Raw genomic sequence first — 57,671 nt, 5'->3', positions numbered from 1 at the left:
GTTGATGTTGTCGCCGACGATCTGCCAGGCCACGCTGCTGGCGTAGTCCACACTGCCACCGGGCTGTGCGGTACGGGTGATGGTGAAGGTGACACTGGTGGTGCCTGAATTGCCTTCGAACACCTCGCTGGTGCTGCTGGTCACGGCAAGCAGTGCCGCCGGCTCGTCGTTCAGCACCCAGCCATCCTGGTTGTAACCGAGCGACGGCGTCTCGATGTCGCCATCGAGGTTCTGCGGGTTGCTCAGCACCATCTTCACTTCTTCGCGCCAGGTCTCGGTCAGCGTGTCGTTGACGGTGTAGAGGGTGACGGTCTTGGTCAGCTCGCCATCGAGGAAGGTGAAGCTGCCGCTCAGCGTGCGCGTGGCCGCGTTCCAGGACAGGCCGGGGTTGTTGGCCAGGATCGCGTCCATGTCGAGGTCGGCCGGGTCGAGCTTGTACCAGTCGTTGCGTACGTTGTTGGATTCGTTACTCGTCTCCGAACCGCCCAGGACGATCTGCCAATCCACAGAATCACTACCGCGCTGGTCGCCGGCGCGGGTGATGGTGAAGACCAGCTCGTCACCCTCGCTGACACGCTCGCTGCTGACATCGAAGCGGGTGTCGTCGTTCTGTAGCACCACATGGTTGTTGACGTAGCCCGGGTTGGCAGTCGAACCGGATTGGATACTGCTGCCGGGGCTGGCCTGAGTGAGATAGAGACGGAAGGCTTCATCGTATTCACCAACATCGTCCACACGTGTACGAATGGTGACATAGCCGACCGATTGCCCATCGACGAACTCCAGACGCCCGGAGAGCGCTTCACCTGGCGCGAAGTCATTGGCATCCATCGACACGTAATTGCCGACACTGGTCTGCACCGCCCAGTCGACCCATGCCGGGCCAGCGGTGGAAATGGTGCGATAGACGGCGAAGGTGTGCTCGATATAGCCATCGGCCGCACTGCCGCCATCGGCAACAGTGTCGCCTTCGAAACGATTGCGCCCGGTGGTAGGCGTGTCCTGGATGTAGAACTCGGCTTCGTCGCGCTGGATCTCACCGAACAAGTAGACACCGGTCTCGCTCTTGTTGGTCGTCTGCTGCGTGGCACTGATGATGCCCTGGTTACCGCTCTGCGGTGCATACAACTCGTCGATGCCCCCGGTATTGCTGAACAGTACCTTGAACCACTCATTGTTCTCGACGACATCGTCACCGCGCACGGTGAAGGTTATGGTCTTACTGGTCTGGCCGACCTCGAAACGCACGTTGCCCGACGGCAGTGTGCCGCCGAAGTCGGTGCCATCCGCGATACCCTCCCAGCTCCAGCCGCCGTTGAGGCTCACCTGCTCGCCGCTGACCGCCCAGTTCAGTGTAGAAACCTTGCTGGTGTCGCCGCTGCGGGTCAGGTTGATGGTGTAGGTGGTGCTTTCCCCCTCGATCTTCTCGGCCTGACGGGCCTGTACCCACTCGATGGTGACCCGGGTATCGTCGTTGGCGATGGTGCTCTGCACGCTGCCATTGCTGCCGATCGAGGTGCCACCGCTGGGGTTGCTCAGCACCAGGTTGAAACGCTCGTTACCCTCGATGCTGCCGACCCCGGTATCGCCATAGGCGTAGACGCGGAAGGTCTGGGTGGTCTCGTTCGCAGCGAATGTCACGGTGCCGGTGGGATTGAGGTTCACCGAGCCATTGGTGAAGTCGGCGGAGGTGGTATCGATATGCTGCACGGCCCAGTTAACCGTGCTGGTCTGGTTCAGGTTGCCAGTACGGGTGACGGTATACTCGAAGAACGCGCCCTGACCATGGCCCGCGTCTCCCTCATTGACCACCAGAGTACCGGTGATGCTCACCTCGGCATCGTCGTTGCGCACCACGCCATCGGCACTGGCCGTGGCGATCTCGTTACCCGGCGAGGCGTTCTCCAGCAGCACCCGCAGCGTTTCGTTGCTTTCGAGCTGGCTGTCGCCGGCCACGCGCAGGGTGATGGTCTTGCTGGTTTCACCCGCGGCGAAGGTCACGGTGCCATAAGGGATGCCATCGACATCACGCAGCACACCGGCGGCCTGGCTGCTGAAGAAGTCAGCGCCGTTCACCGAGTTGGCGACGCTGGGATCGACACGCCAGTCGACCGTACTGACCTGGTTGGTATAGCCAGCGCGGGTCACGGTAAAGGTGAACTCGACGTAGCCGCTGTTGCCTTCGCCCTTGTCGGCGGACAATGGGCTGATGCTCAGCGAGGCGTCGTCGTTGGTCAGGGTGGTGGTGGCGCTAGCGGTGCCGATGCTGGCGTTGGCCGAGGGGTTGGAGAGCGTCACGGTGACGGCCTCGTCATCCTCGACATTGGAGTCGCCGCGCACGCGGATCACCACGGTGGCAGTGCTCTGGCCATCGGCGAAGCTGAGTGTTCCGCTAGAGGCCTGACCAACACCGAGATCGCTGGCGTTCAAGCCACCGGACAATGTCCAGGTCATGTCGCGGGCGCCGTTCAGAGAACCGCTGCGGGTCACGGTAAATACGACATCGCGCTCGCCGCTATTGCCTTCGGCCTGGGTGGCAGCATTGGCGGCGATGCTGAAGCTGGCGTCGTCATTGACGATCTGCGTGCTGGCCGTGCCCTCGCCCGCTTCGATGGTGCCGCCCGTTGGGTTGAACAGCGATACCTGCAGCGACTCATTGCTCTCCACGGTGTTGTCGCCACGCACGCGGATGGTGATGGTCTGGCTGGTCTGGCCGGCTGCGAAGCTGACCGTACCACTGGGCAGCCCGGCGTTGTTGTCAAGGGTATCCTGGCTACCCTGGAAATCGGTTGCATTGATGCCCGTGGCCGGATCCAGGCGCCACTGCACGGAGCCTGTGCCAGTGGTCACGCCGCTACGCGTGACGGTGAAGGTGAATTCGGTGACATCCCCTGTGGCGCCTTCGTTCTGTGCAGCCGGCGCGCTGATGCTGAAGTTGGTGTCATCGTTGGTGACCAGCGTGCTGTCGCTGGGCTTGATCAGGATGCCGGCGCTGGGGTTGCTCAGCGTCAGGGTGAAGGCCTCGTCCGCCTCTACGCGGGTGTCGCCACGCAGAACGAAGCTGACGGTACGCTCGGACTGGCCGGGGGCGAACGTCAGGCTACCGGCCGGTAGACCACCGATGGTGTCGGCTGCGTCGCCGCCGTTGCTGCCAGTGACCTGATAGTCGACCGTGGCGCTGCCGGTGAGGTCGCCACTGCGCACGATGGTGTAGATCACCGTCTTGCTGCCGCTGTTGCCCTCGCTGATGCTGGCCTGCTCGGCGTTCACCGAGAAGCCCTGATCGTCGTTGCGAATCACCCCATCGGCCGTGCCATCGACCACCGCCTGCGGCGTGCCGTCTTCCAGGCGGGCGTTGTTCAGAGTGACGGTGAAGGTTTCATCGGCCTCCACCTGCAGGTCGCCGTTGACCTGGATGGTCAGCGTCTTGCTCGCTTCGCCAGCGGCGAAGCTCAGGGTACCGCTGCTGGCAGCGAAATCCGCGGCATTGGCGATACCGGACAGCGACCAGTCCACCAGGGCAGCCGAGCCCAGGTCGCCGGCACGGGTCACGGTGAAGGTGAACGCGGTGGTGCCGCTATTGCCTTCGGCCTTGTCGGCGGCCAGAGGGGTGATGGAGAAGCCCATGTCATCGTTGTCGATACGAGTCTCGGCGCTGGCCACCGTCAGCTCGGTGTTGCCATCGCGGGCCTGCAACTCGACGCTGAAGCTTTCATCCAGCTCGATATGGCCATCGCCGGCCACACGCACGGTGATCTGCACACTGGTCTGGCCTTCGGCAAAGGCCACGGTGCCGGACGGCAAGCCGGCGTTAGCGCCGAGTGCGTCCTGGCCCACGACGAAATCAGCCAGGCTGGCGGCATCGACGCCCTGCCCGACCGCCACTTTCCAGTCGACGCTGGTGGCGCGCAGGTCGCCACTGCGCGTCACGGTGAAGGTAAAACTGCGCTCCTGGCCGGCATCGCCTTCGGCCGCGCTGGCCTGGTCAGCGTCGATTGACAGCGCCAGGTCATCGTTGCGCACCAGGGTGCTGGCGGTGTCGGTGAGCAGTTGGGTCTGGCCATAGGCCGGGTTCGAGACCGGGTTACCCAAGGTCAGGGTGAGGGTTTCGTCGCTTTCCAGCACGGCATCACCGGCCAGGGTCAGCTCGATCACCTTGCTGGTTTCGCCGGCAGCGAATTCCACAAGACCATTGAGCGCAGTACCGAGGACGAAATCATCGGCCTGCAAGCCGCTGGCAGTCCAGGTCACGCTGACCGGGCCGGACAGGTCACCGCTGCGGGTCACGGTAAAGCGCAGCACCTGGGTTTCGCCCGCCGCGCCTTCATCCACCGCGGCTTGCTCGGCCTGGATACTGATGCCGACGTCATCGGAAACGATGCTGCCCTGGGCCTCGCCGACCAGGATGTCGGCATGACCACTGGCGTTGCCGAGGGTCACGGTGAAGGACTCGTCACCCTCCACATCGCGGTCGCCACGCACAGATATCTGGATGACCTTGCTGGTCTCGCCCGGGCCGAAGGTGACGGTACCGGACGGCAGCACACCGCCGACGAAGTCCGCGGCATCGACCTCGCCAGACAGACTCCAGTCGACGCTGGTGGTGCCCGTGGTGACACCGGAGCGGGTCACTGTGAATTCATGAATGACGCTGCCACTGTCGCCCTCAACCAGGCCACTGCGGGTGGTGGCGATGGCCAGGCCGGTGTCATCGTTGGTGATGGTCGCCGTGGCCGAGGCATTGCCCAGGCTGGCGCCGGTGGACGGGTCGTAGAGTTCGACACGCAGACCTTCGCTGGCTTCCAGACGATAGTCGCCCGCCACCTGCAAGGTGATGGTCTGGCTGGTCTGGCCGCTGGTGAAGTTGAGTGTGCCGGACGGCAGCACGCCGCCGACGAAATCGGCGCCATCGACCGGGTTACCGCCCTCGCCGACCACGCGCCAGGCCACGCTGCCGGTACCGTTCAGGTAGCCGGTGCGGTTGACCAGAAAATTCAGTTGCGCCACCTGGCCGTCGCCGCCTTCGGCGACGCTGGCGGTCTGCGCCTGAATGGCGAACTGCTGGTCGTCATTGAGCAGCATGCCGTTGACGCTGCCATTGCCAACGGTAGCGCCCGGGTTCGGGGTGCCGAGACTGAGCACGAAACTCTCGTCAGCTTCCAGCTGCGAGTCGGTAGCGATGTGCAGAACGATCTCCATGCGATCGACGCCCGCAGTGAACACCAAGGTGCCGCTGGGCAACACACCACCGACGAAATCGCTGCCATCCACGCCATTGATGGCGCCAGGAGCAAGGCTCCAGGTGATGGTGTCGCTGCCGGTCAGGTCGCCGCTGCGTTCGACCACGTAGCGCAGCTCATGACTGCCGCCGCTGCCTTCCAGGCTGTCAGCCTGGGACAGCAGGTTGAACACCACGTCGTCGTTGCGGATCAGGCCATTGGCTGATCCGACGGAAATTTCCGCGCCGGGGCTGGGGTTGCTCAGCACCACCTGGAAGGTTTCGTCCAGCTCGACCAGATTGTCCGGCGACAGCGGCAGCGTCACCACCAGGCTCTGTACGCCGCGACCGAATTCGAGGGTACCGCTGAAAGCCGTACCGGCGAGGAAGTCGGCGGCATTGGCGGAGTTGGCATCGCTGCCGAACACCAGACGCCAGTCGACGCTGACACTCTGGGTCAGGTCGCCCTGACGCTGCACGGTGAAGTTCAGCGAACGCGGCGTGTCGCTATTGCCCTCGGCTGCGACCAGGCCACTGCCATCAAGGCTCAGGCGCGCGTCATCGTTGATCAGACTGCCGTTGGCGCGATCCTGAATGATGGTCATGCCCGGCGTGGTACTGCTGATCACCACCTGCAGCCCTTCAGTGGGCTCATAGTGGCTGTCCGGGGTCGCGCTGAAACGAATCACCGCACTGCTTTGGCCGGGGGCGAACTCGACAGTGCCGGACGGCCAGGTGCCGCCGAAGTCGGCCGCGTCCACCGGGTTGTTGCCGAAGCCCTGCACGTGCCACTGCACGGTGCCGGACAGCGACAGCTCGCCGGTACGAGTCACCACGAACTCCAGCGGCGTGGTGCTGGTGGTGCCTTCGCGCACGTTGGCATTGCGCGCGACGATGGAGACGGCCTGGTCATCCGAATCGATGCTGGCCAGCGCGGCACCGACATCGATCTGGCTGTTGGCATCCTGCGCCTGCAGCGACACGGTGTAGCTCTCGGTGCCCTCGATCTGGGTATCACCGTTGAGGCGCACGTAGATGACCTTGCTGCTTTCACCCGCGGCAAACTGCACGGTGCCGCTCATGGGTTGGTCGACGGCAAAATCGTTGATGTCAGTCGGCAGCTCGCCATAGCCGGCGATCTGGTAGCCGATCTGCCCGGCACTGCTGATGTTACCCGTGCGGGTGACGATGAATGCCTGCACCCCGCCTACGCCATTACCCTCGACGGTGGATGGCGTGACGGCCTCGATGCTGTACACCGATTCGTCGGTGCGGATGGTGCCGTAGGCTTCGCCGTTGATGATCTGCACACCGGCCGGCGGGTTGTGCAGAACGATGCCGAAGGTCTCGTCCATTTCCGCCAGGTTGTCGCCTTTGACCCACACGGTGACCAACTTCTGCGTCTCGTTGGGCGCGAAGGTGACACCACCGCTGGGCATGCCATCGGCCAGGTTGAGCAGGTTCTGCCCGGCGACAAAGTCGTTAGCGTCGGCGGCATGGGTACCCACACGGACGAAGCGCCAATCGATGCTGAGGCTCTGATCCAGCAGCTCGGAACGAGTCACCATGAAGGTGATCGCGGTCTGCTGACCCTGACCACCTTCCATCACGTCCATGGTCACGCCACGCAGGCTGACGCCGGTGTCATCGTTGAGGATCACGGTACTGGCACTACCGCCAGAGACACGCAGGTTGCTCTGCTCGCTCTGCAGGCTGACGGTCAGGGTCTTGTCGTCCTCGACCTCACGGTCGCCGCGCACGGTAAGCACGATGTCGCGACTGGTCTCGCCGGCGGCGAAATGCAGGAAGCCGCCGTCGATGCCTTCGATCAGGTCTTCGGCATCGACGCCGCTGACCGACCAGCGCACCGAACCACTGCTCAGCGAATCGGTACGGGTGACGGTGAAGCTGATGGTCGTGGTGGTGCCGGTGTCGCCTTCGACGACCTGCGACTGGTTGGCGCGAATCGACACCAGGCCGTCATCGTTGAGCACCGTGGTGGTGGCGTCAGCGGTGACGATGGTCAGGTTGCTGCTGGGATTGCTCAGGCTGACCTGCAGCACCTCATTGGGCTCGACCACGCGGTCGCCAAGCAACGGGATGCTGATGGTCTTGCTCACCTCGCCAATGCCGAAGGTCAGGGTGCCGGAAGGCAGTGGGCCGCCGATGTCCGCTTCGTCCAGGCCGCTGGCAGCCCAATCGATGGTTGCCTCGGCGCGACCGTTGCTGCGCGTGACCACGAAGGTCAGTAACTGCTGCTCGCCCTCATCACCCTCCAACACCTGCAGACGCGTGGCCTGGATGCTGACGGTGGCGTCGTTGTCGAGAATCTGTACCGAAGCGCTGGACTGGCCAAGCTGGCTGCCGGCACTCGGGCTGCTCAAGGACACCACGGCCGTGCGGTCGCCCTGCGCCAGATAGTCGCCCGGCACCTCGATACGAATCTGCTGTTCGGTCTGGCCGTCGGCGAAAACCAGCGCGCCACTGGGCAGCGAGCCGCCGAACAGGGCAGGATCGAGACCGCTGAGTGTCCACTGCACCTGAGCAGCACCCGTTGCGGAGGTGCGGCTCACGGTAAATACCAGCACCATGGTGTCGCCGCTATCCCCCTCGACCACATCACCAGCACCTCGGACGGAAAGAACCGAGGTCGGCTGGCTGCTACCAGTCGGCGGCGTAGCCTCGTTGCCTGAGGTGTCCGGCGGCAAGCCGCGGTCAGTGCCAGCAGACAGACTGCTGCCGATGCCGCTGTCGTCACGGAAGTTGGGGAACACACCGAGACCGCCCCCTGCCACCCCGCCAGTGCCCTGCGATGCGCCGCCTGGGCCAATACCCGTGGTAACGCCACCGAGCAGACCAGGGCCGAAGCCGTCGAGGTTGAGCATGGCCAGTTCCGGCGGCACACCCGGGGGCAACACGCCGCTACCGCTGAGGTCACCGGTCAGTTGCGTACGCTCGGGTTGCGTCGCCACATCGCTTCGATCGATGTCCTGACCCAGCAGGCCGGTGATTTCAGGACGATGAGTACTGTCGAACGGGGCTGGAGCCGAAATCGACGGAGCCGGTTCCGCCATGGGCGTGAGCACATCGAGGGGCGCGCTCGTGCTTCCTTCATCGAGCCTCTGAACCTCGATATCAGCATTCGCCAACCAGCTCTGTACCCAGGAAAACGCTTCGACCGCTTCCGGCTGCGACTGCGTAGCGCGGGCCTGCTCGGCAATGGACTGACGCAGGCTTTCGGCCAACTGCACGGGAATACCGGCGCTGCGGAGCATCTGACTCATGACGGTCAGAGCCTGCTCGAGCGAGTCGATCCCGTCGGGTGCACGCCCGTTCAGGAAATCCGTGACCACCTGTACGGCACGCACCAGGGTATCGATCTGTGCACTCGTCAATTCAGCCATTGAGGCTACTCCTGCTATTTACAGCCTGTCTTTTGGAAGCGCGAACGCACCTGGAACAGGTGCGTGCGTGTCGATGCGATTGCGATGACTCAAGACTCAATTGCTACTGGGCTGACCCACTGCCAGAGACGCGACAGGCAGCGCCCGATCCGCCGGAACGATGATCCCCGGCTGACGGAAAATCCCCGGACTCAACTGACCGGTTGCACGCAGTAGACGATAGGCAGCGATGATCTCGTCGATACCGGCAGCGGTAGCGTCGCTCTGGGCATTGATCAGGCCGACTTCACCGTTGAGGATGTCGAGCAGCGAGCGACGCCCCATTTCACGTTCCTTGCGAGCCAGCTCGAGGAAGCTCTCGGCAATGCGCACCTGATTACGCAGGTGATCAGCGCGCTCACGCGAGGTTTCCCAGGAAACCCAGGCATTGCGGGCCTCTTCCATGGCTTGGATACGCACGTAGTCGGCCTTTTCCTGGGCACTGGCAACAGCCTGGTCGGCAGCACGGGTGACATAGTTGGCGCGCATACCGAGGTCGAACTGCCAATCGAAATTGACCATGGCCTTGGTGTCGTTGCGGAATCCCGGCGTGTCGTCGTAGTCCTCGTAGTGCTCCTGGCTCAGCCGGAAGGACAAGCGTGGCATGAGTTCCTTGCTGCGTGCGGCGTCACGCTCGGCAAGGGTGACCTCGGCGCGTTTGATGGCCGCGAGCAGATCAGGGTTCTGCTGACGCACGCTCTCGACGATGGCTGCCTCCGAGGCAGGCAGACGATCGCTCGGAATAGCCAGTGCCTCCAGGGTGTCCGGAGCAATCGCGGATTCGCCGAAGATAACCCGATAACGGTTCAGGGATTCGCGCATGCGGCTATCAGCCATGACTCGGCGCGCCTCGGCGCCAGCCAGTTGCGACTTCGCCTGCAGCACGTCGGTCGCATAGCCTCGGCCGGCCTCCATGCGCGCGTTCTCCAGCGAGGTCTGCTGCTTGATGTTCTGCTCGGACTGGCGAGCGTAGGACTGGGTACGCTCGGCCTGGATGACCTGAAGCTGAGCTTCGATGGCCGCCAGGATGAGGTTCTGCACCTGCAGTTCGCGCTCGGCCTCTTCCTTGACCAGCACCACTTTGGCTGCCTGGACGCGCGACGACGTGGCACCGAAGTCGGTAATCAGCTGATTGAGCCCTACGCTGGCATCGACCGGGTCGTAATGCCCGTCGGTGCCTTGTTCACGGTGGGTGTTTCTGCGCCCTGCTCCCGCATTCACGGTCAGCTTCGGGTAATAGGCGGCCTTTTCGACGTTGACCTGCTCGCGGGCGGTCTCGACATCGGCGTCAACCATCCGCACCAGTTGGTGTTCGCGCAGGATACGGTCGAGATTGGCGGCAAAACCCTGATCGGCCGAAGCATTCGCGGAGCAGAGCAGTACGCAGGCCGCGAGCAGTTCTCGCCGGGCCTGGAAGGCAGGTTTGATTCTTGAAAGCATGGGGCACACCCGTCATGGTCATCGACATGCCGGGAGTCGCACCGGCACACCCATACTAGCGTTGTGCCATTCCATGAAACTGACAAAACCTGACATTTTTCAGGTGTTTTTCACTGACGCCTTTCGAGAGCCGAGCAGGCTTGGCTAGACTTTCACAAAAGCGCCCTCTGCAAAAGGGGCCGGCGAACCTGCACCTGGTATATATTTTCCTTTGCCCGACTGCCCATGATTGACCTAATCCTGCTAGAAGACGAACCCGTTCTTGCCCAGGAACTGGCCGAATTTCTCGAAGACTCCGGTTATCGCGTGACCGCTGTCGAAAGCCTTGCCGCTTTCACCGAAGCCTTCGACGAACACCGCCATCACCTGGCGGTGATAGACCTGGGCCTTCCGGATGGCGATGGCCTGGATCTGATTCGCCAGCTGCGCGGCAGCGGCAGTACGCTCGGTATCGTCGCATTCACCGCACGCGGCACCCCCGACAACCGCGTCACCGGCTTTCGTCAGGGCGTCGACCATTACCTGTCCAAGGGCTGCGACCTGGACGAGCTGGCCGCCGTGCTCGATGCCTTGCGCCGCCGGCTCGGCCTGCAACGCGAATCTTCACCCTGGCAGTTGGACATGGGCCCACGAGAACTCAAGGCTCCCAACCGACAGGGGCTGCGGCTTTCCCACCAGGACTCACTGGTATTGCATTGCCTGATGCGTAACGCCGGCAACACCGTTTCACGCCGGGAAATCATCAATGCGCTCGACGAAGACTATCTGGCCTACGATCAACGTCGCCTGGATACGCAAATCCTTCGTCTGCGGCGCAACGTGGAGCAGGCCACGGGGCTCGAACTGCCTCTGAAGACGCTGCGCAACAGCGGCTACTGCTTCTACGAAGCTACGCAGATCCGCGTCTAGGCTCTGTCCGCTCATGCTGGTACGCCAGCAGGCTGCCGGTAAACAGGTAGCCCTTGTTGCGCAAAGCCCGGATCGGCGCCTCACGCCCGGCGAAGGTCGCGATCTTGCGTCGCAGTCGACTGACGATGGCCTCCAGGCGCCGCTCGTCATAGGTCATGTAATTGACCCCAAGCCCCTCGGCCAGCGACTGCCGGCTGGCCGTCTGATCCGGCGCACGCTGCAGGCACTGCAGCACCAGGTATTCGTTGCGACTCAGCTCCATGAAGCGGCCATCTGGCAAGCCGAGCATCTGCCGCTGCGAGTCGATGACCCAGCAATCACCCGCAGGCGCGACCTGCATGCGCAGGCGCCGGGCCAGGGCGTCGATGACCGAAACGAGCTCGACCTCTACCAGAGGCTTGACCAGACAATAATCGGCGCCATGTGCATACCCTTGCAGACGCAGGTTCATCTGCTCGGGCTCACAGGCCAGAATAAATCCGACGCCAGGCCAAAGACGATGCATACGCGCAGCCAGATCCAGCTCAACGCCCGCTTGTCCGTCCAGTTCGAGCAGCACGATATGGGGCGCGAGCAGCGCGACGTCGATTTCCGACAGCTTCTCGACGGTGCTGAACTGCAGGCATGACACATGCTCGTGCAAACGCGGACAGCTGCTCAGAAGCCTGCCGGCCACCGATTCCACCACCAGCAACCGTAACTGCGACGACTCAAGCACAGCTGCGTTTTCAGAATGTGAAGCTCGTTTCACCTATACGCTCTCATCAGCAACCGAGGATCGTTGCTGCACCCCGGGCAAAGTCCCGCCATGATACCCCTTGCGCAGCCATAACCAACCGAGCAAATCGGAGTGCTCCATCAATAGAGCACTGCTGCCAGTTAGAATTCCAATTTCATCAGGTCTGGCAGAACCCGCCCCATGATCCAACTCCCCCGTTATCTGCTGTTGATGTGCCTGATGTGCTCATGGCCCGCCCTGGCCAGCACGCTGACGCTCCAGACCCAGGCGACCAATACCAACGGCTATCTGGAGCGGCTCACTGACCCGACCGGGACACTGGATGCCGCGAGCGCACTGGCATCCAGCGACTGGATCGCGCTGCCTGGCCCCCTGAACGCCGGTTTCACCTATGACGTCATCTGGTTGAAATTGCAGGTACAGGCTGAGCGAGACGCGCCAGAGGCCTGGATGCTGACACTGAGCAATGCACTGCTCGACGAGGTGACGCTTTATGACCTCAACCAGAATGGCGCGACCCACGAGCTGCAAAGTGGCGAGACTCTGGCTCGAACGTTGTGGCCAGTGAACTACCGCACGGCTTCCTTCCCCATCAGCCTCGAAAATGGCCAGCCTCATACCCTGCTGCTACGCCTGAAGAGCAAGAACGCGATGTCCGTCAGCGCACGCCTGATGCCCGAACCGCAGTTCCACCAACAGGCGCGCAACGAATACCTCGGCCTCGGCCTGTACTTTGGTATCTACCTGGCGCTGATCGTGTTCCACAGCGTGTTCTGGCGCATGACGGATGCCCCGGAAAGCGGCTGGTATCTGATCTATGTCTCGTGCTGCTTTCTGATAGAGAGTTTCAGCACCGGGCTGATTCAGCAGGCTACAGGCCTGCCGGTAGCCTGGAGCGACCGCATGCTGGGCTGCATCATGGCTGCCAGCCTGCCGATTGGTTTCATCTTTGCCCAACGCCAGCTGCAGGTTCGCGAATTTGTCGGCGTGCGGCGCACTCTCACGGGCATCTGCCTGCTCATCAGCGTACTGGCGGCCACCGCCATCCTGTTCGGTCATTATCAGATCGGCGCGCCACTGACCCAGGTGCTCTCGTTACTGAACATCGTACTGCTCATCAGCACAGCGCTGTGGCTGCTGCTCAAAGGGCAAAAATCCGCACGCGTATTCCTGCTGGTATTCGGCATCTACTACGCGGGCGTCATCATCAGTTTCATGCGTAACCTGGGCGTGATTCCCACCACCTTCGTGACCGACAATGCCGTGGCCATCGGCACCTTGCTGCACATGGCGCTGATGAGCATGCGCATCATCCATCACTACCGCACGCTCGAAGAGGAAAAACGTCGCGCCCAACTCGACTTCAAACTGCTGCTGCAGGAACACAACAGCAACCTCGAACAGCAGATCGTCGAACGCACCCAGGAACTACGCGAAGAAATCAGCCGGCGCACGCTGCTGGAGGGCGAGCTCCGCGAAACCCTGCATCAGGAACAACGAACGCGAGAAGAACAACGCGACTTCGTGGCCATGGTCTCGCACGAGTTCCGCACCCCGCTGGCCATCATCTCGACGTCGGCTCAGCAGATTTCCCGCAATCTGTCCGCGGCGCCTGAGCGTAACGAGAAACGCTGTCAGAACATCCGAGAGGCCTCGGCGCGCCTGCTAACCCTCGTCGACCACTACCTGAGCCATGATCGTATGGAAGGCACCACTGCCATTCAGTGCGATACGGATCACGCCCTGCAATCACTGATGGAAAGAAGTACCGCGGATATTCCTGACGGTCGGGTCGTCATTCGCAACCACAGCGCTCAGACCGCGATCCGCTGCGATGACAGCCTGATCAAGATCGCCCTGCGTAACCTTCTCGCCAATGCCGATCGCCACGCGCCAGCCGGCAGCGCCATCGAACTGCGCCTGAGTGACCGACCAGGTTTTCTCGACATTCAGATCAGCAACGAAGGCCCCGCGATTCCGGAAGACCAGTCCAGACTGTTGTTCCAGAAATACTTCCGTGGCAGCCAGGCACAGCACAGCCCCGGTGCGGGTCTGGGACTGCACCTGGCAAAGCGGATCCTCGAACTGCATGGCGGCGATATCTGCCTGGAAAGCCGCGGAGAAGAAACGCCCATCTGCTTCCGCCTGAGCCTGCCTCTTGGCACCACCGCTGTTTCAGCGCTGTGAAGACCACTATGCAAGCGTTACTCCTAACCGGGGATTGCAGCCAGGCCAAACGATTCTTTCGACAATGACGTAGAAGCCTTCGCGACAACCGCTGGAGAGCCTTGTGCGCAGCGAGAAGTGAACGCCCTGCCGGCAGTCACCCACGCGCCCTTGACGCCAGGTTCAACGATGACCAGGCTTTCATGCAGGGCTATTTGTATCGGGGACGTTCGAACACGCTGTAGCGTCCCCTATTGCCTCGACGCTTTTTACTTGAGTACCCCCAGTAGCTTCCATAGACGCCGGGACTCGGCGTCAGCGCTGATCAACTCGTCCAGCAGCTCACCAAGAGGCTGGTTACCCCACTCCACGGCCCGACGAATGACGTAGGGGACGGGACTGTGCGGCTCGGTTCTGGCCAGGTAGTCGGCGATCTGTGCCAGTTGCCGGCGTAGCCGGCGCAACTCTGCACTCTCGCCGCGCTGCTTGCTATTGCCCAGAAAGGCATCATCACCTTGCTGTTCGAACTGGCGCTTCCATTTGCCCAACAGGCTTTCAGCGATGCCCAGCGTCTTGGCTACATGACGAAGCGGCGTGCCGGCAAGCATTTGGTCTACTGCCTCGCGTTTGAAAGATTCGGGAAAACATCGGCTGGTCTGGGTCATGAACACTCCTTGCGGCGGACATTATCCACCTTAAGTCAGCGTCCACTCTGCCCGGGACAGACCATGCGGCACGGCCCCCTCCACAAAAAACACTCTGAACCATGCCCCTACAGGGCAATCCCTTTTTAGGAACAGTCGGATCGAGGCCGCTCCCCGTGAGCAGCCGTCCATCAACGACCCAAGAGGGATCTGCCGTGACCACCGCAACGCCACACGCCTACCCCAACATTCTCAGTCCCCTGCACGCCACCCTGCTGTGCGGCCAGGTGCCGCTGTTTCTCGGCGCCCTGATCGCCGACATCGCCTACTACCGCAGCTACCAGATCCAGTGGAGCAACTTCGCCTCCTGGCTGATCGCCGGCGCACTGGTGTTCGCCGGCCTGGCGCTGCTGTTCGCCCTCGTCGGACTGTTCCGAAATCGCGGCAACCCGCGCCCGCTTACCTACTTCCTGCTGCTTCTGGTCACCTGGGTACTGGGTTTCATCAATGCACTGGAACACGCCAAGGACGCCTGGGCCGCCATGCCCATGGGTCTGGCCCTGTCGGTGATCGTCACCCTGCTGGCCTGCGCCGCCACATGGGTCGGCCTCGCCCAGCCACGCACAGGAGATGCCCGATGAAAACCGCCATCGCACTGACCGCCCTGCCCCTGATCCTGTTGCTGACCGCCTGCGGCGAAGAGCCCGGCAGCAACCAGCAGTTCTACGGCGCCCAGCCGGACTTGCCCGAGCCCGAACGCGGCATCCTGCCAAGCATGACCATCGCCGAGCCGACGCCCTGGGGCGATCAGCGACCCACCGTGCCCGAAGGGTTCAGCGTCAGCGCCATCGCCACCGACCTGAAGATTCCCCGGCAAACCCTGGTGCTGCCCAACGGCGATATCCTCGTCGCCGAAGGCCGTGGCGGCAACGCGGCCAAGCTCAAGCCCAAGGACGTGATCGCTGGCGTGATCAAGGCACGAGGCAACACCACGGTGGCAAGCGGCAACCGCCTGACCCTGCTGCGCGATGCCGATGGCGACGGCACCTACGAGCTGCAGACGGTGTTCGCCGAAAACCTCAATGCGCCCTACGGCCTGGCCCTGTACGAAGGCAACCTGTACGTGGCCAACCAGGACGAACTGGTGCGCTTCGACTACGAAGAAGGCCAGACCGAAGCCAGCGGCCCGCCGAGCAAGGTCGCCGACCTGCCCTCGGCGATCAACCATCACTGGACCAAGGCACTGACCATCAGCGAAGACGGCCGCTACCTGTACGTTGGCATCGGCTCCAACAGCAACATCACCGAGCGTGGCATGGAGGCTGAAGTCGACCGCGCCCTGGTCTGGCAGGTGGACGCCGAAACCGGCGCCTACAAACCCTACGCCACCGGCCTGCGCAACCCCACCGCACTGGCCATCCAACCCGGTACCGGCACCTTGTGGGCAGTGGTCAACGAGCGCGACGAACTGGGCGAGAATCTGGTGCCCGACTACCTCACCTCGGTGCAGGAAGACGGCTTCTACGGCTGGCCCTACAGCTACTTCGGCCAACACGTCGACCCACGGGTGAAACCGCAGAATCCGGACAAGGTCGCCAGCGCCATCGCCCCGGACTACGCCCTCGGCGCCCACGTCGCCGCCCTGGGCCTGGACTTCTCCAGCGAGGTGATGGGTGAGCAGTATGCCGATGGCGTATTCGTCGGCGAGCACGGCAGCTGGAACCGCAAGAATCCGGTGGGCTACAAGGTGATCTTCGTGCCGTTCGAAAACGGCCGCCCTTCAGGCGACCCCATCGACTTCGTCACCGGCTTTCGCGATGAAGACGGCAAAACCCGAGGCCGTCCGGTGGGCGTGACGGTCGATCCGAGCGGCGCACTGATCGTGGCCGATGATCTGGCGAATACGGTTTGGCGGGTAGTGCGGGAAGATAGCGAGTGATCTTGTGAAGCTACATGGCTCCTACGCTCTGCGTAGGAGTAGGCTGGCAACGCCAGCTGACTCGGGCGCACAACTGCTTGTAAGTCAACGCAGAGAGTCGAGGGCTGCGTTCCCACGTAGAGCGTGTTAACGATCAAATCGCTGCAGCCAACAGGTATCTATGCGGACAAAGTGGCTGATAAAAGAAGCCAATTGCCATCACGCACGTCCATAGATAGTATATCCAGAGACACAAGCCTTAACACAACTAACGCCAGGGACTGCCATGTTAGAAAAACTGTCTATTAAAAATTTCAAAGCCTTTTCAGCTTGGCAAGAGATAAATCTGGCACCAATAACATTAATCTACGGACCAAACTCCTCCGGCAAAAGTTCAATCATTCACTCCATAATGCTATTAAAGCAATCTCTTACGAGGCCCAACCTTCAAGGAGGTCTCGTATCAAATGGAGAATTTGTCGATCTCGGTGATTTCTCATCAATGGTTCACGGCCATGACTTAAACAGGGACATATCTTTCCGACTAACATACAAGCCAACAAAGAAGCAATCATATTCTGACTTCGGTCTAGATGTATTCGGAAAATCTACAGTCCGAGAATACGAGCTAAATTATAAGTATTACCTAATAAACGACTCACCCAAGAATAAATCCAGCGAACTTGAGAAAAAAAGAGGGTTCTCGTACCTCAACACGATGAGCACAATCGTGAGGGCTGGAGAAAAAAAGGAGATACTATTTTCAACTTCTGTAATTTCAGAGTTAGAAACTATAACTGAATTAAGTGAACCTCGCCGACTCGGCCTGAACTTTGAGAAGAAAAGTACACCCGAAAAAGTCTCACCAGAAAGCGAGCAAAGTCTCAACAAGAAAAAATCTGCACAACTAGTTGCAGCCGCCAAGAAATTTAAATTCCTCGATAAAGATGCCTGGGAATCGACTTATACTTACTTAAGCAATCATCGAAGCAAACGTCACGAATTCAGCAAAAATGATATATCGAAGCTCCTTGATGGCTTGAAATTCAAAAGCGACATCAACTATGCGACGCCCTCTACCGCAGAGTTCGAGAGCCGAATGCACAAAGACTTCGACTTCAACAGCTTAATACAGCTAAACATGGCGTTCTCCAGCCTAGCAAGAGACCTCAAAGAGAAATTTTCATCCATTAGTTACCTAGGGCCGCTAAGAAGTCACCCCAGCCGTTTTTACGCCCCAAAAACCGACCAAAATGACTCTGTGGGAAAGCAGGGAGAGAATGTAGCAAAGTTCATTTATGAGCGCCCCGAAATAACTGAAGATATAAATCAGTGGTTCTCAATGTTTGAGGTTCCATACAAACTTTCATCAGATGGAATCGGAAATGATGTTTCTGGCCCAGTAATATGCCTTCAATTGATGGACAACAGAACAGGTGTAATGGTAGGCCCCTCAGATGTTGGCTTCGGTATAGGACAAATGCTTCCGATCATCGTGGAGGGACTCGTAAGGGATGATAGCGTAATATGTGTAGAACAACCTGAAATTCACTTGCATCCTCGTCTCCAAGCACATTTGGCTAATTTTTTCGTCAAAACATGCAAATCGAATCAATGGATTGTAGAGACTCACAGCGAGTCGTTGATGATACGACTACAACGCCTAATCGCTGCAGGTAAACTATTGCCTAGAGACGTTTCAATTATTTACGTCGAGCCAACCGAAGAGGGTGGCCAAATAATACCTATACGCTTAGACAAAGAAGGGGACTTTATTGACTCCTGGCCGGAGGGTTTTTTTGAAGAACGACTAAGAGAAAAAATGGGGCTTTCAACGAATCTGGAAATCGATCAATGATTACAAATTTCTCACTGGACGAGGACTTCTTCACCTCCGCAGGCCTAAACAACGAAAACCTTAGTGCCATACACGATTTCATCACAAGAAGCTGGATAGATCACGGAGTACTGATCCTCCCCAAAAATGGACGAAGAGATCTTTTAAACCTAATAGAAAAACTACCTCTAAAATATAAGCAGCGATGGTTAACCGCTGCAGAGTATGGAAAAAGCTCCGAACTAAATACAAGCTGGTGGAATTTTTCCAGCTTTGAAAACTTTGCAGATTCTTGCAGCCTCAGCAAACAGTTTAAAACAGCCTTTTCAAATGATGAGACATGTTTCGTACTTAGCGGAGGAGTTGATTGTAAAGCCCATTGCTCTCAGACTGGTTTTGAAATGCTTGGTGCTGGCCTATGTAGTGAATCAATAAATTTTCAAAACTCTCTAAATCTATCTCGATCAGACATATTTGGCCACACTTCTGCAGAGCATGTTTGGGTCGACCGCTTCGAGCCTCTTGCCAAATTTTCAAAAAAAATAACAATCATAGACAGATATTTCTTCCAAAACACGTGGGAATCAGCTCAAAGAAAAGATAAAGAAAGTAGCATGAAAAATTTTTTCACATTCCTTTCCAAAATGGGGAAAAAATATCATGTAAAAATCATTTCCTATGGCGACATAAAAAACAGCGAATTCCACACCGGCATTTATGATTTTTTTTACAAATCAATCATTAAATCCCCCGCACTCTATCAAGCCCTAGAGAGCTGGGAATTAATATCAGCTCAAGAATCTTTCTTCCAAGGTGAATCTCATGACAGACTAATGGGATTTGACCGTCACATATGCCAAGTAGGCAATGGAATGAGGATATTTGGTCTACCACCATTTCCTCGCTCCACTTTTACCGCAAGATATGACCACAATAGTGAAATCCCACAAAGAGAGACTGCGCTCAGAAAAAAACTTTTATGGAGAGAGTGCTCAGATTAAAAAATCTAAGCCACAATTTTTTATTGCCCTCAGGAAAACTTTAAGTCTGTGCCCACTCGCACGACCCCACTATCGATGGCTAGGTGCACCAGCTCCGCCTGCGAGCTGATCTGCAGCTTGTTCTTCACCAGGGTCTGGTAGTTGGACAGAGTCTTGGCGCTGATGCACAGCTTCTCGGCGATCTGCCGGGGAGGCAGGCCGCGGGCAAGCATCACGAAGATTTCAAACTCACGCTGGGTCAGTTCACGCAGGCGCGGGTCAAGGCCATCGCCACTGGCGGGGTTGCAGGCCAGTTGAGTAGCCAGTTGCTGTTCGATATAGGCGTGGCCGGCGGCGGTGCGTTTGACCGCTTCCACCAGTACTTCCGGTGATGAATTCTTGGTCAGGTAGCCGATGGCGCCAGCATCCAATGCCTGGCGCACCAGGGGCAGTTCGTCGTGCATGCTGAAGAACAGCACGCGCAGTTGCGGCAGGCGCTGGCGCAGGCGGCGGGTGGTTTCCAGACCGCTGATGCCGGGCAAGCCGATATCCATGATCACCAGGTTGGGAATTTCTTCCTGCACGCGCAGCAAGGCCTGCTCGCCATCGCAGGCCTCACGCAGTTGCACTTCCGGCAACAAGGCGCGCAGCAGGCTGGCGTAGCCCTGACGCACCACAGCGTGATCGTCCACCAGTAGAACCTTCATCGCATCGCCTCCAGAGGAATGTTCAGGCACAGCGCCCAGCCCGCTTGCGGGCGACTGTGCAGGCGCAGTTCGCCACCGAGGCTACGGCTGCGTTCGCGCATCGAGCGCAGGCCGATGCCGGGGCGCAGCGGCAAAGCCGTGCCACGGCCGTTATCGCGCACCAACAGGCGCAAACCCTGGCCACGGCTCTGCAGGCGAATGCGTACTTCACTGGCATCTGCATGACGGGCGACGTTGGTCAGCGCCTCCTGTACCAGGCGATAGAGGTGGGCCTTGCTCGCCAGCGGCAGGCTCGGCAGTTGTTCACCCAGTTGCAGGCGGCAGCGAATGCCTTGCGCCTGTTGCCAGTCGGCGGCCAGTTGCTGCAGCGCCGGGCCAAGCTCCAGGCGCTCCAGCACCACCGGGTAGAGGTCGCGGATCAGGCTGCGAAAGCCCTGCTGCAGGCGCTCGCAGTTGTCATCAAGCAGGCGCGCGGTGTCCTGCACCTGTTGCGGCCGGTCGGCGATCACCTTGAGCAGGCAGGCCTGGGCGCGAATACCGCTGAGGTACTGGCCCAGATCGTCATGCAGGGCCTGGCCGAGGCGCGTGCGCTCACGCTCCTGCAGCTCCAGTAGCGACTGGGTCAGCTCGGCGTTGTCCGCCTGCACCTGTTGCAGGGTGATGGCCATGTCGTTGAAGTGCGCTGCAAGATGCTTGGCCTCGGACAGGCCGTGGTCATGCAGGCGCGTATCGAAGTGGCCGGCACCGACTTCGCGCAGGCCGGTAAGCAGCTCGTCCAACACACGCCGAGCACGGCGCACGGCAAAGCGGATGGTGAGCAGGCTGAGGATCAGAGCAAAGGCGCTGAGCAGCAGCAATTGCAGCAGCGAGTCGTAGATTTCCTCGATCTCGTCGTAGGGATCGAGGGCGATGCGCAGCTCGCGGCCATCGTCCAGCGGCCAGGCATCGGCCACCAGTAATGCCGAGCCCAGCAAGCGTTCGGCGATCCAGTGCTCGATGGCACTCTCGGTTTGCTGCTTGGGCTCTTCACCCGGGCGCAGCCAGCTCACGCGAATATGCCGCAGGTTCTCGGTCAGCTCCGGGCGCAGGCTGCCAGGGTTGCTGCGCGCCACTTCACCGAGGTATTCGACCACGGCTTCAGCAGCCAGCAGCTCGCGCTGCACATCGTGGCTGGCCTGGCGCAACAGCAGCACCAGCCCAGCCAGAGTCACCAGCACGAACAGCAGGCTGACGCCGAGGTTGATACGGCCGAGGGTGGTCATCTACTTGACCACGCTACTTGACCACGAAATGGCCGAGCATGCCCTTACCTTCCAGGCCCTTGGCATAGAAGCGGAACTTGCCCGGTTTGACCGGCAGGAAGAAAATCTCCGCCTCACCGGCTTCTTCGAACTCCAGTTCGGTCAGGGTGACTGCCTTGATCTCCACACCACCCGCCTCGACCTTGCGCAGGTAGATGGAGGTCGCGAACTCCGGCGCCTGGAAGGCGTACTCCTTCTGCCCGCTGGCGATGATCTTGAGCTGGTAGGCCTGGCCGGTTTCCAGTTGGTACTCGCTCTGCGACATGGAGTAGTCGCTCTCCTCGCTGCCCAGCACCAGATCGGGCAGCGCTACCGGGCGCCGGGTCATGTCGCCAGCGGCATGAAGCTGGTCAACGCCGAGCAGGCTGATGATCAGCAGCAGCGGCAGCAGCAAGGCCTTGAGAATACGCATGGCGTTCACCTGTTCTTGTTATTGGACGTTGCCTGCCATGCTAGGAAGTAAAGCCCCGCGCCGGGTTACTACCTTGGTACTGATGGGCTGGTACTTTGGGCATATTTCCCGGTTCCAGCCGGCGCCGCGTAAGCCATTGCCACTCGAGGGACTACTACCTTCGTACGTGTCCGGCGCTACCTTGGGCATATTTCCCGGCCCGGCAACGCTTTCTATGCTGGCGGCACCCTCTGCAGGAGTCGCCCCATGCACCGGATCGGTTGCCGTCTGTTGTTCTGCCTCACTGCCGCGCTCGGCCTGGCGACGAGTGCGGTAGCAGATGAACTGCAGGTGCGCATCGGCTACCTGGCGCACCTGCCACCGCAAGGCCCGCTGCTGTCCAACGTCATCCCCGAACCGCTGGACGCCGGCCGCCGTGGCGCCGAGCTGGCGATCATCGACAGCAACAGCACCGGGCGCTTCCTCAAGCAGCAGTTCGAATTACAGAGCGCCGAGAGCGCCGATGCTGCCGAGCTGTTCGCCGCCGCTGAACGACAACACCAGGCCGGCATCCGCCTGTTCGTGATCAACGCCCCCGCCGCGACCCTGCGCCAGCTCAGTGCAAAGCTGCCGGACAGCCTGCTTTTCAATGCCGGCAGCGCCGACGACGACCTGCGCCGTGCGCAATGCCTGGGCAACGTGCTGCACACCCTGCCCAGCCGCGCGATGCTGACCGACGCGCTGGCGCAGTTTCTCGCCGTGCGCAAATGGACACGCTGGCTGCTGGTGACCGGCAGCACCGAGGACGACATCGCCTACGCCGATGCGCTCAAGCGCGCCGCCAAACGTTTCGGCCACACGATCGTCGCCGAGAAGCCCTGGAGCTTCGACAACGACCAGCGCCGCAGTGCCCAGGCGGAAATGCCGCTGTTCACCCAGACCGCCGAATACGACGTGGTACTGGTGGCCGACGAGCGCGGCGACTTCGGCGAGTACCTGCCCTACAACACCTGGTACCCGCGCCCGGTGGCCGGCACCCAGGGCCTGACCCCAACCGCCTGGCACAAAACAGTGGAAACCTTCGGCGCCGCGCAACTGCAGAAGCGCTTCGAGGAACTGGCCGGACGCTGGATGAACGACCGCGACTTCGCCGCCTGGATGGCTGTGCGCAGCGTCGCCGCCGCCGTGACCAAATTACGCGCCGCCGAGCCGCAGGCCATTCGCACTCTGGTGCTGTCCGCCGACTTGCCGCTGGATGGTTTCAAGGGTCGCAAGCTGAGCTTCCGCCCGTGGAACGGCGAGTTGCGCCAACCTATCGAGCTGGTGCACCCGCGCGCGCTGGTCAGCACCTCACCGCAGGACGGTTTCCTCCATCCGAGCAACGAAATGGACAGCCTCGGCTATGACCGGCCTGAGGTGAGCTGCGATCTGGCCGGCACCACCAACTGACGGTGCGCACGGCGCACCCTACCGACGCTGGCCCGTAGGGTGCGCCGTGCGCACCATCCAAAAACACGGCTGCACACGACTACAACAAGAGGATCAACCCCATGCGCCTTACCCGTCTCGCCTGCGCCGTCGCCCTGGGCCTGGCCTGCCACTCGGCTTTTGCCGCCACCGCCTATGTGTCCAACGAAAAGGATGACAGCATCAGCGTCATCGATCTCGACAGCCTGGAAGTCACCGCCACCCTCGACGTTGGCATGCGCCCGCGCGGGTTGCTGCTGTCCTCCGACAACAAGCTTTTGTACATCTGCGCCAGCGACTCGGATCGAGTGCAGGTGATGGATCTGGCCACGCGCAAGATCATCAAGGAGCTGCCCTCCGGCGCCGACCCCGAGCAGTTCGCCCTGCACCCCAACGACCGCTGGCTGTACATCTCCAACGAGGACGATGCCCTGGTCACGGTGGTCGATACCCAGAGCGACGAGGTGCTGGCGCAGATCGAAGTCGGCGTGGAGCCGGAAGGCATGGCCGTCAGCCCGGACGGCAAGTGGGCGGTCAACACCAGCGAGACCACCAACATGCTGCACTGGATCGACACCAGCACCAATCAACTGGTGGACAACACCCTGGTCGATCAGCGCCCGCGCCACGTCGAGTTCGAGAAGGACGGCAAACGCCTGTGGGCCTCGGCCGAGATCGGCGGCACGGTGACGGTGCTGGACGTGGATTCGCGCCAGGTGCTCAAGGTGCTGAAGTTCGCCATCAAGGGCGTGCACCCGGACAAGGTGCAGCCGGTGGGGGTCAAGCTCACCGATGACGGCAAGTACGCCTTCGTCGCCCTCGGCCCGGCCAACCATGTGGCGGTGGTGGATGCCAAGAGCTTCGAGATTCTCGACTATCTGCTGGTGGGCCGCCGCGTCTGGCATCTGGCGTTCACCCCGGATCAGAAGCGCCTGCTGACCACCAATGGCGTCAGTGGTGATGTGTCGGTGATCGATGTCGATTCACTCAAGGTGACCAAGTCGATCAAGGTCGGCCGCTACCCTTGGGGCGTGGTGGTGACGCCATGAATGCGCTGGAAGTGAGTGGCGTCGGCTTCGCCTATGGCGCGCGCCAGGCGCTCAGCGACCTGGCCTTCGAACTGGCGCCGGGGCGCTTCGGCGCCCTGCTCGGCCCCAACGGCGCCGGCAAATCCACCTTGATTGCCCTGCTCACGCGCCTGTACGACCTGCAGCAGGGCAACATCCGCATCTTCGGCCACAGCCTGCGCGATGAGCCACGCCAGGCACTGCGCCAGCTCGGCGTGGTATTCCAGCAGAGCACGCTGGATCTCGACCTGTCGGTGCAGCAGAACCTCGCCTACCACGCGTCACTGCACGGCATGCCACGCCGCGAGGCGCAGGCGCGTATCGACGAGGAACTGCTGCGCCAGGATCTCGCCGACCGACGTCACGACAAGGTGCGCACGCTCAATGGCGGCCATCGTCGCCGCGTGGAGATCGCCCGCGCTCTGCTCCACCAGCCACGCCTGCTGCTGCTCGATGAGGCCAGCGCCGGGCTCGATCCGGCCAGCCGTCTGGCGCTCGGCCGGCATGTGCGCAACCTGTGCCGCGAGCAGGGCCTGTGCGTGCTGTGGACGACCCACCTGCTGGACGAGGTCGAGTCCAGCGACGACTTGCTGATTCTGCATCGTGGCGAGCGCGTGGGCTGGGGCAAGGCCAGCCAGCTCGGCGACGACCTGGCCATCAGCTTCGCCCGCCTGACCGGCGACGAGGCGCTGGGCCGTGGGCATGTGCGTGAGGCGCTGCGGCCGCGACTCGATGACGACAACGGCAATAGCGAAACAGCCTCGGTGCGCACGGCGCACCCTACACGAGGTGTCCACCCATGAGCGTCTACTGGGAATGCCTGCGCGGTATCGTGCTACGCGAATGGTTGCGCTTCGTGCTGCAGCGCTCGCGCTTTCTCAGCGCCCTGGTGCGCCCGCTGCTGTGGCTGCTGGTGTTCGCCGCTGGCTTTCGCGCCGCGCTGGGCATCGCCATCATCGAGCCGTACGACACCTACATCACCTACGACACCTACATCGTGCCGGGCCTGGCCTGCATGATTCTGCTGTTCAACGGCATGCAGGGCTCGCTGTCGATGGTCTACGACCGCGAGATGGGCAGCATGCGCGTGCTGCTCACCAGCCCGCTTCCGCGCGCCTTCCTGTTGGTGGCCAAGCTACTGGCCACGGCGCTGATCTCGCTGCTGCAGGTTTATGCCTTCCTCGCCATCGCCTGGGTGTATGGCGTGCAACCGCCAGCCTGGGGCCTGCTCGCCGCACTGCCGGCGTTGCTGCTGGTAGCGTTGCTGCTCAGCGCACTGGGGCTGCTGCTATCCAACGGCATTCGCCAGCTGGAGAACTTCGCCGGGGTGATGAATTTCGTCATCTTCCCGATGTTCTTCCTGTCGTCGGCGCTGTATCCGCTGTGGAAAATGCGCGAGTCCAGCGAGTGGCTGTACTGGCTGTGCGCGGTCAATCCCTTCACCCACGCGGTGGAGTTGGTGCGCAACGCGCTGTACCTGCGTTTGCATGTCGATGCACTGCTGATCTGCACCGGCCTGACGGTGCTGCTGACGCTGCTCGCCGTGGCCAGCTTCAATCCGCAACATGCCGCGCTGCGCAAGGCGGGTTAATGCCGTAGGGCGGCTTCGTTCGTAGGGCGGGCTCAGGAGCGAAGCGAACAGCCCGCCGGTCTTCGTAGACACGCAAATCTGATGGCGTACTGCTTCGCGAGTACGCCCTACGGCAAATGCCTGTACGTAGACTGCACTCGACCCGTAGGGCGGATCGGGACGCCGACCGCTCGGAGCGAAGCGAACAGTCCGCCAGTACACGCCAAGCCTAGCCTTCCTACGACAGATTCCAGCCACTCTCACCAGTCACCTCTACTACTTTGGTACTGGTTTTCCTCTCCAACGTAGAATTCCCAAGCTTGCGACCATGGCCTGTAATACCGCCACAACAATAAGTAGAGACCTTGCCATGAAGTACCGTCTGCCCGTGCAAGCAGGCTTGATGCTCGCCTCCCTGCTGCTGGTCTGCGTCGTGGACGCCGAAGAGCTGTTCGATGCCGAGGGCTACCGCAGCAATCAGTACCGCAGCCCGACACCGTCAACGCTTGAAGGTGTTCAGGTTCTCGATACTCCCGCCCTGCAAAAGCTGCTCAACGAACGCCCCGATGTTCAACTGATCGATGTCTACCGCCAGCTGTGGCGCCATGATCGTTTCATCGAAGAAGAGCCCCACGCCAACATCCCCGGCAGTCTGTGGCTACCCAATACCGGCAGCGGAAACCTGGAAGCGTTATGGCTGCGCTACTTCACCCACTATCTGAGCCAGGCCAGCAAAGGCGACCTGGACAAGCCTTTCGTTTTCTATTGCCGCCCCGACTGCTGGCCGAGCTGGAATGCCGCGCGCCGCGCCCATGCCATGGGATACCGCCAGCTGTATTGGTATCGTGATGGTATCGACTCCTGGGAACAGGCCGGCCTGCCGGTGGCGCCCGCCCAACCGGCCGAATTGCCTGCCGCTTTCCTCACGCCCACCGCCACCCCATAATCACAACAACGAGGTGCAAGGCCATGTACAAGATTCTGATTGCCGACGACCATCCGCTGTTTCGTGAAGCCATCCATAACGTCATCGCCGACGGTTTTCCCGGCAGCGAGATCATGGAAACCGCCGACCTGGACAGCGCCCTGGAGCTGACCCAGAGCCACGACGACCTGGACCTGATCCTGCTCGACCTGAACATGCCCGGCATGCACGGCCTGGGCGGGCTGATGAACCTGCGCAACGAGGCGCCGACCATTCCGGTGGTGATCGTCTCGGCCGAGCAGGACAAGCAGATCGTGCTGCAGGCCATCACCTACGGCGCAGTGGGTTTCATCACCAAATCCTCGCCGCGCGCACAGATGACCGACGCTATCGCGCAGATTCTCGACGGCAACGTCTACCTGCCGCCGGACATCATCCGCTCGCAGAAGAGCAGCAACTCGCGCCCCCATCACGACAACCACAGCATCCCGCCAGAGCTGCTGCAGGCACTGACGCGCAAGCAACTGCTGGTGCTCGAGCGCATGACCAAGGGCGAGTCGAACAAGCAGATCGCCTACAGCCTGGATATCGCCGAAACCACGGTCAAAGCCCATGTCTCGGCCATTCTGCGCAAACTCAACGTGCACAACCGCGTGCAGGCCATTCTCTCGGCCGGCGATATCGATTTCGCGTCCTATCTGCGGCGCTAGCTGTTGAAGGTGGCCGTCATTCCTGCGCAGGCGGGAACCCAGAAACCGTGATGCCACTGGGCTCCCGCCTGCGCGGGAGTGCCGGACGAGTTTGTCCTGACTCCCGTCATCAACCCGTGCTAAAACGGCGGCCTCACCGATTGGAGCCCACCATGCACATCCGCCCTTTCCGGCTCGCTGACGAAGCCGCCATCGTCGACCTCTGGCAACGCTGCGACCTGACCCGCCCCTGGAACGATCCGCACAAGGACATCCAGCGCAAGCTGCAGGTGCAGCCCGAGCTTTTTCTGGTGGGTGAGATCGACGGCAAGCTTGTGGCCTCGGCCATGGCCGGCTACGAAGGGCATCGTGGCTGGGTCAACTACCTGGCGGTCTGCCCCGAGCGCCGCCAGCAGGGCCTGGCCCGTCAGCTGATGACCTACATCGAAGAGCAGTTGCTGGCCATGGGCTGCCCCAAGCTCAGCCTGCAGGTACGCGATACCAACGCAGCGGCCCTGGCCTTCTACGAGCGCCTTGGCTACAAGGTCGATGCCTCGGTCAGCCTGGGCAAACGCCTGATCGCGGATGATTGATGACGCGTAGGGTTTGCCATGCGTACCGCGTTCAATTGCATGGATGCGCACGCGTCGGTGCGCACGGCGCACCCTACGGCGTGATCGATGCCTGGTCGTCGTATGATGCGCCATTCGCACCGCGTTCTCGCGCTGCAGCAGCCTGCTAACCTCGGTTTTCGCTAGCTTCGGTGTGCGCAGCGCACCCTACGGGATCGTGGTGGCCTGAGCGTAGGGCGTCCGTAGGGTGCGCCATGCGCACCGGGGTTCACGACACCCTCAAGCCCCTGCCCCACGCTCCATCAGGTGACTCATCGCCGCCTTGAGCTTCATCGGCCGCACCGGTTTGTGCAGCAGGCTGTGGCCGAGCTCACGCATCTGCTGCTTGAGTTCGTTGCTGTAGTTGGCGGTGATCATCAACGCCGGTAACGGCGAACTGCGCCGGGCGTTGATCTGCGCCACGGCATCGACACCGTTGCGCTCGTCGTCGAGGTGGTAGTCGGCGATCAGCAGATCCGCCTCGGCGTGGTAGTTGTCCACCTGGCGCGCCAGGTCTTCCTCGGACAGCGCCGTGACCACCCGGCACCCCCAGCCCTCGAGCAGGGTGCGCATGCCGGCGCAGATCGCCGCGTCGTTATCCAGCACCCACACCCGCGCGCCGCTGAGGCGTTCGAGCAGTTGATCCGGGCTGTCCTGTACCGCGCGTGCACGCGGCGCGCGACGGGTCAGCGGAACTTCCACGGCGAACATCGAGCCCCTGCCCTGCTGCGAGGCCACGCGAATGCGGTGGCCGAGCATGCCCGCGATCTTGTCGACGATCGCCAGGCCCAGACCCAGGCCGCGATCCTGCTTGCGCTGCACCGTATCGCCGCGTTTGAACTCCTGGAATATCTCGTTGAGCTTGTCCGCGGGAATACCGATACCTGTATCCCAGACCTCGATGGACAGGCTGTTGCCGCGACGCCGGCAGCCGAGCAGGATGCGCCCGCTGGCGGTATAGCGGATGGCGTTGCTGAGGAAGTTACGCAGAATCCGCGCCAGCAGTTGCACGTCGCTGCGCACCAGCGCCGAGCTTGGCAGGTAATCCAGGCGCAGGCCTTCGCTGCGGGCAATCTGGTGATATTCCGCTGCCAGGTTCTCCAGCAATTCACTGACGGCGAACGGCGCAATATCCGGTTTGATCACCCCGGCATCGAGCTTGGAGATATCGACCAGCGTACCCAGCAGGCTTTCCACGTCATCCAGCGAGTTGCTGACGTTGCGCACCAGTGGCGCGCAGCCGCTCAGGTCGTTCTTCTCCAGCAGCGCACTGGTGAACAGCCGCGCGGCATTCAGTGGCTGCAACAGATCGTGGCTCACCGCCGCGAGGAACTTGGTCTTGGACAGGTTGGCCTGCTCCGCTTCGCCTTTGGCCTCGCGCAGGCGCGACTCCATCTGCGTGCGTTCGTCGATCTCGCGGCGCAACTGGTCGTTGACCGTGGTCAGCTCGGCAGTGCGTTCACGTACCCGCTGCTCCAGATGGTGATAGGCCTGGTGCAGCGCCTCGGCAGTGCGACGGCGCTCGGTGATGTCGCGGATCAGCACGAAGATGCCCACCACCTCGCCACTGGCCTGACGATTGGGCACATAGGAGCGCAGCATATAGCGCTCCTGGCCGCTGTGGTTGGTCTCGGCGAACTCGAAGGTCACGCTCTCACCGGACAACGCCAGCTCGACGTAAGGCTCCAGGCGTTGGCAATGCTCCTCGCTGTGCACCTCGCGCAGGCTCTGCCCGAGCATCGCGCCGCGCGGCCAGCAGTACCATTCTTCGTAGACCTTGTTGGTGAATTCGTAGACCAGGTCGGCCGACAGGTAGGCGATCAGCGCCGGCACGTGGTCGGTGATCAGGCGTACCCAACGCTCGCTGTCGCTCAGCGCCTGCGCCTGACGATGGCGTTCGGTGATGTCGGTGAAGGTGTTGACGAAGCCGCCGGTGGGCAACGGATGGGTACGCACCTCCAGCATGCGTCCGTCGAACAGTCGCACTTCGACCTGGCGCAGGGGTTTGCCGCCAATGTCGCGGCTGTCTGGCGTCAGTGGTTCGAGCTCACTTTCGGCCATCACCTCGGCGAACGGCCGATGGGCGCTGATCGGCGCCAGCCCGCAGAGTTCGAGAAAGCGGTGGTTCCACAGCTCCAATGCGCCCTCGGCGTTGACCATGGCCATGCCCTGGGACAGGTTGTCGACCGCACGCTGCAACAGGCGCGACTTCTGCGCCAGCGCCTGCTCACGGCGCAACGCCTCGCTTTGCTTCACCTCGGTGATGTCGGTGTAGAGGATCACCAAGCCGCCTTCGCGGGTCGGGCGTTCACTGACCTGCACCCAACGCCCGTCCTGCAACCGCAGCAGGCTCGGCTCGCCCTCCTTGCCGCGCTGCTCCTCCAGAACCAGGCCGCTGCTGCGGGTCAGCCGGCGGATTTCCTCCAGTCGCGCACCAGTGCCGATGCGTGCGCGGCTGCGGGCCAGCAGCGCCTTGAAACGGCTGTTGAACAGCACGATGCGCTGACGATCATCGAACAGCACGAAGGCATCGGAAATGCTCTCGATGGCGTCGATCAGATGGTGGTGGGCAGTCTCGGCGCGCAGCCGCGCATCGCTGAGCAACTGGTTGCTCGACTTCAGCTCGGCCATCGCCTGGTTCAAGGCGTCGGTGCGCTCACGCACCTGCTCGGAGAGCACCACCGAGTGCTGGAAGGCCGCATAGGCGTCGTCACCGCGTGAGTGAATCGACTCCACCCGCTCGATCAATGCGGCATTGATGCGCTTGAGGCGGTCGTTCTCGCGCTCCAGCGCCTCGCAACGCGCCTGCAGTTCAGCGCTCGCTACGGCCAGTGGGGCGACCAATGGCGACGCCGGTGAATGTCTGGTTGATGTGCATGCCATTGAACTGCTCTCCGTAGGTGTTGAAGCCGATCACCCGCTGCTGGCGCAGCAGTGAGGCGACCGGCTCGACGCCACCGTCGTTCTCGATTTCCAGGCGACGCAGGAAGCAATCGCAGCCGATGGTCAGCAGCAGCGGCCCGAGGCGCTGCTCCAGCCCGGCGAACAGTTGCTGCAGGTTGGGCAACAAGGGGCCGGGGCGCATGGCGGTGAGGACGATGCCGTTCTCCACCGCGCAGTAGAAGGTCAGGCTGAGGTCGTCATGCACCTGCTGGATCGAACGCACGTAGTAGTGATCGCTGATGCGTACGGCCAGTGGATAGGCGGCGAACGCCCGTAGATCCAGTGCATCCAGCGGCACGCCGATCAGGTCGGCGTATTCCTGCGCCGCTGGTGCAGCATTGAGCTCATAGACGCGCCGGCTGGAGCTGTCGGCGCGCGTGACCACCAGCTTCTCGCCACTGGGCTCGATGTGATGAGAGCTGAACACCTCGAACTCCAGCCAGGTGTTGAACAGCACCACCACCGCCGCGCCACTGTGAAAGCGCCCGCCGTGGTAGACGTGGGTATGGGTCAGATGGTTGTCATCGCCGGCCGAACCGCCGAAGTGCGGAATGCTGCCCAACGCCGCGCTGAGCGCGCCGAGCACCAGCTCCTCGCGGCTGGAAAGTCCATCGAGCAATGTCAGGGCGAAGCTGTGGCCCTTGATCGAGGCCAGCTCGTTGCTGCGGCAATCCTTCACCAGACCGTCGACCAAGTGCTGCGCATCGAGCAGGTTGAAACGCTCCATCTCGTCGATCAGCACGCTGGCGATGGAGAAACAGCGCAGGTCGAACCCCAGCGCCACCACGCAGCCACGGCCATAGCCTTGCGGGGTGATTTCGCCGGCGCTGGTGCAGCCCACCAGGCTCACGCCACCGAAATGCTGCTCCAGCGCCTGGCCAAGGCCGTCGAGGTCGTATTCGGCCGAGCAGAAGAACAGCACGAAGCCGAGATAAGGGTGGATCAGTTGGCGCGCCAGTTCCTGAGCGGCCAACTCGACATCCTTCGTGTTGGATACGGCGCTGAGCACGCCCTCCGACTGTTCCAAGGCCATAACACGCCCCATTACACCTAGTGATCAGGGGGAAATTTTACGAAGCTGACGATGGCCGCCCCATGCTACTTGAGTACTGGGTAGTAGATCCGTAGGGCGTACTCGCGAAGCAGTACGCCAGGCACCAAGGGCAATCGGGAACAAGGTATCTGGCGCCGAAGGGGGCTTTCGCCCACTCCGTTCATCATCACGAACCGGGATAGCTGGTGCGCATGGCGCACCCTACCTGGGACGCCGCCATGCTTGTGTAGGGTGCGCCGCGCGCACCACGGCCCTCAAAGCACAGGCCAGAACATCAGGGTCAGCACGAACATCCCGGCGTAGAAACCGATCTCCAGGGTTTCCGTCCACGGCTGGATGCGCATGATCGCGCCGTGCACATGCACCAGCACCATCAGCAGGGCCACCGCTGCCAAGACTTCGAAGGTGGTGTGCAGCGCTTCGCCGGTCAGCGCCGCCCGCAACATCAGTACCTCAACGATAAGGATGAAGGCACCCAGGCAACGACCGAAGTAGACGGCCAGGTCGATATCCTGCGGGATGCGCCAGCGCATCAGACGCGCCCAGGTCAGCGGAAACAGGAAGATGGGTAGTGCGAATACCAGCGTGGTGCTGATCGCCAACACCAGCAGGTAGGTTTGAGCGTGAAGGCTCCAGAGTCCGATCATCAATTTTTCTCTTTCGATCCCTAAAAGAACGGGAGGCCATCAGGCCTCCCGTCGTCTACAAGCCAATGGCTTACCAGCTGAGCACCGCACCTACGGCGAAGGTGTCGGTATCCTCGTTCAGACCACTGCCGGCAGCGGCATCGATCTGGTACTGGTTGTACTCGGCGACCAGCTTGAGGTTGTCGTTGATGGTGCGGAAGTAGGCGATGCCGCGGGTCTCGTAGTCCGCCGCCACGCCCAGGCCGTTGCCGTCGTCCTCGGTCTTACCGTAGGACAGCGCCACGCGGTTCTTGCCCCAGGTGTAGGAGCCCTGCAGCAGGTAGCCGTCGCTGTCGATGTCACGCAGGGTCGGCTCGCCCAGGTTGTTGGTGAAGAACGGGTTGATGCCCTTGGCCTGGAAGCCCGAGCCGGTCAGCGACAGACCACCGAATTTGGCCTGCACGCCATAGCCAAGGCCCTTGGAGGTGACCTTGTCGACGGTGTCGTCGGTGTTCTCGGAGGTCTGGTAGGCGCCGTTGACCCAGGTGTAGATGGTCGAGCCACCCAGATCGAACTGATAGCTGACCTCGGACTCAAAGCGCGGGTTTTCCTGATAGGCCTTGCCAGTGGCGCTGTCGTCATTGGTGTCGACCGGATCCATGATGCCGACCGCGACACGCAGGCCTTCGGCCAGGTTGTTGTTGCGATAGGTGATCTGCGAAGTCGGGAACGGGTACGGGTAGCCAGTGCCGATATTGCCGAACGAAACGCCGGTGCCGTCGACCAGACCGAGGGTGTCGGAGACGTTGCCATAACCGGCCAGCAACTCGTCGAGGAAGATGTTGGAGCGCGAGAACAGACCGAAGTCCTTACCCACCAGCACCTCGCCCCACTCCGGGCTGGAGACGGTGCCGTAGAACTGACGAACGTCGATGGCAGTGTCGGTACCGTTGGTTTCGCTGTCGTTGATGGTGACCCAGAAGGACGAGCGGCCGGTCAGCTTGAGGCCATCGATCTGCTTGCCGAAATTGAAACCGATCCAGTTAGGCAGAAAGCCCATCTTCACCCGCGACTGGCGACGGTCAAATTGCTCGCCGTCACGGTTCACGTCGCTGTTGACGTAAAAGGCGTTGATATAGCCGTCGGTGGAGAAAGTGGTGTCGTCCTTGTCGTACAGGACGATCTCGGCAGCAGCCTGCTGAGCGGTCGCAAGGGCGACGGCGGCAGCCAGAGTGAGGGGCAGAAATCGAGTGATGGCGATCTTGTTGTTGTTCATAACGCTCTCCGCTTGAGTGGCGACCACCAGGGCAGTCGTGTCGGAGGCGATTATCGAAAGCAGGTCAGACTGGCCATACGCTGCCTTGGCAGCGATTGCCTGCTGCTTTGGCGTGGAGGTCTCGGTCTGCTTCTGGCGACTCGCGACCGATCTGCTACCGGTAGCGGGAGAAAGGTCGTAGTACCTGGGCAGTCCTTGGGCGTAGAAAAGCCCGGCACTCACTGCAAGCGCAGGACGGGCCGCACGTACCGAGAACGAAATCGTGAAGAAGGAAAACGCGCCTAAGCGGGCGACTGCGCTCCGCTGGCCAGCACACGCCAGTCGCTCACTCGCAGCAATTGTTCGTGAGCCTTGAGCAGATCGCTCGAGGTCAGCGCCTCCAACGCCTCTCGCACCCGTTGCGGGTGCACCTCGGGCAATCCGGCCAGATGCAATTGCCAGAGCTGCTCGGCACGCGGCAGGTTCGCCTGCAGCGGACGAAGCGTCTGCTGCAATGCCGCGCGGCAACCTGACAAGAGCGCGTCATCCAGCGTTGCGAGTGACTCGCGCTGCTCATCGAGAAACGCGCGGATATGGCCGAAGATGCCGGCCGCATCGCACACCGGCGACTGCAGCGCGAACAGCAGCCCACGCCGGTCCTGCACCTGACGAAAACCGGCAAACAGCGCGTAGCCGAGCTGCAGTTCGCCACGCAGCCGCTGGAAGAAGCGGCCCTGCAACAACTGCCCGAGCAGACGCCAGGCCGCCTCGGTACAGGCATCGACAGCAGGCAGCGGACAGAACAGCAACAGCGCCGCATCACTACCTGGCTGCACGGTCTGGCGCCAGGTGAGCCCCGCCCCATCGCCCCGCACCGGGGGTAGAGCGAGCAGCGGCTCGACACTCGTGCAGAGTTGGGCAAGTTGTTCCTGCTCACGCTCGCTAAAACCGACTCCCATCCCCTGCAACTCCAGCTCGCCCGAGGCTTCGCAAAGCGCTGGCAGGCGTTGCAGCAGTACCCTCAGCAGCAGCCCCTGAGAGGCCGGCTCGACCCGCTGAGCGATGGGCGCCAGCAGCAATGGCAGTATCTGCGCACTGAAGCACGGCAACAGCCTTGCCGCCCCCTGCAGAACCAGCGTCCAGCTCTCACGCTGGACACTCAGTTGGGTGACGATGCCCAAGCGCTCACCACGCTGACGGATATCGCCAATCCGCGCCTGCAAGGTGGCATCGAGTTCATCCCAAGCGCCCTCACCGTTCAACCGTCCGCGCCAGTGCAGCGCCGCCGGGCCACCGCTGCTCAGGCTGGCGTAATGACGCAGCCGGGCAGCAGGTAGAACGGCCACGGCTGGCACCTTCACCTGCAACAGTGCATCACCAGGCGGTAGACGCCAGTCGCGACGAGCAACGACGACAGGCTCCCGCGTCGGCCGAGCAGACAATGGCAGGCTCAAGCCGCTAGCGGGCCAGTCAGGCTGGGACTGTTCGCTGCACTGCAACTCGATCCAGCCCTTATCAGCCGCCATCTGTGCCAACAGGTTCTTGAGCGCTCGCAGCGTACACGCCTCATCGCACTGCGGCGCTTGCAGATGCTGCGCCAGAGCCAGGGGGCTCGCCACGAGCTGGCGCAGCGCGGCGCTCTGACGCCACTCACGCAAACGTGACGCCCAGCTCGGGTCGTCCTGTACAGACTGCAACCAGCCTTGAATGGCACCCCGCAATGCACTGCCCCGAGCGCCCTCAGCTCCGTCAAAATCGAAACGCAACAGGCATTGCCCGGCATGGCAATACAGCACCCGCACCTGCAACTGCTGACACAAGCACAGCTCACGCAACCCCGCGAGCAAGCCGCCGGGTGCGGAATCCTGCAGCGCATCGAGTAGCAGATCCAGCGCCGGCTCCAGGCCATCCGCCTGCAACTGCACGGCGCAGCCCAGGTACACACCCGCCCGGCTGTGCTGCAGGCTCAAGCGAGGCGCGCGCAACGGCAGCATAGCGGCCGGTGCCCTGCTGCCCAACTCATCGTCACCGCCTGGAGTCTGCCCGAACAGCTCTTCAACAATGGCCAGCAACTGCTCCGCCGGCTGCGGCCCGACCAGGGTCAGACGCATACGCCCGGCCTGGTAATGGCGTTGGTGATAGCCATGCAGCGCCATCTGGAATGCCGCCTGCTCGAGCGGCAGGCTCGCACGATCCCCGGCGAGAAAGTCCGCGCAACGATGACCAGCGGCCAGAGCCTGGCCTAGGGCATGATCGATGCGGCAGCCGGCATCCTGGCTACGCGCCTGATATTCGGCCTGCAGCACCTCGCGCTCGCGCGTCTGCGCCTCGACCTGCAACAGCGGCCAACGCAGCATATCCAGCAGCCGCAGCAACGCGGGTTGCAACTGCTCGGGCGCCAGCTCGAAAACGAAATCGGTATGCCGCGCCTGAGTGGAGGCATTGACCACACCGCCCTGCCCCTGGACGAAGGCCATCAAACCCTGCTCGGCAGCATAGTGACGGCTACCGAGAAACAGCAGATGTTCGAGAAAATGCGCCAACCCCGGATAGGCATGCGGCTCATCATGGCTGCCCACTGCCACTCGCAGGCAAAGCCCCACCCGCTCCGTCCAGGGCTGTTGCAGGACACGGATCTCGGCGCCATTGCTCAGGCGCCTGACAAGAACGGCTTGATCAGACATCGATTATTCTCGGGGCAGCTTGCCGCCTAGATTCCCTCCAGCACCACTGTCCGACAATGCTGCTTTGGGTCGAGTTCGATCAGCACTTTGGTCGCAAAAGCACCGAACAGCTCGTGGCGAGCGCGAAAAATTGCCAGAAGCGATGCTTCACGTCGCCCAACGATGGCCCACAGGGTTGCCGCCAAGGTGGGCAAGCGACAAAAAGCGGCAGGAGCCATTTGGGCTTGCTGTTAGAATATGCGCCCGTTTTTCACCAGCCTATCGCAGCGCACCCATGCCCCAGCAATCCAGCCGCCCCGCCGCCCTCTCACGCCGCTTCTCCGTGGCACCGATGATGGATTGGACCGACCGTCACTGCCGCTACTTCCTGCGCCAGCTGTCGCGTCATGCGCTGCTCTACACCGAGATGGTCACCACCGGCGCGCTGATCCATGGCGACCGCGAGCGCTTCCTGCGCTACAGCGAGTGCGAACACCCCATCGCGCTGCAACTGGGAGGCAGCAACCCGCAGGATCTGGCGACCTGCGCGAAGATGGCCGAAGCACACGGCTATGACGAGGTGAACCTGAACGTCGGCTGCCCCAGCGACCGGGTGCAGAACAACATGATCGGCGCCTGCCTGATGGGCCATCCCGCGCTGGTAGCCGATTGCGTGAAAGCCATGCAGGACGCCGTGAGCATTCCGGTCACGGTCAAGCATCGGATCGGCATCAACGGCCGCGACAGCTATGCAGAACTGTGCGACTTCGTTGGCCAGGTGCGCGAAGCCGGCTGCCGCAGCTTTACCGTGCACGCCCGCATCGCCATTCTCGAAGGCCTGTCGCCCAAGGAAAACCGTGAAATCCCGCCGCTGCGCTATGACATCGCCGCCCAGCTCAAGCAGGACTTCCCAGATCTGGAGATCATCCTCAACGGTGGCATCAAGACGCTGGAAGAATGCGAGCAGCACCTGCAGACCTTCGACGGCGTGATGCTCGGTCGCGAGGCCTACCACAACCCCTTCCTGCTGGCGCAGGTGGACAATCGCTTGTTCGCTGCCGAGACGACGCCCATCACCCGCATGGACGCCCTGCTCGCCCTCAAACCCTACGTCGAACAGCACCTACGCGACGGCGGCACCCTGCATCACGTCAGTCGTCACGTGCTCGGTCTGGCCCAGGGCTTCCCCGGTGCGCGGCGCTTCCGTCAGTTGCTGTCGGTGGACATCCACAAGGTGCTGGATCCGCTTGGCCTGCTCGATCAGGCCGCCGAACTGTTGCGCGGACACTGAGCCGAAATCGTCAGGCGATAACGGCTACGCCCGGTCGCCTGGATCATGCCGCCTTCCTCCATACGCCGCAGTACCTGACGCACGCTCACCAGTGACAGCGGCTCGCCGGCCTCACTGAGTTGCTGGTGCAGCTCGCGGCTGGAAATCCCCTCGTCCTCGTCGGCACCGTACAGAGCCTCAACCACTTTCTGCCGCGGCATGCTGAAGCGCAGCCCGACGGCCTGCAGCAAGGCGCGGCACTGGCGGCTGTCCGGGCCATTCTCTGTGTGGTTCAGTGAACGAGGCGGATTGTGTTGGGTCGACATGTTCGGGCTCCTTGGCTGCGTTACGAAAGCCGGACTCCACTGGCTTCGGGTATTTTTCAGTGTCTCTCCAATAAAGACGAACGAGCCGGGAAAAAACGCATACCCAAAAGGTAAATATTGTCAGTGAAGCGCCCGTTGAGCGCCCAAGGCGCCTCGGGTAAGGTCACATCATCTGCAACGACAAGGCCTCGTCATGACCTCCAAGCTGGAACAACTCAAGCAGTTCACCACCGTGGTCGCCGACACCGGTGATCTCGACGCCATCGCCCGCCTGCAACCGGTGGACGCCACCACCAACCCGTCCCTGCTGCTCAAGGCCGCAGCATTGCCGCGCTATACCGACCTGCTGCAACAGGCCGTGGACGCCGGCCAGGGCGACCTGGGCCTGGCGTGCGATCATTTCGCCGTCGCTGTCGGCCAGGAGATTCTCAAGGTCATCCCCGGGCGCATTTCCACCGAAGTGGACGCACGCTTGTCCTTCGACACCGATGCCACCCTGCGCCGCGCCGAACGCCTGATCGGCCTTTACGATCAGGCCGGTATCGGGCGCGAACGGGTGCTGATCAAGATTGCTTCGACTTGGGAAGGCATCCGCGCTGCCGAGCAACTGGAGAAAGCCGGCATCCAGACCAATCTCACCCTGCTGTTCGCCTTCGCCCAGGCCCAGGCCTGTGCCGACGCCGGGGTGTTCCTCATTTCGCCCTTCGTCGGTCGTATCTACGACTGGTACAAGAAGGCCGAAGGCCGCGACTACGTCGGCAGCGAAGATCCGGGCGTGCGCTCGGTGACGCGCATCTACGACTACTACAAGGCCAACGCCTACCAGACCGTAGTGATGGGTGCGAGCTTCCGTAATCAGGGGCAGATCGAGGCGCTGGCCGGTTGCGACCGCCTGACCATCAGCCCGGATCTGCTGCAGAAACTGGCCGATGACCAGGGCCAGCTGGAGCGCGTGCTGACGCCCGGGGCAGCCGGCGAAGCGCGTCATAGCCTCGACGAACGCGCATACCGCTGGGCCATGAACGAAGACGCCATGGCCACCGAAAAACTGGCAGAAGGCATTCGCCTGTTCGCCCGCGATCAGGAAAAACTCGAAGCGCTGCTCAGCGCCAAGGCGTGAAACGAAGAAGGGGCGCCAGCTTAGGCGGGCGCCCCTTTGGAGGAATGAGAGCCAGTACGCCCTACCAGGAAAGCGGTCAGTGGCGTTCCAGCGCACTCACCAGGTCGTGAAAGGCGGCCCGGTTGGAGTCGTTGAGCCCCATCAGGATGCGGTGAGCCTCCAGCACCTTGGCCTTTACCACTTCCTCGGACTGATCCTGCGACGGCAGATCATCCAGGCAATCCGGGCACGGCACCGGGCCCTCGACGATGTTGAACACCTGATCGAAGCCCATGGACTCGAGCAGACGGGTGATATCGTCGTGAGTGGTGACCACGGTCGGCAGCAAGCCCACCTTCTGCCGCGAGAGGATGGACAGCTTGGCCAGCAGACCGAGGGTCGTGCTGTCGATACTGCGGGTCTCGGTCAGGTCGATGACGATGGCCGAGAAATTCAACGCGGTAAAAATCTTTTCAATCGTGGCATCCAGCGCCGAACACAAGGTCAGGCGGACTTCACCGACGAATTTCAGGACGAAGGTTCCATCCTGCTCGGCAAATTGGATGCGACCGGGGCTTATCCCAGGATTCATGCAAGGTTCCTGCTCAACACCAGCAAGGCGATATCATCCGGCATCTCGCCCAGATTGGCCAGACCGAGAACTTGACGCAAACCGTCTAGGCTGCCGCCGGCCTGGCTAACTAGTTGTGGCAACGCCAATTCCTTGTCCTTGAGCGTATCGCCTGGGAGCAGGTCGAGAATGCCGTCGGACAGCAGCGTAAGACTGAAAGACTCGGGTAACGCCATTACGTAGTCGCTGTACTCTGCTTCTTCGAACAGACCGACAGGCAACCCGCGCCCCTCCAGGTAACGTGCCTGGCCACCTTCGTACAACACGGGTAAGGGCAGATGCCCGCCGATGCTGTAAGTGAACTGGCCGCTTTCTTCGTCGATCACCCCGCCCAGCATGGTCACGTGCTTGCCCAGCTTGCAGTTGATCAGGCCACGGTTGATGTGCCCGAGCACATCGGAGGGTTTGAACTCAGGCAGCGTACCGCCACGGCGCCACTCGTAGAGCAGACGCGTGGTCATGAACTTGAGCAGTACGGTGACGAACGCCGACGAAGCGCCATGCCCTGAAACGTCAGCGAGGTAGAAAGCGATACGTCGCTCGTCGATACGGAAGTAGTCGACGAAGTCACCGGACAGGTACAGAGATGGGATGATCTGGTGGGCAAAGGTCAGGCCATCGGCCTGCCAGGGCGTCACCGGCAGCATGTTCATCTGCACCTGGCGACCGGCGTTCTGGTCTTCCTGCAGCAGGTGCAGGCTGGCCTGCAGTTCGCGGTTGGTGGCTTCCAGCTTCTCGCGATAACGCTGGTTCTCCACACGCAGGCGCGAACGATCCAGAGCGCGGCGCACTGAATGCTCGAGTACCGCCAGGTCTTCCAGAGGCTTGATCAGGTAATCGGCCGCCCCCAGGCGCAAGGCTTCGACCGCGTCATTCATCACGCCCGCGCCGGACACGACGATAACCGGTACATCCACACCCAAAGCGTTGATACGACGAATCAGCTCAAGACCGTCGACCTGCGGCATGCGCAGGTCACAGATCATCAGGTCGGGGCTTTCCTGCTGGAAGACTTCCAGACCCTGCAGACCGTTGTTGGCCTGCAACACCTTGAAGCCGCTGTCCTCGAGATAGGCCGCGAGGCTCGCGCGTACGACGTCGTCGTCGTCGATGATCAGCAGAGTGGCACTGGTTTTGTGCATGGGTAATCCAGGCAAACTGCGCCGGAGCAATTGAGTTGCAGCCGAGGCGCAGCGCCGCAAAGGGGTGCCAGGGCAATTTCAAGGGGCAGACGGTACTCCCATCCGCCTGCCGATTCAAGCCGGCGCCGGTCGTCGTTCGGCGGCTTTACAGGGTAAATCGGCGAGGGTTATAAGTGCCGCGGGAAAGATCATAAGAAGAGGGTGGCGTCCATGAGTCAGAACGATCGAGCGTACAGCGAGAAACGCGACTTCATCCGCATGCGACTGGAAGCGCCAGTCACTCTGCACCACGCTGGCGGCGAAACATCAGCACTGTGCCTGGATCTGTCGAGTACCGGCATGCAAATCGAGGCGAACGTCAGCTTGAGCATGGGCGACAAAGTACGCGTCCACATCCCGTCCGACCATAGCGAACTGGCCGGTCTGGATGCCCAGGCCGAAGTGGTTCGCATCGCTGATCTGGACGATGGCAGGCAGTCTCTGGGGCTGGCCATCCTGTCGATGAGCTGAAACCAATAGCAACGAAAAAGGCGGCCAGAGGCCGCCTTTTTTCATGGCTAACGCCTTAGAAGTCGTCTTCGACCTCACCGTCCTTGACCTTGAACTCACGGCTCTGCAGGTAGGCGTTACGGATGAAGATGTACTTGTCACCGCTGATCAGACGCTCGGCCGACAGCAGGCTGGCACGGGTGTCGATGATCTCCACGCCCATGGCTACGTTACGGGTCGGCACGTGATCCATGTACGGATACGGGGTGAGGAAGCTGTCAGGCACCCGCCCAGTGGCATCACGTACGGTGCTGGGGCCGAGGAACGGAATCACCAGATACGGGCCGCTGTTCAAACCCCAGACACCCAGGGTCTGACCGAAGTCCTCGTCGTTCTTCTGCAGGCCCATGTGCTTGGCCACGTCGAAGAAGCCCAGCAAGCCGAAGGTGGTGTTGAAGATCAGACGGCCGGTATCGACACCGGCGTTGTGCAGTTTGCCTTGCAGCACGTTGTTGGCCAGGTTGCCCACATCGCCGATGTTGCCGAAGACATTGTGTATGCCATCTTCCAGAAACTGTGGGGTTACGGCCTGATAGCCCTGCGCGATCGGTTTCAGCGCATAGGTATCGAGGGTATCGTTGAAGCGGAAGATCGGGCGATTGAAGCTCTCCCAAGGATCTTCTTCCGAAGCGGCCTGGCTCACGGCAGGCATCAAGCTCAGGCCAACGAGCGCCATCAGGCTGCCCAGGCGCGCGACCCAGCGAGCACCAATCACATGCATTGAAATCTCTCCTTGAGGAAAATAATGTGGCCACCGCCAGCGGCCCGAAGACCGCGTAGTATAAAGCCTGGAGCCCCGCTTGGGCAGCATAGTGAACAAATGCGATGACCGATAAGACTCTGCTACATACTGCGCGTATCCCCGTACGCTGGGGCGACATGGACAGCTACGGGCACGTCAACAACATCATCTACATGCAATATCTGGAAGAAGCTCGGGTAGCCTGGTTCAAGCTGGCCGGGGTAGCGATGAGCAACGTGCCATTCGGCCCGGTGGTACTGCAAACCCAGCACACCTATCTCAAGCCCGTGGTGCACCCTGCCACCGTAGTGGTCGAGTTGCGTGCTGGCGCGGTTGGCCGCAGCAGCCTGGTGATCGAGCACAGGCTGACGACCGTGGAAGATCCACAGACGGTTTACGGCGAGGGCTACTGCAAGCTGGTGTGGATCGATCATGCCAAAGGTAATTCCGTGGCGCTGCCTGAGCATGTGCGCGCCTTGTTCAGCGTCATCTGACGGTCATATTGCGGTCATCCGCTGGCGCTAGATTGGGTGAGGCCACTGCCACGGATGCCCCCATGCCCCACGCTTCCCCAACCGCCCTGATCTTCGAGCTTTCCGGCTGCCTGGTCGATTTCGGTGCCCGGACGTTGCCAGTCGCGCTGCAACGCCTATATCCGCAGCGCGAACGCCCTGCCCTCGCCAGCACGGCCGAACAGGCCCTGGCCAGCATGCTGGGAACGACTCCCGACACTGCCCAACTGCAGGATCTGCAGCAGATGCTCAGCGAAGTGGCCGACGAGCATAGCGAACTGACACCCGGCGCCGCTCAACTGCTCGCCGCACTGTACGCCGACGGCATACCCTGCGCCTGGCTCGATGCCCTACCCCCCGATGCCAGCCTGCGTTTGGCCGAGGCCTTGCCGACACCTGTCAAAGCCGTGCTCACCCACCAGGCCAGGCCCTGGCCGGCTCCAGACAGCTGCTGGCAGGCCCTGAGTCAGTTGGGTGTGCAGCGCCTGGAAGGCTGCATTCTGGTCAGCGGCAACCCGCTGCTACTACAAGCCGGGCTCAATGCCGGCTGCTGGACGATCGGCCTGGCCGCCTGCGGCCCGCTGTGCGGCTATGCACCCGCCGACTGGCAGGCACTGGATGCGAGCGAGCAGGAACGTCTACGCGCCGAAGCCACGCTGCTGCTCTACCGGCTAGGCGTGCATGCGGTGGTCGACCATCTAGAGGCGATAGGCGCCAGCCTTGAAGACATCGGGCTACGTCGGCAGAAAGGCGAAAAGCCCTGACACATTTGACCCGAGTCAGGCAAAGCCGGCGTGCTTGAATTACCCTGCAGGTACGGGCTGAAAACTTCCGGCAGCGCCAGGGGTCAATGCCTATGCCTATTCGATAAGGGAGAACTCTATGCCAGCGAATGACCTGCAGCAGCAACTGGAAGCCCTTCACCAGCACCTGGCCCAGGACACGCCGCTCAGCGAAGAAGAACGGGCATCGCTTTACCTTCTGACCCAGGAGATCGAAGTGCAGCTGGCGCGTGAAGCCGCAGCAGCGCCCGATGCCACGCTGGTCGATGGCGTCAACCTGGCAGTGGAACGCTTCGAAGCCAGCCACCCGACACTTGCCGGTACCCTGCGCAACATCATGCAAAGCCTGGCCAACATGGGTATCTGAATGCACCAGCCCTGGCAGAAGCCGGGGTATCACTCAAAATGCCGCCACCCCTGCCGGGCTGGCGGCATTTTCATGCGCTACTGACGCACCAGACGCCCGTTTTCCGGGACGATGGCGGCGGTGCTGCGGTACGGATTGATGTCCAGGCCACCGCGGCGCACGTAACGCGCATAAACGGTCAGGGATTGCGGCTGCAGCAGACGCTGCAGATCGAGAAAGATGCGCTCCACGCACTGCTCGTGGAAGTCCGCGTGCTGGCGGAAACTCACCAGATAAGCCAGCAGGCTGGCGTGATCCAGCGCCGCGCCACGGTATTGCACGACCAGGCTGCCCCAATCCGGCTGACCGGTGACCGGACAGTTGGACTTGAGCAGATGGCTGTGCAGGCTCTCCTCCACCACGCGCTCGGCATCACAGCGCAGCAGCTCCGGCTGCGGGTGGTCGTACTGGCTGACGCTGACCTCCAGCTCATCGATGCATTGGCCCGGCAGCGTTGCCACGCCCTCGCCCGCCACCTCGGCCAGCGAGCGCAGGCGCACCGCCACCGGCTTGCCGGCTACCGCCGACAGATCGCGCGCCAGCGTCGCCTGTAGCTCATCCCAGCTGGCAAATACCGTCTGGTTCAGCGAGTTGAGGTAGAGCTTGAAGGACTTCGATTCGATGATGTTCGGCGAATCCGCCGGGATGGCGAACTCGCCGATCGCCACCACGGGCTTGCCAGACGGCAACAGCCAGGAAAGTTCGTAGCAGTTCCAGTAGTCCACGCCCTGATACGGAAGGCTCGCGCCATCCAGGCCCAGCTCTACCCACTTGGTGGCGCGTGAGATGGGGAACAGCAGCTCGGGGCTGTACTCGGCGATGTACTGGCTGGACTTGCCCAGCGGGGAATGTTCGGCAGGGTGCTGCATGGCGCGCAATCCAGGGTAGCGAAAAACCGGGCGAGTTTAACGGGTTGGCCGGCCAGTCGCACGCACCAAACCAGATGCAACCTCGTCGTAGGGTGCGCCACGCGCACCGGCAGTTTACAAAGCCAACACCATGGGAGTGGGCTGTAACCGCAGCCAAAGGCGCACCGCTAAAGCGCCTTCCACAACATCAAGCGTCGACCTGCACGGTCGAGAAAGCCGGTGCGCGCGGCGCACCCTACGCGGCGGCCGGCTCGTCCTCGATCACCCGCAGCGGCGCCCAACGGCGCAGCAGCAGGTACAGCGCGGGGATCACGTAAAGGGTGAAGAAGGTGCCCACGATCAGCCCGCCAACGATCACCAGGCCGATCTGCTGGCGGCTCTCGGCGCCTGCACCGGTGGCGATGGCCAGCGGCAACGAGCCGAGCACCATGGCGCCAGTGGTCATCAGGATCGGCCGCAGGCGCTGTACCGAGGCTTCGATCACTGCAGCGCGTAGCTCCCTGCCCTCACGCAGCAGGTGGTTGGCGAACTCGACGATAAGGATGCCGTGCTTGGTGATCAGGCCGATCAGCGTCACCAGGCCGATCTGCGAATAGATATTCAGCGTGCCGCCGAATAGCGTCAGGGCGAGCAAGGCGCCAGCCATCGACAAGGGCACGCTGAAGAGGATGATCAGTGGGTCGCTGAAACTCTCGAACTGCGCGGCGAGCACCAGGAAGATGAACGCCAGAGCCAGGGCGAAGATCAGCACGATGCCCGAGCTGGACTCCTTGAAGTCACGCGAGGTGCCGGTGTAGTCGTACTGGGTTTCCGGCGGGAATACCTCGCGGGCGCCAGTCTCCAGATAGTCCAACGCCTCACCCAGGGTGTAACCGGTGCCGACGTTGGCGCTGATGGTCACTGCGCGCAACTGGTTGAAGTGGTTGAGTTCGCGCGGCGCCACCGTCTCGCGTACCGAGATCAGGTTGGACAGTTGCACCATGCCGCCGTCACGGTCACGCACGTAGACGCGATCCAGATCCTGCGGATTGCTGCGGTCGATGTCCTGCAGTTGCACCAGCACATCGTACTGTTCGCCGTTCTGTTTGAAACGGGTGACCTGGCGACTGCCGAACAGGCTTTCCAGGCTGCGACCGATCACCGACACATCGGTGCCGACCGCCACCGCCTGCTCACGGTTGACGGTGATCTTGAGCTGCGGCGAGTTGAGCTTGAGGTCGCTGTCCAGCCCTTCGAGGCCCGGATAATCGCGCATGCGCTCCATCAACTGGTCGACATAACCCTGCAGCTCGGCGTACTCCATGGACGAGCGGATGACGAAGTTGATCGGCTGGTTGCGCGCACTCTGCCCCAACGGCGGTCGGTTGACCGGCGTGACGCGCATGCCGGCGATATCCTGCAACTGCGGCAGCAGTTCGTTGCGGATCTCGAACTGGCTGCGTGAACGCTCGCCCCAATCCTCCAGCTTCATGAAGGAAATACCCTGCGCCACCGTGGGGAAGCCGGCGATCATCAGGTAGCGGTTGGTCTCGGGAATGCTGGCGTAGGCCGCCTCCACCTCGCGGGCATAGCGCGCCGTGTAATCGATGGTGGCGCCATCCGGCCCGTTGAACACGCCGACGATTGTGCCGGTATCCTCGGTCGGCGCCAGCTCCGAGCGCAGGCCACCGAACAGCCAGGCGCACAGCACGAAGGCCCCGAGCAATACGCCAAGCACCAGCGGCCAGGCGCGCAGGGCGCGATCCAGGCTGTGCTTGTAGCTGTAGGTCAGGCCGTTGAGAAAGCCTTCGATCAGGTTGTACACCCGACCATGCTGCTCGCCCGGCTGATGCGGCTTGAGTAACACCGCACACATCATCGGCGTCAGGGTCAGGGCGACGAAGCCGGACACCAGCACCGAACCGGCCAGCGTCCAGGCGAACTCGGTGAACAGCTTGCCGGTGGTGCCCTGCATGAAACCGATGGGGGCGAACACCGCCGCCAGGGTCAGGGTCATGGCGATCACCGCGAAGGCGATCTCACGACTGCCCTTGAAGGCCGCCTGCATGGGTTTCATACCCGCCTCGATATGGCGGTGGATGTTCTCCAGCATGACGATGGCGTCGTCCACCACCAGACCGATGGCCAGCACCATGGCCAGCAGGGTCAGGGTGTTGATGGTGAAGCCCATCAGCGACATCAGGGCGAAGGCGCCGATCAGCGACACCGGAATGGTCACCAGCGGGATCAGGGTCGCGCGCAGCGAGCGCAGGAAGATGAAGATGATCAGGATGACCAGCGCCACCGCTTCCCAGATGGTGGTGAAGACGTTGTCGATGGATTCGCGGATGAACTGCGAGTTGTCGTTGGCCACCGTCATCTTCATGCCGTCGGGCAACAACGCCTTGATCTCGGGCCAGGCGGCCTGGAGCCCATCGGAAATGTCCAGCGGGTTGGCCGTGGCCTGTTTGACCAGGCCCAGAGTCACCGCCGGCAGGCCGTTGAAGCGCACCACGGTGCGCTCGTCGCGCGGCCCCACTTCGGCGCGACCGACATCGGACAGGCGCAGCAGGTAGCCCTGCGAGTCATCGAGAATCAGCTCGTTGAACTGCTCCGGGGTACGCAGATCGGTTTCCGACAGCACGCTGAACTCACGCTCGCGCGACTCGATGCGCCCAGCCGGGATTTCCACGTTCTGCCGGCGCAGGGCGTCTTCCACGTCCTGCACGGTAAGGTTGTGCGCGGCGAGCTTCTCCGGGTCGAGCCAGATACGCATGGAGAAGGTGCGCGCACCGCGCACCTGCACTTCGGAAACGCCAGGAATGGTCTGCAGGCGATCCTTGATCACCCGCTCCAGCACGTCGGTGATCTCCATGGCGCTGTGCTGCTGACTGTGGAAGGCGATCCACACCACCGGTTGAGCGTCGGCCTCGACCTTCTGCACGATGGGCTCGTCGACCTCGTCCGGCAGCAGGTTGCGCACCCGGCCGAGGCGATCACGCACGTCGTTGGCCGCCTCGTCGGCGCTGCGGCCAAGACGGAACTGCGCGGTGATCTGGGTGTTTTCCGCGCGGCTGATGGACGTGACGAAATCCAGGCCCTCGATCCCCGAGAGTACGTCCTCCACCGGCTGCGCCACCTGCGACTCCATGATCTCCGGGCTGGCGCCGGGATAGGTGACCTGCACGGTGACGATGGGCACATCGATATTGGGGTATTCGCGCACATTGAGGCGGTCGTAGGCCATCAGGCCCAGCAGCACCACGATCAGCGACAGGACGGTGGCGAATACCGGCCGGCGGATGCAGACATCCGACAGCGTCACGGCTGGCGCTCCCCGCTCTTGGTACGCACGCTCAGGCCTTCACGCACGCGCTGCCAGCCGGCGCTGATGACAGTTTCGTCGCCCTGCAACCCTTCACGCACTTCCACCAGGCCGTCGAAGCGCTTACCCAGCACCACCTCGCGGCGCTCGACCTGGTCATTGACCACTAGGTTGACCAGCAGCTTGTCGCCCTGCGGCATCACCGCTTCTTCCGGAATCACCAACGCCTGCGGCCGCTCTTCGAGGATCACCGAAACGCGAACGAACTGGCCTGGACGCAGGCGACGGTCGTCGTTACCGATATGCGCACGGATCGCCTGGCTACGCCCGGCTTCGTCCAGGCGCGGGTTGATGGCGAAGATTTCGCCGCGAAAGCGTTCATCCGGGTAAGTGTCGAGGGTGATTTCCACGGTCTGTCCCAGGCGCACCTGCGACACGGCCTTCTGCGGGATACGGAAATCGACCTTGAGCGGATCGAGCACTTCCAGGTTGACGATGTTCTGCCCGGCGCTGAGGTAGTCGCCGACGCTGGCCTGGCGCAGGCCGAGCACACCATCGTAGGGCGCCTTGATCTGGGTCTTGTCGAGTCGCGCCTGGGCCAGTGCCAGGCTGGCGCGCGCGGCCTGTTGCTGACTCTGCGCCTCGTCTAGCGCCTGGGCATTGCTGGCGCCGCGCTGGAATAGCATCTGCGCGCGCTGATGGTTCTTTTCCGCAAGGTCGAGATTGGCGCGAGCCTGGGCGAATTCGGCGCGGGTGATGGCATCGTCGAGGCTGACCAGCAGATCGCCGGTCGTCACCGCCTGGCCCTCGCGAAAATGCAGCGTCGCCAGGCGACCCTCAACTTCCGGGCGAATCATCACCGACTCGTCGGAACGCAGCGAGCCGAAGGTGATCAGCTCGTCGCGTACCTCCATCTGCCGCACCGCCACGACCTCGACCATCGGGCCTTCGGCTGCACTCACAGGCGCAGCGAACACACCCAGCAACAACCATGGAAGAGCACGCAACAGCACGGTCATGATCAGCCCCTTTTCTCGGTAGAGGCGGAGTCTAACCGGCTGCTCGGTTACTGACAGCTGCGCAAGTTATTTCCCTATGTTTTTTCGGTCGCCACCACGCCCCGTAGGAGCGGCTTCAGCCGCGAGCGTCAACCGTAGCTCGGATGACACAAGCATGTAGCCGCGGCTTGCGCCGCGAAAATCGCGGATGAATCCGCTCCCACAAAAGCGTCACTGACGCATGCCTCGGCCGCTGACCAGCAGACGAATGCACAGCGCATAAAGCACAGCGGTAGCCAGCAGCATGAAGCCAATGGCCACACCGATACGGATGTCGGAAACCCCGAGAATGCCGTAACGGAAGGCGTTGACCATGTGCAGGATGGGGTTGCCCAGCGACACCGCCTGCCAGAACGGCGGCAACAGGGTGATGGAATAGAACACCCCGCCCAGGTAGGTCAGCGGCGTCAGCACGAAGGTCGGGATGATCGAAATATCGTCGAAGTTGCGCGCATACACTGCGTTGACGAAGCCGCCGAGGGAAAAGATGGTCGCGGTCAGCAGCACCACCAGCACGGTCACACCCAGGTGATGTACCTGCAAGTGGGTGAAGAACAACGACAGCAGCGTGACGATGAAGCCCACGGCCAGCCCGCGCAGCACACCGCCGACGACGAAACCGATGAGGATGGTGTGCGGCGAGACCGGCGAGACCAGCAGCTCCTCGACATTACGCTGGAACTTGCTGCCGAAGAAGCTCGACACCACGTTGCCGTAGCTGTTGGTGATCACCGACATCATGATCAGCCCTGGCACGATGTACTCCATGTAGGTGAAGCCACCCATGTCACCGATCTGCCGGCCGATCAGATTGCCGAAGATGACGAAGTACAGAACCATGGTGATCGCTGGCGGCAGCAAGGTCTGCGGCCAGATCCGCACGAAACGGCGCACCTCGCGGTGAACGATGGTGCGCAGGGCTACCAGGTTGGCGGCGAATTCGCTGTTGAGGTACTGAGAGGTCATAGCGCCACCTTGGCCAGGTTCTTTTCCACCAGAGAGACGAACAGCTCCTCCAGGCGATTGCTCTTGTTACGCAGGCTGAGCACCTCGACCTGCTGTTGCGCCAGTTGCTGGAACAGCGCATTCAGGCCCTGGCTCTTCTCCACCTGCACCTCCAGGGTGTGGTGGTCGATCAGGCGCGCGGGATAGCCTTGCAGCTCCGGCACGGTGCTATAGGAATCCTTGAGATCGAAGAGAAAGGTCTCGACGTGCAGCTTTTTCAGCAGATCCTTCATGCTGCTCAGCTCGACGATACGACCGTGGTCGATGATGCCGATGTTGCGACAGAGCTGCTCGGCCTCCTCCAGATAGTGGGTGGTGAGGATGATGGTGGTGCCCTGCTTGTTCAGGTCAGTGAGGAAGCTCCACATCGAACGGCGCAACTCGATGTCCACGCCAGCGGTCGGCTCGTCGAGGATCAGCAGGCGCGGCTGGTGCACCAGCGCACGGGCGATCATCAGGCGGCGTTTCATGCCACCGGAAAGCTCGCGCGAGGCCACATCACGCTTGTCCCACAGGCCGAGCTGGGTCAGATACTGCTCGGCGCGCTCCTTGGCGATGGAGCGCGGAATGCCGTAGTAACCGGCCTGGGTGACGACGATGTCGAACACCTTCTCGAACTGGTTGAAATTGAATTCCTGCGGCACCACGCCCAGGCAGCGCTTGAGCGCGTAGGGCTCGCGGTCGAGGTCGTGGCCGAACACGCTGACCGTGCCGCCGCTCTTGTTCACCAGCGTGGAAAGCACGCCGATGGTGGTGGACTTGCCGGCGCCATTGGGGCCGAGCAAGGCGAAGAAGTCACCTTCGGCGACGTCCAGATCGATGCCGTGCAGGGCCTGGAAGCCGTTGCCGTAGGTCTTGGTCAGCTGCCGAATGGACAGAGCAGTTGTCATGACGTGCCTTTGCGCAATGAATAGAAGTTCGTCTTGATGGCTGCAAACACAGCCATCAAGCCACTAGATGGGTTGAGCCTATCATCAGGTCAGCGCGGTCATCACCGCCTTGCAGTAGGCCGGACGCTCCTTCAGACGCCCATACCAGGCTTGCAGAGCCGGCAACTCGGGGCGCTGGATGGGCATCTCGAACCAGGCGTAGACGAAACTGCCCAGAGGGATGTCACCCATGGCGAAGCGCTCGCCAGACAGGAAGGGTTGCTCGGCCAGCGCCCGTTCGGGCATAGCCAGCAGCTCGCCACAACGGGCCAGGGCGGCGGCGATCTTTGCCGGGTCGCGCTCTGCCGGAGGCGTGCGCAGGGTGCCCCAGAACAGGTCGCGGAAGACCGGGGCGAAGGCGGAGGTGGTCCAGTCCATCCACTTGTCGCCGCGGGCACGCAGCGCCGGATTCTCGGGATAGAGATTGCCCGCGGAATAACGCGCGGCAAGGTAGCGGACGATGGCGTTGGACTCCCAGAGCACCAGTTCGCCATCCTCTACCAGCGGCACCAGGCCGTTGGGGTTCTTCGCCCGGTATTCGAGATCGTTGACCAGTCCGAAAGCGCCCCCGGCATCGATCGCCTCGTAAGCGACACCGACCTCCTCGGCGGCCCAGAGCGCCTTTCTCACGTTGGACGAATTCTTGCGGCCCCAGATTTTCAGCATCTGTGATTGTCCTGTCATTTCACGAGGCGTCGATTCTAGAGGCAATCCCCCCCTGCTTGGCCAAGGATTTGCGTTGATAACGCATATCGACCAGAGCGGGGTGGCGGATGGACGAATGCATGCCTGGGCCAAGGCGCGAAGCCCAACACAGCGAGGAGGCGCCAGCCTACTGCGTTGTTACGGCGGCAGCAGCCTCGTCATGAAGATCACCGCTCACCAAGACCGCATCCGTCTCGAACAGATGCGGGTAGCAATCGCGCAGGTGCGCGAAGAACAACTGTTCCGGCAGATCCTCGAACTGGCCGTGGTCATGCAGGTACTCCATGTAGCGCTCACCCCTGTCGTTGTAGGGATGGAAGACGCTGTCATGCACACCGTCGAACTCCAGCGGCGTCACTTTGAACACCCGGCACAGTGCCTCGTTGAACGCCGGTGTGGCCTTGACCCAGCGCCCATCCAGATACAGCTCGGTATAGCCGTGCATGGCGAACACTTCGCTGCGTAGCAACTCCAGCAGACGTGGCGTCGACAGGTGATTGCGCACGTCGGCCAGGCCGATACGCGCGGGAATGCCGCAATGCCTAGCACAGGCGGCAAGCAGATTGGCCTTGGGCACGCAGTAGGACTCACCTGCCGCCAGCGCGTGGCTGGCCTTCAATGTCTGCGCGTCGAGGCTGAAGGCATAGGGGTTGTAGCGAACCTCGTCACGCACCGCCAGATACAAGGCCACGGCCTGACTGGTCGGTTCTCGTGATGCACCACGCCAACGTTCGGCGAACTCGACTACCGCGGGATGGTCACTGTCAATGAAGCGGCCGGGACGTAGATAGGTCTGCATGACGGGTACTCCTGAAGTTCGCTTCAGTCTAAACCTGCCGATTGCGCCACGTTCACGACGATCCGGCCAAGCTCACCGCCCCTGCCGCCATTTATGGCTATGCTCGGGGCGTCGCCCGCTCGAATCATGGAGGAATGCACATGCTCGTCATCTGGTTGCTGGTTCTGCTGCTCGGGGTCGCCTACCTGGCCCATAGCCGTACCGCCGCCCTACCCGCCCTCGGCATCACCGCAGCCTACTTGCTGGCCATGGCGCTGTTCAGCCCGGTGCCGGGCTGGCTGCAACTGCTGCTATGGATCGTCACCGGCGCCGTAGCGGCGTTCATCCTGCTCGGTGATCTGCGCCGGCAACTGTTCACCAGCCCTCTGTTCGCCTGGTTCCAGCGCGTACTGCCGCCGATGTCGGCCACCGAACGCGACGCCATCGAAGCCGGCACCGTGTGGTGGGATGGCGAGTTGTTCAGCGGCAAGCCCGACTGGGACAAGCTGCTGGCCTACCCCAAGGCCAAGCTGACCGAAGAAGAACAGGCGTTCATCGACGGCCCCACCGAAGAACTCTGCGCGATGATCAGTGACTGGCAGGTTGGCCAGCAGATGGATCTGCCGGAGAAGGCCTGGGAGCACATCAAGCAGCATGGTTTCTTCGCCCTGATCATTCCCAAGGAGTACGGCGGCAAGGGCTTCTCGGCCTACGCCCACTCGCAGGTGGCGATGAAACTGGCCACCCGCAGCGGTGACCTGGCCTCCACCGTGATGGTGCCCAACTCCCTCGGCCCGGCCGAATTGCTGCTGCACTACGGTACCGAAGAACAGCGCAACCATTACCTGCCACGCCTGGCACGCGGCGATGACATCCCCTGCTTCGCCCTCACCGGCCCGCTGGCTGGCTCCGACGCTGGCGCCATGCCGGACACCGGGATCATCTGCAAAGGCCAGTACAACGGCGAGGAAGTGATCGGCCTGCGCCTGAATTGGGAAAAGCGCTACATCACCCTCGGCCCGGTGGCCACCCTGCTCGGCCTGGCCTTCAAGGCCTACGACCCGGATCACCTGCTGGGCGACAAGGAAGACCTGGGCATCAGCCTGGCGCTGATCCCCACCGATACACCCGGCGTGGAAATTGGCCGCCGCCACCTGCCACTAGGCGCGGCGTTCATGAACGGGCCAAACTCGGGCAAGGACGTGTTCATTCCGCTGGAGTACCTGATCGGTGGCCAGGAATACCTGGGCAAGGGCTGGATGATGCTGATGAACTGCCTGTCGGTCGGCCGCTCCATCTCCCTGCCGGCAGTCGGTACCGGCGCCGCCAAGTTCACCAGCCTCGCCACCGGCCAGTACGCCCAGCTGCGTGAGCAATTCAACGTACCGCTGGCCGCCTTCGAGGGTATCCAGGAGGCCCTGGCACGCATCGGCGGCAACGCCTGGCTGATGGACAGCGCGCGCATCCTCACTGCCAACGCCGTCGACCTGGGCGAGAAACCCTCGGTGCTGTCGGCAATCCTCAAGTACCACCTGACCGAACGCGGCCGCGAGTGCATCGGCCACGCCATGGACGTGCATGGCGGCAAGGGCATCATCATGGGCCCGAACAACTACCTGGCCCGCTCCTGGCAGGGTGCACCGATCTTCATCACCGTCGAGGGCGCCAACATCCTCTCGCGCAACCTGATGATCTTCGGCCAGGGCGCCATCCGCTGCCATCCCTACGTGCTCAAGGAAATGGCCCTGGCCGATCGTGACGACAAGGATCAGGCACTGGCCGAGTTCGACTCGCTGCTGATGAGCCATATCGGCTTCGCCGTCGGCAACGCCGCAAGCAGCTTCCTTCTCGGCCTGACGCTGAATCGCCTGGGCCAGGTGCCCGGCGACGACCTCAGCCAGCCTTACTACCGCGCGCTCAACCGCCTGGCCGCGGCATTCGCCCTGTGCGCCGACAGCAGCATGATGCTGCTCGGCGGCGACCTGAAGCGCCGCGAGCGCCTGTCCGCGCGCCTCGGTGACGTGCTCAGCCACCTCTACCTGGGCTCGGCTGCGCTCAAGCGCTACCACGACCTGGACTACCCAGAAGCCATTCGTCCGCTGCTGCGCTGGGCCATGGAGGAAAACCTCTACCACGCCGAGCAAGCACTCGATGACCTGCTGAGCAACTTTCCCAACCGCCTGTTCGGTTGCCTGCTGAAAGTGCTGGTGTTCCCGCTGGGTCGCCGCCATCAAGGCCCGAGCGACGAACTGGACGCCGAGGTGGCCGCGATCATCGGTCGCCAGGCCGGCGACCCAGCCCTGGAATCGGTGCTGGAAGGCTGCTATCGCCCGCAGGCCGATCAGGATTCGGTTGGCGCCCTGCAGCATGCGCTGAACCTGGTACAGGCCAGCCAGGATGCACGTAAACGCCTGCACCAGGCGCTCAAGGACGGCAGTCTGCAACCGACCCCAGGCCAGGACGCCATCGAAGCGGCGATTGCCGCCGGCATCCTCGACAGCGAACAGGGTCAACGCCTGCAAGCGGCCGAAGCAGCGCGGCGCCGGGTAATCGATGTCGACGACTTCGCCAAGGAAGAGCTCACGCTGGAGAGCGGCAAAGTGCGTTAACGCGAAGCGATCGTGGGAGAGGCTTCAGCCGCAAGTTTCTTGTATCGCGACTACGACTGCAGGGATGCAGGAGGTAGAGCGAAGCAGGATGCCCGAGCCGAAAGCCACTCCTACACGAAGGCCAGCCAAACGGGACAGCGGGCGCCAGGAACTCTATACTCCTGCGCCCGTTTTACCCTTCAGGAAACCGCACCATGGCCAGCCATCTCGAACACCACCTCGCCCTGCTCAACCACCTGCGCGGCATCCTCGTCGCCCTGGGCGAAGCCGAACAGGTGCTCGACGACAGCCACGCCCTGTTCATCGAGCGCTACGACGAACTGCTTGCCGAACTGCCGCGCGATCCGGTGTCCAGCCAGTACCTGGGCCAGGATCTGATCAGCCAGGTGTTCCACCGCTACCCACAGATCGCCCACCTGGTACCGCGTGACCTGCTGTGGTTCTTCGGCGGCGACTGCCTGCACTTCATGCCAGACGAGGAAATCGCCCTGTACCAGGCACTCGACGAGCGTCGCTTCGAAGCCGAGGAAAACGACGAGCCCTTCGACTGGAATCAGGAAAAACAGCTGCTGGCACTGCCCACCGACGGCTCCAAGCACTGATCGGCCAATAAACAAAAGGCCCGCACGGTAAACCGGCGGGCCTTTTGTTTTATGCCTGTACAAACGGCAGAAACGAAAACGCCGCTCGATTGAGCGGCGTTTTCGTTTATTTGGAGCGGGAAACGAGACTCGAACTCGCGACCCCGACCTTGGCAAGGTCGTGCTCTACCAACTGAGCTATTCCCGCAGTACAACTTGAAATGGCGTCCCCTAGGGGACTCGAACCCCTGTTACCGCCGTGAAAGGGCGGTGTCCTAGGCCACTAGACGAAGGGGACCTGGAACTTAATTTGAAACCCTGCCGAAGCAGCATTTCGAAAATCTGGAGCGGGAAACGAGACTCGAACTCGCGACCCCGACCTTGGCAAGGTCGTGCTCTACCAACTGAGCTATTCCCGCATTACAGCTTGAAAGTGGCGTCCCCTAGGGGACTCGAACCCCTGTTACCGCCGTGAAAGGGCGGTGTCCTAGGCCACTAGACGAAGGGGACACACCCCGGAACATCAAGCAACTTTCCGGCTTCCTTCGCTCTGTTTGTAGCATTGCGCTGGAAGTGGCGCGCATTCTATGGAGGCTTTGAGAGGTCGTCAACCTCTCTCTAAAAAATTTTTAAAATCAAAGACTTCAGCTCATAAATTGACATGGCACTAGGAGCCTCGCGGTCAAGCCACTACACTCGGACGAAAATCAGTGCTCGAGAGGTCTCAAGCTGTGTCCCCACTCGTGATAACCCTGCTGATCGTCGGTGGCATCGCCCTGTTGATGGTAATTGCCTACATCAACCACGCCGTCGAAAACAGCAAGCTGGACAAGGCCCGCCAGCGCGCCGATCTGCTCGATCGCATCCGCCGCTGCCAGGACGTTTCCGAGCGCATGCCCGGCCAGTTGATGACGCCTCAGTTGAAGCTGCTATTGAGTCAGCTGCAATTGCAGGTCAGCGAACGCCTGCTGCCACTGGACAAGCAGAACGCCACGCTCAAGAACGATATCGAAGCCCTTCGGGGTCAAGTCGCCCAGGGCGAATCCATCCCGGTGAAAAACCCTCCGACAGCCATCGCCAACGAAGCCAAGGCCAAAGAAGTGCGTTTCCTGCTGGAAAACCTCCATGCCCTGATCACCGGCTCGGTACAAGGCAACCTGCTGCCGGCCAGCGAGGGCAAGCACTGGATCAAGCAGATCCGCCAGATGCTGGTGCTGGTGCATATCGAATTCTTCAGCACGCTGGGCCAGACGGCCCTGCAACAGAATCACCCTGGCCAGGCACGCCTGGCCTTCGAACGTGGCGTGCAATACCTGCGCAAACAACCCGATGTAGCGCAGTACCAGGCGCAGCTCAAGCGCTTCGAAGACCAACTGGCACGCGCCAACGCCATGGTGCTCAACAGCACTGCGCCCTCAGCCGCGGAAAGCAGTGAGCTGACCGAAGGGCTGAAGAGCCTGGAAGACGAAGACTGGAAGAAGAAGAACATTTACGACTGAGCCACAGGCGTCCGGCGCCTGCCAGCCTGACAGGAGTTGCAATGAGCCTGACCGTTTATGGAGCGCCACTCTCCCCTTTCGTTCGCAAACTCTGCCTGTGCCTGATCGAGAAGGGCCTGGACTACCAACTCGAAGTGGTCATGCCCTTCGGCCAGCCCGACTGGTACCGTGAACTCAACCCGCTAGGCCGTATTCCCGCCTTTCGCGACGGTGACCTCACGCTCGCCGACTCCAGCGTCATCTGTCAGTACCTGGAAGAACGCTACCCTGAACGCCCGTCGCTGTACGGCGAAGGTGCCGAACAACGGGCCA

The 57,671-nt window shown here is 61.9% G+C and carries 45 protein-coding genes, 4 tRNA genes and 2 pseudogenes (2 of these 51 cut by a window edge); 23 read left to right on the top strand and 28 right to left on the bottom strand.

From position 1 onward, the window contains the following. On the bottom strand, positions 1 to 8,622 hold the 5' portion of the coding sequence (locus HS968_RS10930; protein WP_182371257.1) for a Calx-beta domain-containing protein. 6,909 nt of this gene lie to the left of the window's left edge; only the first 8,622 of its 15,531 coding nucleotides appear in the window; it begins with the start codon at positions 8,620 to 8,622; its stop codon lies beyond the left edge, outside the window. 96 nt (positions 8,623 to 8,718) lie between these two features. Further along, positions 8,719 to 10,101 carry a TolC family protein gene (locus HS968_RS10925; RefSeq protein ID WP_182371256.1) on the bottom strand — a complete coding sequence of 461 codons (1,383 nt, stop codon included), beginning with the start codon at positions 10,099 to 10,101 and terminating at the stop codon, positions 8,719 to 8,721. Positions 10,102 to 10,326: 225 nt separating this feature from the next. Between HS968_RS10925 and HS968_RS10920 the strand changes: the two genes are divergently transcribed. Next, the gene (locus HS968_RS10920; protein WP_182371255.1) at positions 10,327 to 11,010 is read left to right on the top strand and encodes a response regulator transcription factor; all 684 of its coding nucleotides are present in this window, start codon (positions 10,327 to 10,329) and stop codon (positions 11,008 to 11,010) included. Here HS968_RS10920 and HS968_RS10915 read toward each other — a convergent pair. Next, positions 10,991 to 11,728, bottom strand: coding sequence for a response regulator transcription factor (locus tag HS968_RS10915; RefSeq protein WP_137010844.1), 738 nt, complete (start codon positions 11,726 to 11,728; stop codon positions 10,991 to 10,993). The two genes, HS968_RS10920 and HS968_RS10915, sit on opposite strands and share 20 nt — an antisense overlap. A 201-nt stretch (positions 11,729 to 11,929) precedes the next feature. On the opposite strand from HS968_RS10915, the gene HS968_RS10910 reads away from it, so the two are divergent. Beyond that, positions 11,930 to 13,936 carry a sensor histidine kinase gene (locus HS968_RS10910; RefSeq protein ID WP_182371254.1) on the top strand — a complete coding sequence of 669 codons (2,007 nt, stop codon included), beginning with the start codon at positions 11,930 to 11,932 and terminating at the stop codon, positions 13,934 to 13,936. Between the two features lie 248 nt (positions 13,937 to 14,184). Here HS968_RS10910 and HS968_RS26375 read toward each other — a convergent pair. Next, positions 14,185 to 14,364, bottom strand: a pseudogene (locus HS968_RS26375) (type VI secretion system protein TssA); the annotation flags it as partial. 48 nt (positions 14,365 to 14,412) lie between these two features. Next, a pseudogene (locus tag HS968_RS26660) lies at positions 14,413 to 14,523 on the bottom strand (helix-turn-helix domain-containing protein); the annotation flags it as partial. A 251-nt stretch (positions 14,524 to 14,774) separates the two neighbouring features. Here HS968_RS26660 and HS968_RS10900 point away from each other — a divergent pair. The 4 genes from HS968_RS10900 (at position 14,775) to HS968_RS10885 (ending at position 19,315) form a co-directional block, all read left to right on the top strand. Then, entirely contained in the window at positions 14,775 to 15,200 is a 426-nt protein-coding gene (locus tag HS968_RS10900; protein ID WP_182371252.1) for a DUF2231 domain-containing protein, read from the top strand. After that, the gene (locus HS968_RS10895; protein ID WP_182371251.1) at positions 15,197 to 16,498 is read left to right on the top strand and encodes a PQQ-dependent sugar dehydrogenase; all 1,302 of its coding nucleotides are present in this window, start codon (positions 15,197 to 15,199) and stop codon (positions 16,496 to 16,498) included. The genes HS968_RS10900 and HS968_RS10895 overlap by 4 nt, the downstream gene beginning before the upstream one ends. Before the next feature lie 265 nt (positions 16,499 to 16,763). Further along, positions 16,764 to 18,335 (top strand): AAA family ATPase, encoded by a 1,572-nt coding sequence (locus tag HS968_RS10890; protein ID WP_182371250.1) that lies wholly within the window; start codon positions 16,764 to 16,766, stop codon positions 18,333 to 18,335. Further along, positions 18,332 to 19,315 (top strand): hypothetical protein, encoded by a 984-nt coding sequence (locus tag HS968_RS10885; protein WP_182371249.1) that lies wholly within the window; start codon positions 18,332 to 18,334, stop codon positions 19,313 to 19,315. The genes HS968_RS10890 and HS968_RS10885 overlap by 4 nt, the downstream gene beginning before the upstream one ends. 29 nt (positions 19,316 to 19,344) lie before the next feature. On the opposite strand, the gene HS968_RS10880 is transcribed toward HS968_RS10885, so the two are convergent. The 3 genes from HS968_RS10880 to HS968_RS10870 are packed head-to-tail and all read right to left on the bottom strand — an operon-like array spanning position 19,345 to position 21,714. Then, the gene (locus tag HS968_RS10880; RefSeq protein WP_182371248.1) at positions 19,345 to 20,001 is read right to left on the bottom strand and encodes a response regulator transcription factor; all 657 of its coding nucleotides are present in this window, start codon (positions 19,999 to 20,001) and stop codon (positions 19,345 to 19,347) included. Beyond that, complete coding sequence (locus HS968_RS10875) at positions 19,998 to 21,263, bottom strand: HAMP domain-containing sensor histidine kinase (RefSeq protein WP_182371247.1); 1,266 nt, start codon at positions 21,261 to 21,263, stop codon at positions 19,998 to 20,000. Before HS968_RS10875 ends, HS968_RS10880 begins: the two co-directional genes overlap by 4 nt. 13 nt (positions 21,264 to 21,276) lie before the next feature. Then, a complete protein-coding gene (locus HS968_RS10870) occupies positions 21,277 to 21,714 on the bottom strand; it encodes a cupredoxin domain-containing protein (protein WP_182371246.1) in 438 nt (145 codons plus the stop codon). Between the two features lie 246 nt (positions 21,715 to 21,960). On the opposite strand from HS968_RS10870, the gene HS968_RS10865 reads away from it, so the two are divergent. The 7 genes from HS968_RS10865 (at position 21,961) to HS968_RS10835 (ending at position 28,004) form a co-directional block, all read left to right on the top strand. Next, the gene (locus HS968_RS10865) at positions 21,961 to 23,142 is read left to right on the top strand and encodes an ABC transporter substrate-binding protein (protein WP_182371245.1); all 1,182 of its coding nucleotides are present in this window, start codon (positions 21,961 to 21,963) and stop codon (positions 23,140 to 23,142) included. 101 nt (positions 23,143 to 23,243) lie between these two features. Continuing rightward, on the top strand, positions 23,244 to 24,209 hold the full coding sequence (locus tag HS968_RS10860; protein WP_182371244.1) for a YVTN family beta-propeller repeat protein: 966 nt from the start codon (positions 23,244 to 23,246) through the stop codon (positions 24,207 to 24,209). After that, on the top strand, positions 24,206 to 25,030 hold the full coding sequence (locus tag HS968_RS10855) for an ABC transporter ATP-binding protein (protein WP_182371243.1): 825 nt from the start codon (positions 24,206 to 24,208) through the stop codon (positions 25,028 to 25,030). Before HS968_RS10860 ends, HS968_RS10855 begins: the two co-directional genes overlap by 4 nt. Further along, positions 25,027 to 25,818, top strand: coding sequence for an ABC transporter permease (locus HS968_RS10850; protein ID WP_179621826.1), 792 nt, complete (start codon positions 25,027 to 25,029; stop codon positions 25,816 to 25,818). The genes HS968_RS10855 and HS968_RS10850 overlap by 4 nt, the downstream gene beginning before the upstream one ends. A 349-nt stretch (positions 25,819 to 26,167) precedes the next feature. After that, positions 26,168 to 26,743, top strand: coding sequence for a PQQ-dependent catabolism-associated CXXCW motif protein (locus HS968_RS10845; RefSeq protein ID WP_182371242.1), 576 nt, complete (start codon positions 26,168 to 26,170; stop codon positions 26,741 to 26,743). 23 nt (positions 26,744 to 26,766) lie between these two features. After that, positions 26,767 to 27,432: a response regulator transcription factor gene (locus HS968_RS10840; RefSeq protein WP_106742548.1), complete on the top strand. Its 666-nt coding sequence runs from the start codon at positions 26,767 to 26,769 to the stop codon at positions 27,430 to 27,432. Between the two features lie 152 nt (positions 27,433 to 27,584). Next, complete coding sequence (locus tag HS968_RS10835) at positions 27,585 to 28,004, top strand: GNAT family acetyltransferase (RefSeq protein ID WP_182371241.1); 420 nt, start codon at positions 27,585 to 27,587, stop codon at positions 28,002 to 28,004. 258 nt (positions 28,005 to 28,262) lie between these two features. Here HS968_RS10835 and nahK read toward each other — a convergent pair whose 3' ends face one another. The 5 genes from nahK to pqqF all read right to left on the bottom strand — a co-directional run bounded on the left by nahK (position 28,263) and on the right by pqqF (position 36,584). Further along, on the bottom strand, positions 28,263 to 30,905 hold the full coding sequence (nahK, locus tag HS968_RS10830; RefSeq protein ID WP_182371240.1) for a hybrid sensor histidine kinase/response regulator NahK/ErcS': 2,643 nt from the start codon (positions 30,903 to 30,905) through the stop codon (positions 28,263 to 28,265). Then, entirely contained in the window at positions 30,835 to 31,998 is a 1,164-nt protein-coding gene (nosP, locus tag HS968_RS10825; protein ID WP_179621830.1) for a nitric oxide-sensing protein NosP, read from the bottom strand. Before nosP ends, nahK begins: the two co-directional genes overlap by 71 nt. A 275-nt stretch (positions 31,999 to 32,273) precedes the next feature. Next, complete coding sequence (locus HS968_RS10820) at positions 32,274 to 32,666, bottom strand: hypothetical protein (RefSeq protein WP_179621831.1); 393 nt, start codon at positions 32,664 to 32,666, stop codon at positions 32,274 to 32,276. 70 nt (positions 32,667 to 32,736) lie between these two features. After that, entirely contained in the window at positions 32,737 to 33,921 is a 1,185-nt protein-coding gene (locus tag HS968_RS10815) for a porin (protein ID WP_182371239.1), read from the bottom strand. Between the two features lie 281 nt (positions 33,922 to 34,202). Then, positions 34,203 to 36,584: a pyrroloquinoline quinone biosynthesis protein PqqF gene (gene pqqF / locus HS968_RS10810; protein WP_182371238.1), complete on the bottom strand. Its 2,382-nt coding sequence runs from the start codon at positions 36,582 to 36,584 to the stop codon at positions 34,203 to 34,205. Positions 36,585 to 36,858: 274 nt separating this feature from the next. On the opposite strand from pqqF, the gene dusA reads away from it, so the two are divergent. Next, complete coding sequence (dusA, locus tag HS968_RS10805) at positions 36,859 to 37,854, top strand: tRNA dihydrouridine(20/20a) synthase DusA (RefSeq protein ID WP_182371237.1); 996 nt, start codon at positions 36,859 to 36,861, stop codon at positions 37,852 to 37,854. Here the strand turns inward: dusA and HS968_RS10800 are convergent. Then, a complete protein-coding gene (locus HS968_RS10800) occupies positions 37,824 to 38,159 on the bottom strand; it encodes a transcriptional repressor (RefSeq protein ID WP_182371236.1) in 336 nt (111 codons plus the stop codon). The two genes, dusA and HS968_RS10800, sit on opposite strands and share 31 nt — an antisense overlap. A 193-nt stretch (positions 38,160 to 38,352) precedes the next feature. Between HS968_RS10800 and tal the strand changes: the two genes are divergently transcribed. Further along, entirely contained in the window at positions 38,353 to 39,279 is a 927-nt protein-coding gene (gene tal / locus HS968_RS10795) for a transaldolase (RefSeq protein ID WP_182371235.1), read from the top strand. A 76-nt stretch (positions 39,280 to 39,355) separates the two neighbouring features. Here the strand turns inward: tal and rssC are convergent, their stop codons facing one another. Together rssC and rssB are read right to left on the bottom strand one after the other, a co-directional pair. Then, on the bottom strand, positions 39,356 to 39,838 hold the full coding sequence (rssC, locus tag HS968_RS10790) for an anti-sigma factor antagonist RssC (RefSeq protein ID WP_119695139.1): 483 nt from the start codon (positions 39,836 to 39,838) through the stop codon (positions 39,356 to 39,358). Positions 39,839 to 39,846: 8 nt separating this feature from the next. After that, positions 39,847 to 41,031 (bottom strand): two-component system response regulator RssB, encoded by a 1,185-nt coding sequence (gene rssB / locus HS968_RS10785; RefSeq protein ID WP_182371234.1) that lies wholly within the window; start codon positions 41,029 to 41,031, stop codon positions 39,847 to 39,849. Positions 41,032 to 41,241: 210 nt separating this feature from the next. On the opposite strand from rssB, the gene HS968_RS10780 reads away from it, so the two are divergent. After that, on the top strand, positions 41,242 to 41,541 hold the full coding sequence (locus tag HS968_RS10780; protein WP_106736013.1) for a PilZ domain-containing protein: 300 nt from the start codon (positions 41,242 to 41,244) through the stop codon (positions 41,539 to 41,541). A 55-nt stretch (positions 41,542 to 41,596) separates the two neighbouring features. Here HS968_RS10780 and HS968_RS10775 read toward each other — a convergent pair whose 3' ends face one another. Then, positions 41,597 to 42,301: an MlaA family lipoprotein gene (locus tag HS968_RS10775; RefSeq protein ID WP_182371233.1), complete on the bottom strand. Its 705-nt coding sequence runs from the start codon at positions 42,299 to 42,301 to the stop codon at positions 41,597 to 41,599. Positions 42,302 to 42,405: 104 nt separating this feature from the next. On the opposite strand from HS968_RS10775, the gene HS968_RS10770 reads away from it, so the two are divergent. The 3 genes from HS968_RS10770 to HS968_RS10760 all read left to right on the top strand — a co-directional run bounded on the left by HS968_RS10770 (position 42,406) and on the right by HS968_RS10760 (position 43,983). Beyond that, a complete protein-coding gene (locus HS968_RS10770; RefSeq protein ID WP_182371232.1) occupies positions 42,406 to 42,816 on the top strand; it encodes an acyl-CoA thioesterase in 411 nt (136 codons plus the stop codon). Between the two features lie 62 nt (positions 42,817 to 42,878). Next, on the top strand, positions 42,879 to 43,598 hold the full coding sequence (locus HS968_RS10765; RefSeq protein ID WP_182371231.1) for an HAD family phosphatase: 720 nt from the start codon (positions 42,879 to 42,881) through the stop codon (positions 43,596 to 43,598). A 118-nt stretch (positions 43,599 to 43,716) separates the two neighbouring features. Next, a complete protein-coding gene (locus HS968_RS10760; RefSeq protein ID WP_106736019.1) occupies positions 43,717 to 43,983 on the top strand; it encodes a DUF4404 family protein in 267 nt (88 codons plus the stop codon). Between the two features lie 77 nt (positions 43,984 to 44,060). Here HS968_RS10760 and queF read toward each other — a convergent pair whose 3' ends face one another. The 7 genes from queF to HS968_RS10725 all read right to left on the bottom strand — a co-directional run bounded on the left by queF (position 44,061) and on the right by HS968_RS10725 (position 52,691). Then, positions 44,061 to 44,891: an NADPH-dependent 7-cyano-7-deazaguanine reductase QueF gene (queF, locus tag HS968_RS10755; protein WP_182371230.1), complete on the bottom strand. Its 831-nt coding sequence runs from the start codon at positions 44,889 to 44,891 to the stop codon at positions 44,061 to 44,063. Between the two features lie 235 nt (positions 44,892 to 45,126). Further along, positions 45,127 to 48,195, bottom strand: coding sequence for an efflux RND transporter permease subunit (locus HS968_RS10750; protein ID WP_182371229.1), 3,069 nt, complete (start codon positions 48,193 to 48,195; stop codon positions 45,127 to 45,129). After that, complete coding sequence (locus HS968_RS10745) at positions 48,192 to 49,214, bottom strand: efflux RND transporter periplasmic adaptor subunit (protein ID WP_119695103.1); 1,023 nt, start codon at positions 49,212 to 49,214, stop codon at positions 48,192 to 48,194. Before HS968_RS10745 ends, HS968_RS10750 begins: the two co-directional genes overlap by 4 nt. A gap of 210 nt (positions 49,215 to 49,424) precedes the next feature. Next, entirely contained in the window at positions 49,425 to 50,219 is a 795-nt protein-coding gene (locus tag HS968_RS10740) for an ABC transporter permease (RefSeq protein ID WP_119695102.1), read from the bottom strand. Next, the gene (locus HS968_RS10735) at positions 50,216 to 51,148 is read right to left on the bottom strand and encodes an ABC transporter ATP-binding protein (protein WP_182371228.1); all 933 of its coding nucleotides are present in this window, start codon (positions 51,146 to 51,148) and stop codon (positions 50,216 to 50,218) included. The genes HS968_RS10740 and HS968_RS10735 overlap by 4 nt, the downstream gene beginning before the upstream one ends. 84 nt (positions 51,149 to 51,232) lie before the next feature. Continuing rightward, positions 51,233 to 51,853 carry a glutathione S-transferase gene (locus HS968_RS10730; protein WP_182371227.1) on the bottom strand — a complete coding sequence of 207 codons (621 nt, stop codon included), beginning with the start codon at positions 51,851 to 51,853 and terminating at the stop codon, positions 51,233 to 51,235. 166 nt (positions 51,854 to 52,019) lie between these two features. Beyond that, on the bottom strand, positions 52,020 to 52,691 hold the full coding sequence (locus HS968_RS10725) for a transglutaminase-like domain-containing protein (protein WP_182371226.1): 672 nt from the start codon (positions 52,689 to 52,691) through the stop codon (positions 52,020 to 52,022). A gap of 140 nt (positions 52,692 to 52,831) precedes the next feature. Here HS968_RS10725 and HS968_RS10720 point away from each other — a divergent pair, with 140 nt between their 5' ends. Both HS968_RS10720 and HS968_RS10715 read left to right on the top strand, forming a co-directional pair. After that, complete coding sequence (locus HS968_RS10720) at positions 52,832 to 55,279, top strand: acyl-CoA dehydrogenase (RefSeq protein WP_119695098.1); 2,448 nt, start codon at positions 52,832 to 52,834, stop codon at positions 55,277 to 55,279. A 194-nt stretch (positions 55,280 to 55,473) separates the two neighbouring features. Continuing rightward, positions 55,474 to 55,881: a PA2817 family protein gene (locus tag HS968_RS10715; protein ID WP_119695097.1), complete on the top strand. Its 408-nt coding sequence runs from the start codon at positions 55,474 to 55,476 to the stop codon at positions 55,879 to 55,881. Between the two features lie 111 nt (positions 55,882 to 55,992). On the opposite strand, the gene HS968_RS10710 is transcribed toward HS968_RS10715, so the two are convergent. The 4 genes from HS968_RS10710 to HS968_RS10695 all read right to left on the bottom strand — a co-directional run bounded on the left by HS968_RS10710 (position 55,993) and on the right by HS968_RS10695 (position 56,370). Further along, a tRNA-Gly gene (locus HS968_RS10710) sits at positions 55,993 to 56,068 on the bottom strand. 14 nt (positions 56,069 to 56,082) lie between these two features. Beyond that, positions 56,083 to 56,158 (bottom strand) — tRNA-Glu (locus HS968_RS10705). A 45-nt stretch (positions 56,159 to 56,203) separates the two neighbouring features. Continuing rightward, a tRNA-Gly gene (locus tag HS968_RS10700) sits at positions 56,204 to 56,279 on the bottom strand. Positions 56,280 to 56,294: 15 nt separating this feature from the next. Beyond that, positions 56,295 to 56,370, bottom strand: a tRNA-Glu gene (locus HS968_RS10695). 221 nt (positions 56,371 to 56,591) lie between these two features. Between HS968_RS10695 and HS968_RS10690 the strand changes: the two genes are divergently transcribed. Both HS968_RS10690 and HS968_RS10685 read left to right on the top strand, forming a co-directional pair. Then, entirely contained in the window at positions 56,592 to 57,359 is a 768-nt protein-coding gene (locus HS968_RS10690) for a hypothetical protein (protein ID WP_238338933.1), read from the top strand. Positions 57,360 to 57,400: 41 nt separating this feature from the next. Continuing rightward, positions 57,401 to 57,671, top strand: the 5' end (the start) of a protein-coding gene (locus tag HS968_RS10685) for a glutathione S-transferase family protein (RefSeq protein ID WP_182371225.1). The gene runs 392 nt beyond the window's last position; 271 of the gene's 663 nt are visible here — the first part of the coding sequence; it begins with the start codon at positions 57,401 to 57,403; the stop codon falls past the right edge of the window.

This window comes from Pseudomonas berkeleyensis, assembly GCF_014109765.1.
Lineage (GTDB): Bacteria > Pseudomonadota > Gammaproteobacteria > Pseudomonadales > Pseudomonadaceae > Aquipseudomonas > Aquipseudomonas berkeleyensis.
The sequence above is the reverse complement of the archived record's forward strand: the minus strand, read 5'-3'. Positions and strand labels throughout refer to the sequence as shown.

Bases quoted from the DNA above. Each gene is read 5' to 3' on its own strand.
- HS968_RS10780 (WP_106736013.1), top strand. From the start codon at position 41,242: ATGAGTCAGAACGATCGAGCGTACAGCGAGAAACGCGACTTCATCCGC.
- HS968_RS10720 (WP_119695098.1), top strand. From the start codon at position 52,832: ATGCTCGTCATCTGGTTGCTGGTTCTGCTGCTCGGGGTCGCCTACCTG.
- HS968_RS10870 (WP_182371246.1), bottom strand. From the start codon at position 21,714: ATGCGTATTCTCAAGGCCTTGCTGCTGCCGCTGCTGCTGATCATCAGC.
- HS968_RS10925 (WP_182371256.1), bottom strand. From the start codon at position 10,101: ATGCTTTCAAGAATCAAACCTGCCTTCCAGGCCCGGCGAGAACTGCTC.
- HS968_RS10835 (WP_182371241.1), top strand. From the start codon at position 27,585: ATGCACATCCGCCCTTTCCGGCTCGCTGACGAAGCCGCCATCGTCGAC.
- HS968_RS10920 (WP_182371255.1), top strand. From the start codon at position 10,327: ATGATTGACCTAATCCTGCTAGAAGACGAACCCGTTCTTGCCCAGGAA.
- rssB (WP_182371234.1), bottom strand. From the start codon at position 41,031: ATGCACAAAACCAGTGCCACTCTGCTGATCATCGACGACGACGACGTC.
- HS968_RS10895 (WP_182371251.1), top strand. From the start codon at position 15,197: ATGAAAACCGCCATCGCACTGACCGCCCTGCCCCTGATCCTGTTGCTG.
- HS968_RS10745 (WP_119695103.1), bottom strand. From the start codon at position 49,214: ATGACCGTGCTGTTGCGTGCTCTTCCATGGTTGTTGCTGGGTGTGTTC.
- HS968_RS10770 (WP_182371232.1), top strand. From the start codon at position 42,406: ATGACCGATAAGACTCTGCTACATACTGCGCGTATCCCCGTACGCTGG.
- HS968_RS10730 (WP_182371227.1), bottom strand. From the start codon at position 51,853: ATGCTGAAAATCTGGGGCCGCAAGAATTCGTCCAACGTGAGAAAGGCG.
- HS968_RS10855 (WP_182371243.1), top strand. From the start codon at position 24,206: ATGAATGCGCTGGAAGTGAGTGGCGTCGGCTTCGCCTATGGCGCGCGC.
- HS968_RS10845 (WP_182371242.1), top strand. From the start codon at position 26,168: ATGAAGTACCGTCTGCCCGTGCAAGCAGGCTTGATGCTCGCCTCCCTG.
- HS968_RS10800 (WP_182371236.1), bottom strand. From the start codon at position 38,159: ATGTCGACCCAACACAATCCGCCTCGTTCACTGAACCACACAGAGAAT.
- pqqF (WP_182371238.1), bottom strand. From the start codon at position 36,584: ATGTCTGATCAAGCCGTTCTTGTCAGGCGCCTGAGCAATGGCGCCGAG.
- nahK (WP_182371240.1), bottom strand. From the start codon at position 30,905: ATGGCATGCACATCAACCAGACATTCACCGGCGTCGCCATTGGTCGCC.
- HS968_RS10775 (WP_182371233.1), bottom strand. From the start codon at position 42,301: ATGCATGTGATTGGTGCTCGCTGGGTCGCGCGCCTGGGCAGCCTGATG.
- HS968_RS10880 (WP_182371248.1), bottom strand. From the start codon at position 20,001: ATGAAGGTTCTACTGGTGGACGATCACGCTGTGGTGCGTCAGGGCTAC.
- HS968_RS10740 (WP_119695102.1), bottom strand. From the start codon at position 50,219: ATGACCTCTCAGTACCTCAACAGCGAATTCGCCGCCAACCTGGTAGCC.
- queF (WP_182371230.1), bottom strand. From the start codon at position 44,891: ATGCAGCACCCTGCCGAACATTCCCCGCTGGGCAAGTCCAGCCAGTAC.
- HS968_RS10735 (WP_182371228.1), bottom strand. From the start codon at position 51,148: ATGACAACTGCTCTGTCCATTCGGCAGCTGACCAAGACCTACGGCAAC.
- HS968_RS10820 (WP_179621831.1), bottom strand. From the start codon at position 32,666: ATGATCGGACTCTGGAGCCTTCACGCTCAAACCTACCTGCTGGTGTTG.
- HS968_RS10760 (WP_106736019.1), top strand. From the start codon at position 43,717: ATGCCAGCGAATGACCTGCAGCAGCAACTGGAAGCCCTTCACCAGCAC.
- HS968_RS10715 (WP_119695097.1), top strand. From the start codon at position 55,474: ATGGCCAGCCATCTCGAACACCACCTCGCCCTGCTCAACCACCTGCGC.
- HS968_RS10815 (WP_182371239.1), bottom strand. From the start codon at position 33,921: ATGAACAACAACAAGATCGCCATCACTCGATTTCTGCCCCTCACTCTG.
- nosP (WP_179621830.1), bottom strand. From the start codon at position 31,998: ATGGCCTTGGAACAGTCGGAGGGCGTGCTCAGCGCCGTATCCAACACG.
- HS968_RS10865 (WP_182371245.1), top strand. From the start codon at position 21,961: ATGCACCGGATCGGTTGCCGTCTGTTGTTCTGCCTCACTGCCGCGCTC.
- HS968_RS10860 (WP_182371244.1), top strand. From the start codon at position 23,244: ATGCGCCTTACCCGTCTCGCCTGCGCCGTCGCCCTGGGCCTGGCCTGC.
- HS968_RS10890 (WP_182371250.1), top strand. From the start codon at position 16,764: ATGTTAGAAAAACTGTCTATTAAAAATTTCAAAGCCTTTTCAGCTTGG.
- tal (WP_182371235.1), top strand. From the start codon at position 38,353: ATGACCTCCAAGCTGGAACAACTCAAGCAGTTCACCACCGTGGTCGCC.
- HS968_RS10850 (WP_179621826.1), top strand. From the start codon at position 25,027: ATGAGCGTCTACTGGGAATGCCTGCGCGGTATCGTGCTACGCGAATGG.
- HS968_RS10910 (WP_182371254.1), top strand. From the start codon at position 11,930: ATGATCCAACTCCCCCGTTATCTGCTGTTGATGTGCCTGATGTGCTCA.
- dusA (WP_182371237.1), top strand. From the start codon at position 36,859: ATGCCCCAGCAATCCAGCCGCCCCGCCGCCCTCTCACGCCGCTTCTCC.
- HS968_RS10885 (WP_182371249.1), top strand. From the start codon at position 18,332: ATGATTACAAATTTCTCACTGGACGAGGACTTCTTCACCTCCGCAGGC.
- HS968_RS10765 (WP_182371231.1), top strand. From the start codon at position 42,879: ATGCCCCACGCTTCCCCAACCGCCCTGATCTTCGAGCTTTCCGGCTGC.
- HS968_RS10840 (WP_106742548.1), top strand. From the start codon at position 26,767: ATGTACAAGATTCTGATTGCCGACGACCATCCGCTGTTTCGTGAAGCC.
- HS968_RS10725 (WP_182371226.1), bottom strand. From the start codon at position 52,691: ATGCAGACCTATCTACGTCCCGGCCGCTTCATTGACAGTGACCATCCC.
- HS968_RS10875 (WP_182371247.1), bottom strand. From the start codon at position 21,263: ATGACCACCCTCGGCCGTATCAACCTCGGCGTCAGCCTGCTGTTCGTG.